General features: G+C 63.5%; 57 protein-coding genes. 33 read left to right on the plus strand and 24 right to left on the minus strand.

All coding sequences use genetic code 11. From position 1 onward, the window contains the following. The first annotated feature begins 215 nt into the window (after positions 1-215). The 3 genes from EOA19_RS28815 to EOA19_RS28830 all read left to right on the plus strand — a co-directional run bounded on the left by EOA19_RS28815 (position 216) and on the right by EOA19_RS28830 (position 4363). A complete protein-coding gene (locus EOA19_RS28815) occupies positions 216-1778 on the plus strand; it encodes a sugar ABC transporter ATP-binding protein (protein ID WP_128305540.1) in 1563 nt (520 codons plus the stop codon). Beyond that, positions 1775-2791 carry an ABC transporter permease gene (locus EOA19_RS28820; protein ID WP_128305541.1) on the plus strand — a complete coding sequence of 339 codons (1017 nt, stop codon included), beginning with the start codon at positions 1775-1777 and terminating at the stop codon, positions 2789-2791. The genes EOA19_RS28815 and EOA19_RS28820 overlap by 4 nt, the downstream gene beginning before the upstream one ends. A 285-nt stretch (positions 2792-3076) precedes the next feature. Then, on the plus strand, positions 3077-4363 hold the full coding sequence (locus tag EOA19_RS28830; protein WP_023813282.1) for a hypothetical protein: 1287 nt from the start codon (positions 3077-3079) through the stop codon (positions 4361-4363). Positions 4364-4392: 29 nt separating this feature from the next. On the opposite strand, the gene EOA19_RS28835 is transcribed toward EOA19_RS28830, so the two are convergent. Further along, the gene (locus EOA19_RS28835; RefSeq protein ID WP_023813283.1) at positions 4393-4974 is read right to left on the minus strand and encodes a hypothetical protein; all 582 of its coding nucleotides are present in this window, start codon (positions 4972-4974) and stop codon (positions 4393-4395) included. A gap of 121 nt (positions 4975-5095) precedes the next feature. Here EOA19_RS28835 and EOA19_RS28840 point away from each other — a divergent pair, with 121 nt between their 5' ends. Further along, entirely contained in the window at positions 5096-5578 is a 483-nt protein-coding gene (locus tag EOA19_RS28840) for an HIT family protein (protein ID WP_128305542.1), read from the plus strand. A 16-nt stretch (positions 5579-5594) separates the two neighbouring features. Here EOA19_RS28840 and EOA19_RS28845 read toward each other — a convergent pair whose 3' ends face one another. From EOA19_RS28845 to EOA19_RS28855, 3 genes are all read right to left on the minus strand, one after another. Continuing rightward, complete coding sequence (locus tag EOA19_RS28845) at positions 5595-6176, minus strand: hypothetical protein (protein WP_128305543.1); 582 nt, start codon at positions 6174-6176, stop codon at positions 5595-5597. Next, on the minus strand, positions 6173-6769 hold the full coding sequence (locus EOA19_RS28850; protein ID WP_128305544.1) for a hypothetical protein: 597 nt from the start codon (positions 6767-6769) through the stop codon (positions 6173-6175). Before EOA19_RS28850 ends, EOA19_RS28845 begins: the two co-directional genes overlap by 4 nt. Before the next feature lie 89 nt (positions 6770-6858). Beyond that, positions 6859-7227 (minus strand): hypothetical protein, encoded by a 369-nt coding sequence (locus EOA19_RS28855; RefSeq protein ID WP_023813287.1) that lies wholly within the window; start codon positions 7225-7227, stop codon positions 6859-6861. Between the two features lie 189 nt (positions 7228-7416). On the opposite strand from EOA19_RS28855, the gene EOA19_RS28860 reads away from it, so the two are divergent. Continuing rightward, positions 7417-7719, plus strand: a complete 303-nt coding sequence (locus EOA19_RS28860) for a hypothetical protein (protein ID WP_031213614.1) — start codon at positions 7417-7419, stop codon at positions 7717-7719. Between the two features lie 241 nt (positions 7720-7960). On the opposite strand, the gene EOA19_RS28865 is transcribed toward EOA19_RS28860, so the two are convergent. After that, positions 7961-8665 carry a helix-turn-helix transcriptional regulator gene (locus tag EOA19_RS28865; protein ID WP_023813289.1) on the minus strand — a complete coding sequence of 235 codons (705 nt, stop codon included), beginning with the start codon at positions 8663-8665 and terminating at the stop codon, positions 7961-7963. 582 nt (positions 8666-9247) lie between these two features. Here EOA19_RS28865 and EOA19_RS28875 point away from each other — a divergent pair. Continuing rightward, positions 9248-9898: a GcrA cell cycle regulator gene (locus EOA19_RS28875; protein ID WP_023813291.1), complete on the plus strand. Its 651-nt coding sequence runs from the start codon at positions 9248-9250 to the stop codon at positions 9896-9898. Between the two features lie 250 nt (positions 9899-10148). On the opposite strand, the gene EOA19_RS28880 is transcribed toward EOA19_RS28875, so the two are convergent. After that, on the minus strand, positions 10149-10457 hold the full coding sequence (locus EOA19_RS28880; protein WP_023813292.1) for a DUF982 domain-containing protein: 309 nt from the start codon (positions 10455-10457) through the stop codon (positions 10149-10151). Positions 10458-10565: 108 nt separating this feature from the next. Next, positions 10566-10847: a DUF982 domain-containing protein gene (locus EOA19_RS28885; protein ID WP_023813293.1), complete on the minus strand. Its 282-nt coding sequence runs from the start codon at positions 10845-10847 to the stop codon at positions 10566-10568. A gap of 243 nt (positions 10848-11090) precedes the next feature. Here EOA19_RS28885 and EOA19_RS28890 point away from each other — a divergent pair, with 243 nt between their 5' ends. Both EOA19_RS28890 and EOA19_RS28895 read left to right on the plus strand, forming a co-directional pair. Then, positions 11091-11684, plus strand: coding sequence for a DUF6456 domain-containing protein (locus EOA19_RS28890; protein ID WP_023813294.1), 594 nt, complete (start codon positions 11091-11093; stop codon positions 11682-11684). A gap of 99 nt (positions 11685-11783) precedes the next feature. Continuing rightward, on the plus strand, positions 11784-12719 hold the full coding sequence (locus EOA19_RS28895) for an HNH endonuclease (protein ID WP_023813295.1): 936 nt from the start codon (positions 11784-11786) through the stop codon (positions 12717-12719). A gap of 72 nt (positions 12720-12791) precedes the next feature. On the opposite strand, the gene EOA19_RS28900 is transcribed toward EOA19_RS28895, so the two are convergent. The 3 genes from EOA19_RS28900 to EOA19_RS28910 all read right to left on the minus strand — a co-directional run bounded on the left by EOA19_RS28900 (position 12792) and on the right by EOA19_RS28910 (position 16222). Beyond that, positions 12792-14762, minus strand: a complete 1971-nt coding sequence (locus EOA19_RS28900; protein WP_128305545.1) for an acyltransferase family protein — start codon at positions 14760-14762, stop codon at positions 12792-12794. A 244-nt stretch (positions 14763-15006) separates the two neighbouring features. Then, the gene (locus EOA19_RS28905) at positions 15007-15312 is read right to left on the minus strand and encodes a hypothetical protein (RefSeq protein WP_023813297.1); all 306 of its coding nucleotides are present in this window, start codon (positions 15310-15312) and stop codon (positions 15007-15009) included. A 163-nt stretch (positions 15313-15475) separates the two neighbouring features. Continuing rightward, on the minus strand, positions 15476-16222 hold the full coding sequence (locus EOA19_RS28910; RefSeq protein ID WP_023813298.1) for a helix-turn-helix transcriptional regulator: 747 nt from the start codon (positions 16220-16222) through the stop codon (positions 15476-15478). A gap of 229 nt (positions 16223-16451) precedes the next feature. Between EOA19_RS28910 and EOA19_RS28915 the strand changes: the two genes are divergently transcribed. After that, entirely contained in the window at positions 16452-16736 is a 285-nt protein-coding gene (locus tag EOA19_RS28915; protein ID WP_128305546.1) for a hypothetical protein, read from the plus strand. Here EOA19_RS28915 and EOA19_RS28920 read toward each other — a convergent pair whose 3' ends face one another. After that, positions 16737-17462, minus strand: a complete 726-nt coding sequence (locus tag EOA19_RS28920) for a Crp/Fnr family transcriptional regulator (RefSeq protein ID WP_128305547.1) — start codon at positions 17460-17462, stop codon at positions 16737-16739. It lies immediately after the preceding gene. 455 nt (positions 17463-17917) lie between these two features. On the opposite strand from EOA19_RS28920, the gene EOA19_RS28925 reads away from it, so the two are divergent. Beyond that, positions 17918-18133 (plus strand): hypothetical protein, encoded by a 216-nt coding sequence (locus tag EOA19_RS28925; protein WP_128305548.1) that lies wholly within the window; start codon positions 17918-17920, stop codon positions 18131-18133. Then, positions 18130-18339, plus strand: coding sequence for a hypothetical protein (locus tag EOA19_RS28930; RefSeq protein WP_023813302.1), 210 nt, complete (start codon positions 18130-18132; stop codon positions 18337-18339). The genes EOA19_RS28925 and EOA19_RS28930 overlap by 4 nt, the downstream gene beginning before the upstream one ends. Before the next feature lie 75 nt (positions 18340-18414). Here the strand turns inward: EOA19_RS28930 and EOA19_RS28935 are convergent, their stop codons facing one another. The 4 genes from EOA19_RS28935 to EOA19_RS28950 form a co-directional block, all read right to left on the minus strand. Further along, entirely contained in the window at positions 18415-18531 is a 117-nt protein-coding gene (locus EOA19_RS28935) for a putative RiPP precursor (protein ID WP_348629858.1), read from the minus strand. Between the two features lie 103 nt (positions 18532-18634). Continuing rightward, complete coding sequence (locus EOA19_RS28940; protein WP_128305549.1) at positions 18635-19666, minus strand: hydroxyacid dehydrogenase; 1032 nt, start codon at positions 19664-19666, stop codon at positions 18635-18637. Between the two features lie 246 nt (positions 19667-19912). Next, a complete protein-coding gene (locus EOA19_RS28945) occupies positions 19913-21097 on the minus strand; it encodes an NAD(P)/FAD-dependent oxidoreductase (RefSeq protein ID WP_128305550.1) in 1185 nt (394 codons plus the stop codon). Positions 21098-21214: 117 nt separating this feature from the next. Next, positions 21215-22711, minus strand: coding sequence for a formyl transferase (locus EOA19_RS28950; protein WP_128305551.1), 1497 nt, complete (start codon positions 22709-22711; stop codon positions 21215-21217). Between the two features lie 250 nt (positions 22712-22961). On the opposite strand from EOA19_RS28950, the gene EOA19_RS28955 reads away from it, so the two are divergent. Both EOA19_RS28955 and EOA19_RS28960 read left to right on the plus strand, forming a co-directional pair. Next, positions 22962-25061: an exopolysaccharide transport family protein gene (locus tag EOA19_RS28955; RefSeq protein WP_031213619.1), complete on the plus strand. Its 2100-nt coding sequence runs from the start codon at positions 22962-22964 to the stop codon at positions 25059-25061. Between the two features lies 1 nt (position 25062). After that, on the plus strand, positions 25063-26394 hold the full coding sequence (locus EOA19_RS28960; protein ID WP_128305552.1) for a VpsF family polysaccharide biosynthesis protein: 1332 nt from the start codon (positions 25063-25065) through the stop codon (positions 26392-26394). Here EOA19_RS28960 and EOA19_RS28965 read toward each other — a convergent pair. Continuing rightward, positions 26357-27619 (minus strand): cellulase family glycosylhydrolase, encoded by a 1263-nt coding sequence (locus tag EOA19_RS28965; RefSeq protein ID WP_128305553.1) that lies wholly within the window; start codon positions 27617-27619, stop codon positions 26357-26359. The genes EOA19_RS28960 and EOA19_RS28965 overlap by 38 nt on opposite strands. Beyond that, on the minus strand, positions 27616-28785 hold the full coding sequence (locus EOA19_RS28970) for a DUF1972 domain-containing protein (RefSeq protein WP_164893068.1): 1170 nt from the start codon (positions 28783-28785) through the stop codon (positions 27616-27618). Before EOA19_RS28970 ends, EOA19_RS28965 begins: the two co-directional genes overlap by 4 nt. A gap of 355 nt (positions 28786-29140) precedes the next feature. Here EOA19_RS28970 and EOA19_RS28975 point away from each other — a divergent pair, with 355 nt between their 5' ends. The 14 genes from EOA19_RS28975 (at position 29141) to EOA19_RS29055 (ending at position 44641) form a co-directional block, all read left to right on the plus strand. Next, on the plus strand, positions 29141-30310 hold the full coding sequence (locus EOA19_RS28975) for a glycosyltransferase (protein WP_128305555.1): 1170 nt from the start codon (positions 29141-29143) through the stop codon (positions 30308-30310). Beyond that, positions 30307-31614, plus strand: a complete 1308-nt coding sequence (locus EOA19_RS28980; protein WP_128305556.1) for a hypothetical protein — start codon at positions 30307-30309, stop codon at positions 31612-31614. The genes EOA19_RS28975 and EOA19_RS28980 overlap by 4 nt, the downstream gene beginning before the upstream one ends. 8 nt (positions 31615-31622) lie before the next feature. Next, on the plus strand, positions 31623-32852 hold the full coding sequence (locus tag EOA19_RS28985; protein WP_128305557.1) for a GNAT family N-acetyltransferase: 1230 nt from the start codon (positions 31623-31625) through the stop codon (positions 32850-32852). Positions 32853-32864: 12 nt separating this feature from the next. Further along, positions 32865-34088 (plus strand): GNAT family N-acetyltransferase, encoded by a 1224-nt coding sequence (locus EOA19_RS28990; protein ID WP_128305558.1) that lies wholly within the window; start codon positions 32865-32867, stop codon positions 34086-34088. A 109-nt stretch (positions 34089-34197) separates the two neighbouring features. Beyond that, positions 34198-35361 (plus strand): glycosyltransferase family 9 protein, encoded by a 1164-nt coding sequence (locus EOA19_RS28995; protein WP_348629859.1) that lies wholly within the window; start codon positions 34198-34200, stop codon positions 35359-35361. A 243-nt stretch (positions 35362-35604) separates the two neighbouring features. After that, entirely contained in the window at positions 35605-35829 is a 225-nt protein-coding gene (locus tag EOA19_RS29000; protein ID WP_023813316.1) for a hypothetical protein, read from the plus strand. Positions 35830-35874: 45 nt separating this feature from the next. Then, positions 35875-38358, plus strand: coding sequence for a DNA ligase D (gene ligD / locus EOA19_RS29005; protein WP_128305559.1), 2484 nt, complete (start codon positions 35875-35877; stop codon positions 38356-38358). 237 nt (positions 38359-38595) lie between these two features. After that, the gene (locus EOA19_RS29010; protein ID WP_024501732.1) at positions 38596-39501 is read left to right on the plus strand and encodes a Ku protein; all 906 of its coding nucleotides are present in this window, start codon (positions 38596-38598) and stop codon (positions 39499-39501) included. Next, complete coding sequence (locus EOA19_RS29015) at positions 39498-40613, plus strand: tetratricopeptide repeat protein (protein ID WP_128305560.1); 1116 nt, start codon at positions 39498-39500, stop codon at positions 40611-40613. The genes EOA19_RS29010 and EOA19_RS29015 overlap by 4 nt, the downstream gene beginning before the upstream one ends. 209 nt (positions 40614-40822) lie before the next feature. Continuing rightward, the gene (locus EOA19_RS29025; RefSeq protein WP_128305561.1) at positions 40823-41467 is read left to right on the plus strand and encodes an alpha/beta fold hydrolase; all 645 of its coding nucleotides are present in this window, start codon (positions 40823-40825) and stop codon (positions 41465-41467) included. A 4-nt stretch (positions 41468-41471) separates the two neighbouring features. Beyond that, positions 41472-42242 (plus strand): exodeoxyribonuclease III, encoded by a 771-nt coding sequence (locus EOA19_RS29030; protein ID WP_128305562.1) that lies wholly within the window; start codon positions 41472-41474, stop codon positions 42240-42242. Between the two features lie 191 nt (positions 42243-42433). Beyond that, complete coding sequence (locus EOA19_RS29040) at positions 42434-43630, plus strand: hypothetical protein (protein WP_023813323.1); 1197 nt, start codon at positions 42434-42436, stop codon at positions 43628-43630. Between the two features lie 274 nt (positions 43631-43904). Further along, positions 43905-44084: a WD40 repeat domain-containing protein gene (locus tag EOA19_RS29050; protein ID WP_245486366.1), complete on the plus strand. Its 180-nt coding sequence runs from the start codon at positions 43905-43907 to the stop codon at positions 44082-44084. A 5-nt stretch (positions 44085-44089) separates the two neighbouring features. Continuing rightward, complete coding sequence (locus EOA19_RS29055) at positions 44090-44641, plus strand: isochorismatase family protein (protein WP_023813326.1); 552 nt, start codon at positions 44090-44092, stop codon at positions 44639-44641. A gap of 266 nt (positions 44642-44907) precedes the next feature. Here the strand turns inward: EOA19_RS29055 and EOA19_RS29060 are convergent, their stop codons facing one another. From EOA19_RS29060 to EOA19_RS29075, 3 genes are all read right to left on the minus strand, one after another. Continuing rightward, a complete protein-coding gene (locus EOA19_RS29060) occupies positions 44908-45153 on the minus strand; it encodes a hypothetical protein (protein WP_031213628.1) in 246 nt (81 codons plus the stop codon). 70 nt (positions 45154-45223) lie between these two features. Next, positions 45224-45523 (minus strand): DUF1236 domain-containing protein, encoded by a 300-nt coding sequence (locus EOA19_RS29065; protein WP_031213630.1) that lies wholly within the window; start codon positions 45521-45523, stop codon positions 45224-45226. A gap of 1786 nt (positions 45524-47309) precedes the next feature. Next, entirely contained in the window at positions 47310-47597 is a 288-nt protein-coding gene (locus EOA19_RS29075; RefSeq protein WP_023813332.1) for a hypothetical protein, read from the minus strand. 14 nt (positions 47598-47611) lie between these two features. Between EOA19_RS29075 and EOA19_RS29080 the strand changes: the two genes are divergently transcribed. The 3 genes from EOA19_RS29080 (at position 47612) to EOA19_RS29090 (ending at position 49054) form a co-directional block, all read left to right on the plus strand. Continuing rightward, complete coding sequence (locus tag EOA19_RS29080) at positions 47612-47827, plus strand: hypothetical protein (RefSeq protein ID WP_023813333.1); 216 nt, start codon at positions 47612-47614, stop codon at positions 47825-47827. 103 nt (positions 47828-47930) lie between these two features. Beyond that, positions 47931-48149, plus strand: coding sequence for an exopolysaccharide production repressor protein (locus EOA19_RS29085; protein WP_245486367.1), 219 nt, complete (start codon positions 47931-47933; stop codon positions 48147-48149). Between the two features lie 602 nt (positions 48150-48751). Next, positions 48752-49054, plus strand: coding sequence for a DUF1236 domain-containing protein (locus EOA19_RS29090; RefSeq protein ID WP_128305564.1), 303 nt, complete (start codon positions 48752-48754; stop codon positions 49052-49054). 87 nt (positions 49055-49141) lie between these two features. On the opposite strand, the gene yghU is transcribed toward EOA19_RS29090, so the two are convergent. Continuing rightward, on the minus strand, positions 49142-50008 hold the full coding sequence (yghU, locus tag EOA19_RS29095; RefSeq protein WP_128305565.1) for a glutathione-dependent disulfide-bond oxidoreductase: 867 nt from the start codon (positions 50006-50008) through the stop codon (positions 49142-49144). Between the two features lie 195 nt (positions 50009-50203). Here yghU and EOA19_RS29100 point away from each other — a divergent pair, with 195 nt between their 5' ends. After that, the gene (locus EOA19_RS29100; protein WP_128305566.1) at positions 50204-51109 is read left to right on the plus strand and encodes a S1C family serine protease; all 906 of its coding nucleotides are present in this window, start codon (positions 50204-50206) and stop codon (positions 51107-51109) included. On the opposite strand, the gene EOA19_RS29105 is transcribed toward EOA19_RS29100, so the two are convergent. Both EOA19_RS29105 and EOA19_RS29110 read right to left on the minus strand, forming a co-directional pair. Continuing rightward, positions 51084-51773, minus strand: coding sequence for an SDR family oxidoreductase (locus EOA19_RS29105; RefSeq protein ID WP_128305567.1), 690 nt, complete (start codon positions 51771-51773; stop codon positions 51084-51086). The two genes, EOA19_RS29100 and EOA19_RS29105, sit on opposite strands and share 26 nt — an antisense overlap. 111 nt (positions 51774-51884) lie before the next feature. Beyond that, entirely contained in the window at positions 51885-52496 is a 612-nt protein-coding gene (locus EOA19_RS29110) for a hypothetical protein (RefSeq protein ID WP_164893069.1), read from the minus strand. A 248-nt stretch (positions 52497-52744) separates the two neighbouring features. Between EOA19_RS29110 and EOA19_RS29115 the strand changes: the two genes are divergently transcribed. Together EOA19_RS29115 and EOA19_RS29120 are read left to right on the plus strand one after the other, a co-directional pair. Beyond that, positions 52745-53344: a YdeI/OmpD-associated family protein gene (locus EOA19_RS29115; protein WP_128305569.1), complete on the plus strand. Its 600-nt coding sequence runs from the start codon at positions 52745-52747 to the stop codon at positions 53342-53344. 255 nt (positions 53345-53599) lie between these two features. Then, complete coding sequence (locus tag EOA19_RS29120) at positions 53600-54730, plus strand: transporter substrate-binding domain-containing protein (protein ID WP_245486369.1); 1131 nt, start codon at positions 53600-53602, stop codon at positions 54728-54730. Positions 54731-54821: 91 nt separating this feature from the next. On the opposite strand, the gene EOA19_RS29125 is transcribed toward EOA19_RS29120, so the two are convergent. Next, positions 54822-55133, minus strand: a complete 312-nt coding sequence (locus EOA19_RS29125) for a hypothetical protein (protein WP_164893070.1) — start codon at positions 55131-55133, stop codon at positions 54822-54824. Positions 55134-55200: the final 67 nt, after the last annotated feature.

Below are 55200 nucleotides of genomic sequence, written 5' to 3' on the forward strand. Positions count from 1 at the left end.
ACAAACTCCAACTTCCCATCCATCACGCTGGTGTTCCCAAATGGCATCGCGAACCTCCCGGCGCAAAGCACGCCAAACTGTTCGCGATGTCCTCGCACACCTGTTCGCGATGTCTCCGGTCCAAACACCCCCTTGCGGGGGAGATGGCCGGCAGGCCAGAGGGGGGTGTTCAAGTGCTGAGCGTGCCGGCATGAACTGCATCAGAGGAGCAACCCTTGCCAGCTGAATCCGCATCGCCCGAACCCGTCCTGCTCGCCGTCGAGGGCATCACCAAGCATTTCGCCGGCGTCACCGCGCTAAGCGATGTCTCGCTCGACATCCGCCCCGGCGAAATCCTCGGCCTGCTGGGCGAAAACGGCGCCGGCAAGTCGACGCTCTTGAAAATTCTCTCGGGCGTCATGCCGCCGTCGGGCGGCCGCATCACTTTCGACGGTGCCGATTATCATCCATCCAGCCCGCAGGATGCCAAGCGGCTCGGCATCGTCACCATCTACCAGGAACTGAGCCTGATCCCGACGCTGACTGTGGCGGAGAATATCTTTATCGGCCGCGCGCCGATCGGTCCGCTCGGGCTGGTGAGTTGGGGGCGCATGGAGCAAGAATCGCGCTCGATCATCGCCCGCGTCGGCCTCTCCATCGATCCGATGACGCCGGTGTCGGCGCTGTCGGTGGCCGAACAGCAACTGGTCGAGATTGCCCGCGCCCTGTCGCTGAAAAGCCGGCTGATCATCATGGACGAGCCGACCTCGGCGCTGACCGAGACCGAGGTGCAGCGGCTGCTGTCGATCATGGATCGGCTGCGCAAGGACAAGGTCGCCATCATGTTCGTCACCCACCGGCTGGAGGAAGCGTCCGCCATATGCGATCGCATGACGGTGCTGCGCGACGGGCGGCTGGCCGGGCATCTTAACCGCGAGGGCGGACCGATCGCGCTGCCCAAAATCATCGAGAAGATGGTCGGCCGCGCGGCGTCCGAGCTCTACGCCCGGCCGGCGCAGCGCGCGGTGGCCGGCGATATCGTGCTGTCGGTGCGCGGCCTGCGCACCGTTCGCGACCCCGAGGCGCCCCACGCCATCGTGCTCGACGGCGTCGACATCGACCTCAAGGCCGGTGAAATCCTCGGCGTCGCCGGGCTTGTGGGGTCCGGCCGCACGGAACTGGCGCGCGCCATCTTCGGCGCCGACCGCATCGCGGCCGGCACCATCACGCTCGACGGGAAGCCGATCGCCCCGGCATCACCCGCGGACGCCATTGCGCTCGGCATCGGCCTGCTACCGGAGGACCGCAAGCACCAGGCGATCTTTGCCGCGCTGGGCATCCTGCCGAATTTCTCCATCGCTTCGCTGGGCAGCTTCAGCAACGGTTTCGGCTTCATGGCCGAGCGGCGCGAGCGCGATGCGCTGTCCGGGTTTCGCAAGATGCTGTCGATCCGCATGGCTTCGGCCGAGCAGGCGATCGAAGGCCTGTCGGGCGGCAACCAGCAGAAGGTGATCCTGGCGCGCTGGCTGGCGCGCGATCCGAAAGTGCTGATCGTCGACGAGCCGACTCGCGGCGTCGATGTCGGCGCCAAGACAGAGGTGCACCAGATCCTGGTGCAGCTTGCGGCGCGCGGCATTGCGGTGATGATGATTTCGTCCGAGCTGCCCGAGGTGCTTGCGGTGTCGGACCGCATCGTCACCATGCGCCGGGGACGCATCACCGGCCAGATGCCGGGCGTCGAGGCAAACGAGGAAAGACTGATGGAACTGATGGCACTCGACCGCAAGGAGATACTATGAGCGTGGCGGGGGAACAGGATCAGCGCGGCGGTGTCAACTTCGCGCGGCTTTTGATGAGCTTCGGGCCGCTGCTGTTCTTGGTGGCGCTGATCATCGTCTTCACGGTGCTGAAGCCGAGCTTCATGGACCCGATCAATTTGTTCAACATCACAAGGCAGATCTCGATCACCGGGCTGATTGCGCTCGGCATGACCTTCGTCATCCTCACCGCCGGCATCGACCTGTCGGTCGGTTCGCTGCTCGCCTTCTGCGGTATGGTCGCCGCCGTGGTCGCCAAGGGCGGCTCCGCCAACACGCTGTCGCTGTCGACGAGCGGCACGCAAGGGTTCGGCTGGTTCGCAGCACTCTTGGCCGCCGTCGTTGTGGGCGCTGCTGCCGGCGGGGTGCAAGGGCTTGTCATCACCCGGCTAAAAGTGCCGCCCTTCGTCGTCACGCTGGGCGGGCTGACGGTGTTTCGCGGGCTGACGCTGACCATCTCAAACGGCGGCCCGATCTCGGGCTTCGACGCCTCGATGCGCTGGTTCGGAACCGGGCTGATCGGCCCCGTGCCGGTGCCGGCGCTGATCTTCGCCGCGGCCGCCATCCTGTGCCACATCGTGCTGCGCTACACGCGCTACGGCCGAGCCGTCTATGCCGTCGGCGGCAATGCCGAGGCGGCAAGGCTGTCGGGCCTGCGCGTCGACCGCATCCTGATCTCGGTCTATGTCATCGTCGGCTTTTTTGCCGGGCTTGCCGCCTTCGTGCTGTCGGCGCGGCTGAACTCCTCCGAAGCAGTCGCCGGTATTGGCTACGAGCTGACGGTCATCTCGGCCGTCGTCATCGGCGGCACCTCGCTGTTCGGCGGCATCGGCTCTGTCGGCGGCACGGTGGTGGGCGCCGCGCTCATCGGCGTGCTGCAAAACGGGCTGCAGTTCAACAACGTCTCGTCCTACACGCAAAGCATCGTCATCGGGCTCATCCTGATCCTGGCGGTGGCGTTCGACCGGTGGCTGAAATCGCGGGTGAGAAGGTGAGGAGCAAAGGGGGAGGAGCGGTTGGCGCCCAGGCACCCCCCTCTGTCCTGCCGGACATCTCCCCCGCAAGGGGGGAGATTGGCAGCTTCGTCCTCGCCGCTTTCTCTTCAACGTTGAAAATTGGCGAAAGCAGTCATGACGTCCAATCTCCCCCCTTGCGGGGGAGATGTCCGGTAGGACAGAGGGGGGTGCCTCGCACCTGCGCTTGCTAGGGACCCCCATTCTTGCAAAACAAGCATGCTTTGCTAGAAAGACCTGGGGCGGGTGGCATCGTGAGAGAACCTCATGTTTGCCGATATCATCAGACCGATCACCTTGAGTTTTTCGCTGCTGCGGCGGTTCTGGCCGCAACTCGTGGCACTCGTGCTGGCCGGCGTGCTGGTCGGCGATCTCCTCATGCAGCTCGCGGCGAAGGTGGCGCTGGCCAATCACTTCGCCGGGCTGGCGATGCTGACGCTGGTGGCGCTGGCGCAGCTGGTGGTGACGGTGGCGATGTTCCATGTGTTGCGCCCCGGCCTGCCGCATGTGCTGGCCGCGCAGCGCAGCGCGGACAAGGCCGCAACCACCGAGGCGCAAGCCGTCAAGGAGCCGGGTGCTGTGGACCGGCGCGGCTCGCGGCTGGTGCGGATGATCACCATCGCGCTGCTGCCGTTCTTCGCCTATTACGCGGCCTGGGGATTTCTGGGCGACATCGTTCGCCAATATTCGCGCGCCACGCTCGACCAGGCCGATTTCGGCCAGAGCGCCAATGTGCTCGACGTGCTCGATTCGCGCTGGCTGCTGGTCTCGGTGGCGGTGTCCTGGCTGATCCACCGGCTGGCCAAATTCATGCAGACGAAAACGAAAGCCGCCTCGTTCTGGCAGATCGTCGTGGTGATCTGCGAGACCAACTGGATCTTCGTTGGCCTCTATGTGATCAGCCGCTGGAAGGACTCGGCGCTGCAATGGCTGATGAGCCGCAATTTCTGGTCGGCCCTGCAGGCCTCAGTGGACGGGCTGGCGAACCCGGTGCCGATGGCCTCGGCCGCCCCCATGGTGCCGGTCGAGTCGATCGCGCCATCGACGGTTGCCGTCAACCTGTTCTTCTTCATGTTGCTGCCGCTGATCTGGCTGGTGATGGCGGCGCTGATCTATGGCTATGACGTGCGCGACGATGCCGCCCTGATGCGCGTGCACGGCCGGCTGGAGCGCGCCGGCCGGCGCTATGTCGGCCTGCCGAAATTCCTGCGTGATTTCGTCGAGCATTTCATCGCCGGTTACCGCTCGCGCTATCTGCCGATCGCCAACGGGGTTCGGCTGACAGTCAGCTCCAGTCTGGTGCTTTTGTGCACGCTGGTCGTCGGCTACCGCTTGCTCGACTGGGGCGCTGCCTGGCTATGGCTGGGCACGACGCGGCTGATCGGTCCGCACGAGCTCGACGTCTGGCAGATTTTTTCGCATGGCGTGACGCTGCTGTTCGGCAGCCCGTTCCAGGATTCCTCCACCGGCATCCTGATCGAGCCGCTGCGCATATGCTTTCTCGCCGCCGTGCTGGAGACAGCGTTTTCGATGGCGAAGCGGGCGGGGAAGTGAATTCTCTCCGTTTACGGGGAGAAGGACGCTCACTTCGGCGGCCTCTGAAAGCGCAGGAACCACGGCCGCTCGCTGCCCAATCCGACAGCCGGGCGGATGGTCTTGATGGCGTCCTCGGGCACGATGAAGGTTTCGCCCACGGTGATGATTTCGCCCTTCTTGGCGCCGGAGAAGATCGCCGAGGTGCAGTTCATCACGCCGTCCGGCAGGCCGACGCCGGAGATGAAGTCGGACAGCCAGCGGCGCCCGGCGGCGTCGGTCAGTATCACCTTGCAGCCCAGCCACTGTTTTTGCAGATCGGGGTCGCCAACCGTTACCGCAAAGGTGGCGATGACGGCGAAGGCGTGGTCGGGCAAGCGGCCGGCCTTGCCGCCGCGCAGATCGGCCAGCCGCCACTCGCTGCCGCCGAATGGCACGGACTGGCCGAACTCGACATCCCTGGCGATGAGGTCGTCGCCGTGCAGCCATTCACGGACGCTGTCATAGCTGGTCTCGGCCAGCGTCAGCGGCAGCAGGATAGCGAGCGCGGCAAGACCGCGCCGGCGCCATTTTTTCTCGGTCTCTCGGCCTTCGTCGGCGGCTGGTTCGAGATCGGTCGAAACTGCGGTCATGCCTTTGCCTTGGTCTTGCTCAGTGTTGAGAGTTTCGAGCGCAAACTGCGCTGCGGAATTGCTTTGGGTTCAAGCTGGGTTACTCTGAAACGATTGAGCTCCCTGCATCGGAGAACAAAATTTGCAGAGTCCCGAACCGTTTCAGATTTCCGCGACGGATTTCTGGCTCCTGAGCCACCGGACTGACTCTGCTCTGCCCGGGTACCTGGTGCTTGGTTCCAAGCTGCCGACCAACAACCTCTTGGAACTGCCGCAAGCGGCTCTGGCCGAATTGGGCCCATTGCTTGCGGAAGCTCAGAAGGCATTGACGTCGCGGCTGCGGCCTAACCGGCTCTACATCAGTCGCTACGGCCATTCTCCGGGTCATTCGTTCCATTTTCACCTGATACCTGTCTATGACTGGGTCGAACGGCTCTTCTGGTCCGACCATCGATATCGATCCCTTGAACAGTTCACTGATGCGTCAAGCGAACCGGGCACCGATGGCGCGGAACTCACGCTGTTTATTTGGAGGGAATTTTGTGAGCGGGCCGATCCACCCCCTGTCGAAGGTCCTTCTGTTGCGGAAGTGATTGCATTGCTGCGCCAGGTCATGGGCAGTTAGGCTTGCGCGCCCCTTCCTACAGTCGCGCATCAAGATCGTATTGCGGCAAGACATCCGCTGGCTGGCCATCGGCGCCGGTCGGCACCGCGTCGAGGCTGATGCGGGCCTGGGCGTCGAGCGGGCCGAACCGGCGCGCGGCGACCAGCAGGCTGGCGCCGGGGATCTGGTCGGGCGGCACCTCGAAGATGAACAGGCCGCGTCTTTCCAACCCCGGATCAATGGAATGCGGCGGCATGTCCTGGCGGTAGCCCAGCCGTTCGCTCTGGTGGTAGCGCAGGCCGGTCGGGCCTTGCCAGGTGCCGTCGGCGACCGTGGTGGAGGTGCTGGTGGCGGTGAGACTGGTCGTCACCACCGCCCACAGGCCGCTGGTCGTCAAAAGCTTCTCCTGGCCGAACTGGTCGCTCTTCAGCGTGCGGGCAAAGACCACTCTGTCGAGGCGGACAGCGAAGCTGCGCGCCCGCACCGTGTCGTGGACGGCGCCGTCGACCGGGATCGGTGCGGTGAGCTCGGCATAATGCGGCTTCGACACCTGCATGCCGTAGCTCAGCGCCACGGTGGTGGCGAGGATCAGGAGATTGCCGATGGCCCGGATATTCATGAGCCGCCTTTCCGTGAGTCTGCCACGGGCAGGTCGACGACGGGCAAGGTGACGGTGCCGAGCCGAGTGGGATTGAACCAGCCGGGCGTCCCGTAAAGGTTGTCGCGCGGCTTGAAGATCTCGGCGATGATGCCGAAGCTGAGATTTGCCGGCACGATGGCGTCGCCGGCAAGCGGCCAGACATAGGCCATGCGTTCGGTCATGCCGGGATGCAGTTCCGGCGTCAGAGTCGAATCACGGGTCAGCGCGATCATCGGCAGGCCGTCGAGCAGAGCGAGTCCGTCCGGCGTGAAGACATTGAAATAGGCCTTGTCGGATTGCGCCGTGCGATTGGTCAGGTCGACCTCCAGCACCAGCGCCTTCTGGCCTGGTTTCAGCGGCACGCCATAGACCTTGGCGCGGCTGACATATGCACGCACCGGCTTGAGATGCCAACGCCCGGCATCGATGCCGGCATCGGGCGGCAATTGCGGCGGGGCGTGGGGGGGCAGGGCGCCGAACGCGCCCATCAGGCCGGCGACGAACAGGGCGGCGATGGTTCCCGCGCCGGCCGTTATCCAGGTTTGAAATTTTAAGCGGGCAGTCTTGAACATTCCAAACTATGCACGTCGACGATCAGCCACCCCTGCGCAGTCTAGAAAGAAAAAATTGCTGATGGAACCCGCAAATGGCTGGTCCAGCCTCACGCTGCTTCGCGCGCCCATAGAAGATGGCCATGGCGACGAAAATACCGCGCCACCAGCCGCTGTTGCTTGGCCCTGATCAGGTCGGGCAGGCGCCGCTCCTGGCGCCAGCGCGGTATGTTGCGCCAGCAGGCTATGAAGCGGACGGCGTCCTCGATGGCCTCCTCCGCCGAGAGGGCCGGGCCAATCGCGGCCAGGAACAGCGCCTCCGACGGTTTCAACGCGTCGATCACCGCCTTGCGCCTGACGTGATCCTGACGGGCGTGGGCGATGCCGTTGCGGCGGATGGCTTCGAAGGCTTCAAGCAGGGCCAGGCTGTCGCCGGCGTAACCGCAGGAACGGGCAAAATCGGCGGCAAGGGCGTCCATTATCGCTCCCGGGTTTGATGCAATGGGCGGGTTCGTGCTCCGACTCACATTTGCATATCCAGCGTGAAAGCATAACTCAAATTACCTTAGAAGAAAAACTTCTGGGAAAGTTTGAAAACTGCGACTCGACTCCGGGCGCAAAACACAGGAATATGCGAACAAATCAGGAACAAAGACGAGGCAGGGGCGATGGCATTGCCGGGCAGGGAACCAACAATGGCGCATGTCGCCTCGATCTCGGTCGAGTGCGCGGATTGCGGCCGCAACCGTTGGTGGCGGCCCGATCAGTTGAAGCGGTTCGGCGTGACGAGGAACACGCCGCTTGCCGCTCTGTCGGGCCGCATCGTCTGCTCGGCCTGCCGTGCCGACGGACTGCCGGGGGCGACCGTTACGATCCAGGCGGCCTTCATCGACGAGCGCCAGCGCGTGCGTAGCGAAGCGCAGATGCTGAGCGATCGCGAGGTGCCGCTGGAGGGAGCGCGGCGGGCTTGAGTCTTGTCGAAAGGGTGAACGGCCGGTTCGCGTAAGCGAATTGATCGTGCCAGTGGCACGATCAAAGGCCAGCGAACGCCGGGGCGCTGCGAAGCAGCGGGGACCCGGCAGGTGGATCCTGCGCTACCCGGCCCTTCGCAAGCTCAGGGCGTTCAAGGCTCGAAAAGCCAAGCAATTGGCTTTTCGTCCGCTGTGCGGACCGCCTTTCACCCCCGCAAGGGGAGAAGGCAAGAAGCGCTCCTCAATACCCCAGCAATTCCTTCAGCGAAATCACGCGCCAGACATGTTTGATGGCGTAGCGGTTGAAGGTCAGCGTCTTCGGCGGATTGTATTGCTCGACCACCAACTCGCCCGCCGTGCGTTTGACCAGCTTCTTGATGAAGGCCTTGCCGTTGCGCTCGTTTTCTTCGGGGAAGGTCTCGATCACCACGTGGTCGCCGGGCACCGCGTCGCGGCCGCCGCAATAGATCAGGTCGCCGGGCTCGTAACGCGGCACCATGGAATCCGAGAGCACGTGCAGGGCGAACACCTTCGGCAGGTTGCGCACGCCCGGCGGGCGCTGGACGTAGCCTGCCGGCTCGCCGTTGAAGGTGAAATCGCCATCGTCGCCGCCGACGGCCGCGCCTAGCACCTCGATATCCATCGAACCGGCGGGCAGCGGACCGGCATCGGTGACGATCTCCGCGTCGGCGACCGGTCCGGCATCGTCGAGAAACACGACCTGCCCTTGGCCCAGCGCCACCGGGTCGACGCGCAGGAAGGCGGCGGTCTTCAGGAGGTTCTCGGTCTTGGGCAGATTGCGGCCGGTTTCCCAGTTGCCGACGGCGGCGACATCGGTGTCGTTGTGCTCCGCAATGTGGCGCATGACCAGGCCGCGCTGCTTGCGCGCCTTGCGGATCGCCGCCCCGACCTTGATCGACAGTTCCGTTTTTGCCATGGCGCCCATGTGAGCGATGAAAGCGGCTCTCGTCTATGAAAGAATGGCTTGCATATATTTTCGAGTTATGCTTATATCCGGTCATGCAAAACCTGTCCAGCTTTGATGGCGCCGAGTCGCCGGCCTCACGCGAGGCGCATCCGGCGGTCATAACCGCCGCCCATTCCCTTCCGCCCCGGCCGTCCTCCTCCCCGGCCGGGGTGAAGCCCGAGGCTCAGTGCTTGACTGCACCAGCCTCGGGTCCGGTCCGCCTGTTTCCGGCGACCGGAACGGCCGGAGCCGCCGCTCCCAGCGGCTCCGGTCCCCAATTCGGCCGGCATGGCGCCGGCGGCTGGCCGATCCTGCATCCGCACCGAGGACGGCACCGTCATCCTGTTGGACAGGCTAACGGGCAGGGCGGTTTCCGCCCTGGACAGAAACACGGCCGAGGCGCGGCTTTTGCACCTTGCCGGCGGGAAATCGGCCCAATCCGGCTGAGGCTGGCCGGCTGACAGCCGGCTCTTGAAAAACAACCTGACTGCGGCCCGGCCACCGGGTCGAACCTTGACGCTGCCCGACGGCGCGCGGCCGAACTTTGGATGGAGCTGGTATATGGCAAGCTATAGCGACGCGGAATTGCACGAGATCGGCCGCTGGCTGAAGGACGGGCTTTCAGCCTCCAGGATTGCAGTCGCGTTCACCGCGCTGCGTGGCAGTCCGGTGTCGCGCGACGCCATCATCGGCATCGTGCATCGTAACGCCATGCTGGGCGCGATCGGCTTTGCCAATGGCAAGGGGCCGCCGCCGCGAGCCAGACAGGCCGGGGGCAAGCGCGCTGGAAGCAAGCGGGCCGATGGCATGTCGGCGAATGCGACGCCTGCCGTCGGCAAGATGCATGGCGTACTTGCCGCCAAGGATATCCATGCGCGTGAAGTGGCCCGGCCCAGGCGCGCCCATTCGTTCGTGCGCGAGGCGGGCGTGCTGATCGCCGACGGCGTAGCCTATCGCCTGGAGGTGCCGGCGCCGCCGCGCGCGGCCATCGGCCGGCAGCCGCATGGCGTGGCGATGCGCTTCATCGATTGCCTGTTTTCACGCTGCCGCGCGCCGCTGGATCTGACGGTGGAGGAGGATTCTGAAAACGATGCGCCCGGCAGCCGGCCGGGCGCCGACATGCTGTGCTGCGGCATGCGCACCACGCCGCTGAAAAGCTATTGCACCTACCATCAGGCGCGCTTCCAGCGCCGCGTATTTGTGGCGGGATGAGCACGCTCTCCCATTGCTGCGCCAGCCTCATCCGGCCGCTTCGCGGCCACCTTCTCCCCGTGGGGGAGAAGAGAGGGCACCCGACGGTGCAAGTCTCCTCTCCCCTCGGGGGTCCGAAGGACGGACGAGACACGTGGCTCGCCCCAAAATGGTCAGCCGAGCGAAGCGGAGGCTGGGTGAGGGGGCTGCCTCGCCGCACAAAGGTGGAGGATCTGAGATGAATCAAGCCCGGAGCAAAATCGCCAGAACCTTACTTCGGCATTTGCCGGCCCTGCTTGGGCGTGCGGCTCTGCATGCTCCTTGCGTCCATCGCCATCGCCGGGTTGCCTTCGGCGATCAATATGCCGGTCACCCGGGCAAAGCCGGTAAACACCTTCATGGCGTCGGCTTCGGAAATCTGCGCGGCGATCGCCGCGCTGCAGGCGTTAAGCGCGCTGCGGTAGACATGGCCGCGTCGCTCCAGCGGCCAGCGCTGCAGAAAATCGGCGGCTTCGCTGACGCTGTCGATCTCTTCGACCTCATCCTCCACCCGCACTTTGAGCGGCACTCCGGTTTTCATCGTACCCACCGCGTTCACCTTCGCTTTGCGCGCGGCTCTGTCTACCGCATCCTTAAACGCGCCCCGCTGGCGGGCGGTTGCATCAATTTTTCGGCTGGCTGGCGATCCTCATGGACTAGCCACCGCGTCCAGCCAGTCATGGGCGCGGCTTTTGGGCCTGGCCACCAGTATGTTCTGTTGCTTGGCCGCCCTGGTGAAGGCGTCGAATGCGATGCGCTGGCAGCAGGTGCCGTCGACGGCGAGCGTAACCAGCCGCGTCGCCTCGAGATAACCAGGTGCTGTCTTGTCGGGCCATTGGTGGCGCAGTGCCTCGGCTGCGCCGGCCACCGAACTGACCAGCATGGTTTTGTTGTCGCAAAAGCGCACGGTAACCGGCATGAAGGCTGTCATCGGCGAACCTCCCCTTGGCGTGGACGCGACATAACGTCGAAAGCTCGCGCCGGTTCCATCAGCCTGGATGCCGGGCGGCAAGGATGGTGGCGCAGCGGCGAAGAGGCGACGACCTCCGGTTCAACGAAGGCCAACCGAACGGCGGCCCTCTCCGCCCTGCCGACCATGTGGGGAGATGCCCAACAGCGCGAAGGATCGCCGCCTTGCCGTCCTCCATCATCCCAAGCCAACCAGGAGCCTTCCATGAGCAAAAAGACCAAATCCGCAAAACCGCAGGCGCCGAAATTGCCGAAGGGTGAGGCCGAGCAGGTGCGCATACGCCGCCAGATCGGCCATGATTTCGCGCTCAGGGATGACGCCTTCGGCCGCAAGCGGCTGGCGGCGGGAACGCTGGAGGCTGCTCGTGTCTACGAGGTGTCGAATGACGGCCACGCCGCCGCCGGCGGCATCGTGCGGGTGCGCGCCATCGATGCGCTTATCGGCATCACCTCGCTGTCGCGCCAGCAGCGCGAGGCAGGCCTGCGCTACCGCGAGGATTTCCGCTGCAGCCAGCAGGCTGATGTCAAGCCGATGCGCTGGACCGAGCGCGTCGACGGCGGCCGCGAGGGCGGCGGCATCGCCGACAGCGTTCTCGACGCCGGCAGGGCCTATGCCGCCGCCACAAGAGCGCTAGGCCATTGGGAGGTGGCCGCCGTGGTGCGACAAGTCTGCTGCGCTGACGGTTCCCTCAAGCGCCTGTCCGAGCAGACCGGCGAGGGCCGGAATGTGGTGACAAAGCTGCTGAAGGTGGGGCTGGATCTGCTGGCGGTGCATTACGGGATGATGATGAGGAGGTGAGGTGGTGAGGTGGTGAGATGGTGAGATGGTGCAACGGATGGCTCGCACGATGCGTAAAACATCGCTAGCCTAGGCGTTTGCATTCCCAGGAATAGAATCGTGAAAGCCGTTTTCGATGTGAAGCCGGGTTCTGGCTACGACGATGACATCACCCGCCGCTATCAATTCCCCGCTCGCAGCAATTATCTGGACGCTGCCCGGAACGCCATTGGCGACTGGGTGCTGTTTCGCGAACCGCAGCGCAATGGCGGCCGTCGTGCGTATATCGCCTATGCGCGTGTAACAGATGTCTTGCCGGATCCTGACCGATCCGACCGTTACTATGCCCATGTGACGGACTATCTCGAATTTCCTACACCGGTGCCTTTCGTTAAGGATGGCCGCTACGCGGAGGCGCTGTTGCGCGAGGTTCTCGACCCCAGCCACGTCGGCCAAGCCGTGCAGGGCAAGTCGATGCGCCCGATCCTGAGTGAGGATTTCGACAACATCGTGCTGGCTGGTTTGAATGAGACACTTGACCCTGCCAACGCCAGAAGGCTCAGCCCCGACATGCTGCCGCTGGATGTTCCATGGCCGATCCAGCCTGGTTTTGCCGGACAGCCCGGTTTTGCCGAGACGGTCGATCGTCGGGTCGAACAGATCTTGCTGAACCGCAAAATCCGCGACGCCACCTTCCGGTTGGAAGTCTGCCGTGCTTATGAGGATAAATGCGCAGTCACCGGCTTGCGCATTATCAATGGTGGCGGCAGGGCCGAGGTTCAGGCCGCTCATATCAAACCTGTCGCGGTCGGCGGGCCGGATGTTGTCCGGAACGGCATCGCGCTATCGGCCACCGTGCATTGGCTGTTCGATCGGCATCTGATTTCGATAGACGAAAACCATCGACTGCTGGTCGCGCACAACCGGGTGCCGAGCGAATTGAGAAATCTCTTCCGTCCGGAATCCCAGGGTTTGCATTGGCCCAAGGATGCGCGGTTGATGCCACATCCGGCGTTTCTGGCTCATCATCGCGAGCTGTTCGCGGGGGCGCATTGATTTGCCGCGCCGCGCCGCCCCTCATCCGCCTGCCGGCACCTTCTCCTCGTATAGACGGGGAGAAGGGAACCTCTAAAACAAGGCCCTCTCCAATGGCCCCGCCAGTGTCTCGGCAAAGCCCGTCGCCAAATGGTGCCTGTCACGAAACGCCAGCTTGCCTGATATGACGACGTGGCAGGTGGTCGGGCCGCAGAATTGGTTGGTGAGGTCGATGTAGCGGGTGTCGGGTACGCTGGTCACCACGGCGCGCTCGGCGGCGGCGGTGCTGTCGTTGGCGGCGTCCGCCCTTGGCGTATCGCAGTGCGGCGAGGGGGCTTCGCGCCACCACAGGGTGCGCGCCACGCAGGAGCCGGCGAAGCTGGCGTTAATCGGCGTGTCGCGGATAACAGCCGTCTCGACACCGGCCCGGCTGAAGGCCTGCAAGGTCGAGCGCAGGCCGGCCTGCCAGCGCGCTACTTCGGCGGTGCGTTCGGCGGCGGGCAGGTCGCGGGTCAGATTGCCGATGGAGAATTCGGAGATCACCACCAGGCGCGGCTTGCGGCGGATGATCTCTGATATGGCCTGCTCGCGCCAGGCGTCGCATTCGGTGTAGTCGCGCTTCAGCACGGTGTTGAAGGTGGAGAGCCGCGAGGCGCGGCACGATGATTTAAGATAGGTGATGACCTTTGTGTCGTTGCGCTTGGCCGCCTCGATCAGCGGCGTCGACCACTGGTCGGCGTGCGAATCGCCGAACAGCACGATGGTGCGGGTGGCATCGGCCGGGCCGAACATGCAGGGTTTCGGCGTCACCGTTTGGAAGTCGGCCAGGCAGTTCTTGTCGACGGCCCGCGCGATGGAAGGTCTTTCGACCGCCTGCTCGATGCCGCGCTGCTCGGGGCCGATGTTGCGCGTGGCCAGATGCGCATTGGCATAGGCGACCGCCACGCCGGCACAGGTCAGGGCGAGCGCCGGAGCGAGCGCGCGAGCGCCCACCGTCAGCCAGGCGCCGCGCCGCGCCGGGTTCTCGATGAGGTGATAGGTGAGCACCGACAGCGCTAGCGCCAGCACGCCGCAGCCAAGGCGCTGCGGCACGGTAAGATCGGGCGCCAGCATCCCGGCGTAGACGATGACCGGCCAGTGCCAGAGATAGAGCGAATAGGAGAGCGTACCGATCCATTGCAAAGGCGGCAGCGACAAAGCGGCGGTCGGTCCAAGGGCGTGCCAGCCGGTCCGTCCGTTGGTCTGCTCCCCGCCGACGCCGCTCAGCAGCACCAGCACGGTGCCGGCAACCGGCAGCAGCGCGTACCAGCCGGGGAAGGGCAGGTCTTCGCTGAGGCAGAGATAGGCGGCCGCGATCAGCGCCAGGCCGAGCCAGCCAAGTGCGGCCCGCAGCCAGATGCGGTGCTGCAGCAAGGCCATGGGGACCAGCGTCGCCAGGCCGCCGGCGGCGAACTCCCAGGCGCGCAGCGGCGAGAAATAGAAGGCCCAGGCCGGAGCGGCGCTGGTCAGCCACAGGCAGGCGGCGAAGGAGGCAAGGCCGGCAACGCCTATCACGGCTGCGGCCGTTCGCCGGCCCGGCCGCAGCCAAGCGGCCAGCAGAAGCAGCGCCGGCCAGGCCAGATAGAACTGCTCCTCCACCGACAACGACCAGAAGTGGATGAAGGGATTGCTGGTGGCGTCGGCGGCGAAATAGTCGAACGACCAGCGCAGCAGCCACAGATTGATGGCATAGGCGGAGGCGAACATGGCGCCGCGCGAATAGAGCGCCTGCTCCTGCGGCGCCAGGATGAAGTAGCCGGCGGCCAGCGTAACCAGGATGACGAACAAAGCTGCCGGCAGAAGCCGCCGCGCGCGCCTGGCATAGAAGCGCCAAAGGTCGAGCCGGCCGGTCTCGCCGATCTCCTGCATGAGGTGGGTTGTTATCAGCCAGCCCGAGATGACGAAGAAGATGTCGACGCCGGCAAAGCCGCCGGGGAGCGCGGTGAGGCCGAAATGGTAGGCGACGACACCGCCGACAGCGAGCGCGCGCAATCCTTGTATGTCCGACCGGAACGATGCTGCCACGACGGCTCCTTCGTGCAAGGCCCAGCCCCTGCGCAACGTCGGCCGGGCAGGCTGATATCGCAATGCAACAAATTTATCGCAGTGCAACATAAAACAATTTTGTCGCAGTGCAACATAGCAGGAATGGAAATGGGCCGGCGCGCCGGCCGGGCTTGATCGTTGCGTGGCGGGCTTGGCCGCGCGCCCTGCGGCAGACGCAAAACAGCCCCGCGAAGGGGCTGTTTCTCATCGGTTCGCTGGATTGCTACTTGCTGCCGCCGTTCGCTTTCACGCTGCTGCAGAATTCCGGATGGCTGTTGGCCGCAGTGGCGTCCTTCGCCTCGTCCTCGCAGGCCTTCATCATCGCGGTCTGGTCGTCCGGCGTAAGGGCCTTCCAGGCCTTCACGAAGTCGTCGTTGCTGACCATCGTCTTCATGCCGCTATCGGTGTAGAAGGGCTGCATCTTGGCCGGATCGTCGAGAGCCGACGTGCCGGTGTCGCCTGCCGCAAGCGCGGAGCCGGCAACCATCGAGAGCGTCATCGCGCCGAAACAGATCATCTTGATGTTCATGGTGTACTCCTCCTGTTGCTTGGGATCGTCGAAGCAACGATCAGTTGGAAAACGACAGGTTTGGGTGAAAGTTCCGGCATTTTTTGCGCAAAAATCCCGAAACGAAGAAAAATATAGTCGAAAAACTTGAAACTTTCCCCGATTTTTCCCGTAGAAAGCGAGTTTAGCGGGTCTCGCGTGCAAGACTGACCACCAGCCGATCGACGCTGGGGTCGTCGAGACTGACGATATGGGCCATCAGCATCGCTCGCCTCATGCTGATCCTGGTGACGTCCTGCCGCATGATGACCGACACAAAGGCCGGCCCCGATCCGGTGAGGACGATCGCCCTGCCGACCAGAACTGGTTCGGAGATGGGCGCCCACTGTACGGTCATGATCGAGGGCTCGCTTGTCTGGCGGCGGTTGATGCCTGTGAAATAGATCCAGTTCAGGCGCGAGATCGCCACGCCGTAATGGTTGCCGGGCATTCTCGAACCACCCTGGCCATCGCCCGGAGCCCAGCGCGTTACCCGCCTGAAGGTGACGAGATCGGCCTCACGCCGCACGAAGGTGACCGAGCGCATCAAAAAATCGGGTCGGCCGGGGATCGAAAAATAGGTGAAATAGGTGCCTCCGGCGATGGCGGGCGACGGCGGCCGCACCATGTTCTCGTACAGTGCCTCGCGCAACGTTGCATTGCTGTCGCCCTTGGCTGCCGCGGCGGCCGGCTCACGATACAACTCATCCTCGTCGATCTTGAAATAGTCGCAGATCAGCCTGGCGGTGGCTTTGTTGGGAACCGCCTTGCCTTGCAGATAGCGCTCGAACTGGGTGCGGTTGATGCCAAGCTCACGGCACACCGCGCTGACGGAAGCGTGGCGTTGGACCAGCCGCCTGAGATTGGCGGCGAGATTCTCGCGGATTGGCACGACATCTCCCCGACAGACGTACGGACCAGTATTAAAGCGATAGCTTATATACACTTGCATGACGTAGCGAGGGTGCGAAGATGGACCTTTGTCCAATAGGGCGAGGATCCCGTGGCGCGTAGACTGTACGATTTTGACAGTCCGGCTATGCAAGCCCCGCAAATGGGCGTATTTCGGTGGCAAGAGCGACCTCAGATCGGCCTCTCGACATCCTGCAATGGAGGGCGGTTTGGATCATACCGGCCTGGTCGAGCTTCTGGACTACACACAAGCGCAATTGACGAAGATCCGCCAGGCGGTCGCGGCAAGCGAGCACGCCGGTGCCATGTTCACCATCGACTGCCTTGTCGGAGCGGCGGCCGAGCAGACGAAGTGCAAGCTTGCAAGTCTGGAGCATGCCGGCTTGCCGGTCGGCAGGGATGGGCCGATTGGCCGAGGCGCATTTGAAGGCGGTGCGGCGCTGCCCGGCAAAGCGACATCGGGCAAGCCGGATGCCGGCGGCGACCGCTCCTGATCAGGGCGCGCCGATCTCGCCGATCAGCCTTGCATATTCGGCCTCGGCTTCGCCGTAACTGCCATTGGCAAGTTCCAGCAGCCCGGCGCGGTCACGAATGACGATCTCGCCCCGACGCGAGCGGATCAGCGCGCGGCCTTCGAGCAATTGAAGGGCAACGGTGACGCCCGGCCGCCTGACACCAAGCATGATGGCCAGGAATTCGTGCGTGATGGCGAGATGTTCGCCCGGCACGCGGTCGTCGCACATGAGCAGCCATCGCGCCAGCCGCTCCTCGAGCTTCAGCCGCGCGTTGACGAGCGCGGTGCAGCCGGCCTGGGTTTGTAGCACGTTGATGAAGCGCAGCAGGAACATGCGCATGGTCGCACTTGCCGCCAATGCTGCCTTGAATGCGCCGGCTTCGATGCGGATCGCCTCGCCTTCCAGTTGTACATAACAGGCATGCGGCGCACGGTCGTCGCCCATCACCAGGGAGTATCCCGTCATGCCTTCTAAGCCGATGAAGCCCACTTCGGCCTCTTGGCCGCTCGCCGTGCTGGCGACCACCGAACCGATGCCCTGTTCGATGAAGTAGACGGCCTCGATCGGAATATTCGGGGTCACAAGCATCATGCGTAGCGGCAAGTCGCAGCGCTGCATGTGCGGCTCGAGCAACGCCAGATCATCCGCAGGCATGCGTCGCAGCAGTTGGTTTCGGTATTGATGATTTTTGTTGGGATCAGACATGGCGTGGCCCAATGCAGGGCAAGAGCCATCCAATCTCCCAGCCGTCCGTGCCCGTAAAAACGTGCGGACGATCGCCTATGTATAGGGGCGCAGAACGAATAAAGCTATGAATGCGATGTGAAATTCGAAGCACGGCGCCCCCCAACGCCCGTTCGCATATGAAAAGATCGGCCTGAATGTTAGTGTCGGAAACGTACCAAGCGCCACTTGGTACAAAACCGACATATATCTTGAGAGCGTCGGATCACGGTGAGGGCCGATAAAATCCGCCGGCTAATGACAAAGCGCCATGTCGCGCTGGGCCTGAGAACCGTTCGAAAAAAGAAGGGCAGACCGGCGGGAGAATTGTACGATACTTACTGTGATGAGGCCGATGTTGACTCTTGCTCAGTCCGATTTCATTTTTTGATCCACAGCGTCAAAGGAAGTGGTCGCTGCTCCGAAAGGGGCTTCTTATGTCGAGCCTTCATAAGCGCAATCCCGGTTTCCATCCTTCCGATCTGCAGCTGTGCCAGCGCGTCTTCGATCGGGTCTGCCTGGAGCGCAAACTTGACCGCATGTCAGGGCAGTCGGACGTACAGCGGCTGGCAGCCACGGTGTTTTCGCTGTTTCAGAATGGCTGCCGCAATGAAGGCGAGTTGCTCGAAAGTTTCAGGCGGACCCGCCAATGACCAAGGCCAGGATCACGTCCGCGACACCGGCAGCCAAAAACGAACCTTACGACGCTGCGATCTTCGCCCGGAAATACGGCATGTCGCGGAAGGCCGCGGAGGTCGTGCTGTCCGCGAACGGACCGTCCAGAACGGCTTGTGACGCTGCCGCGCGCTCTTTTATGGAAGCGGTTGCCCGCAGAGCGAAGAGCAGCCATGAACACTGAAGTTGCGAGCGACTGCCGTTTCGCCGCCGACCCGCAGGCGCGTCCAATGCTGCCTTTATTGGACGCCGCGAGGCGTCAGCCTGTCGGCCCTGTCGGACCTGTCACTCCTGAAGCGGCTTGCTGCGCCGTCACGGCAGAGAGTTTCTGCCGTTTGAGCAGCATCGGTTTTTCATAGATATTCTTCATGTTCATGGCTTCCCTCCGCAAAATTCGATTGCGGGAGCGTCGTCGCCGGCCGCGCTCTTGTCAAGCCGACCTTGTCGAGGGTCGGCCGACCGGGACGAAAATCCACGCTTCAATTCCTGTCGGCCGGCTTGGAACGCATGCGCGAAACCGTCTCGCGCTCGGCGCGCTTGGAGCGCAGCGGCGGCAGGCCGCGGTCGATCAGGTCCATGTCCTCCAGCACCATATCGCCCATGCGCTTGAAGGCGATGTCGAGCGCGCCGGCACGGTGAGCCGAGCGCAGGAAGCCGGGCAGGGTGCGCACCGGATGGTCCCGCGCCAGCGGTTCTTCGGGGAAAACGTCGCTGGCGGCGACGATGTGGCCGCTCTTCACCGCCGCCATCAGCGCCGGGAAGTCGACCACGCCGGCGCGGCTGAGCAGGATGAAGGCGGCGCCCTTGCGCATGCCGGCAAAGGCGTCGGCACCGAGAAAACCCTGGTTCTCGCTGGTCACCGACGCAACGACGAAGATGAAGTCGCTGGTCGACAGCACCTCGTCGAGAGAGGCCGGCTCGACGCCATTGTCGATGAGGATGGATGGCGGCAGCCAGGGATCGAAGACTTTGGTGCGGGTGCGGAAGCCCGACAGCAGCCGGTTGAGCGCCCGGCCGAGATCGCCGAAACCGATGATGCCGACATCGGCGCCGGACAGGAGCCGCGCCGTCTGGTTGCCGTCGCCGCCCCACAGTTCCTGTCCCTGGCGGAAGGCGAGGTCGGCATCGACGATGTCGCGGGCAAGGTTGAGCGCCATGGCAAGGCCAAGCTCCGCGACCGGCTCGGCGAACACCAGGCCGGTGGTGACGACATGGATGCCGCGCGCGAACAAGGTCTCGTAGGGCATGTTGTTGATGAGGTTGGTCTCGACATTGAAGACGCAGCGCAGCGCCTTCATCCGGTCGAGCGTTTCGGGCGATATGGGCGGCTGGCCGATGATATAGCGCGCCTCGGCCAGCACGTCGGCCGGCAGTTTCGCGACGCCGTCAGCGGTCGTCTCGACAATGCGATAATGCGCCTTGAGCCGCGCCAGCTGCCGGGCTGTGAAGATCAGGTCGAGCGTGCGTGGTTCCGGCGCACTGATAACCAGCGGCAAGGCGCTGTTGGACATGACTATTCCCTCTGTTCCGATGGCCAAAATACCTTGGATGAAACGATTTACAACATCGCGCGGGGAGGCGAGACGGGGCGCTGTTGCCAGCGCGTTCAGCACAGCCCTTGGGCAGGACCAAGCGGGGCCAGACGGAACACTAGCCGTCTCTAAAAGTTGATGCTTGCGGCATGTGGTGCCCTCCATCGCCTGCCGAAGATCGGGGCCTCAGATCGGCCCGCGCCTTTCTGCCGAGAGAGCGCGGGCTTACGCCATGCTGGGCGCCCGCCGCTGTCCCAGATGCCGGACCTTGCGGCCGATGATCATCAGCTGGCGCGCGGTGTTGTTGCGCAGGCGCCTTGCGCGCCATTCCAGTCCGGTGCCGGCGGTGATCGACTTGGCATAGTAACTCACCCGCATACCATCCTCATCGGCAGCCACCTTGACCGGGTCGTCATAGAAAGCGTTGATCTTGTCAGCCGCCATGCCTGGTGTTTCGAGCCATCGTGGAATGTGAACCGAATGGAGCTGATCGACGTCGGTCATCACCCGGCCGATGCCGACGCCCGGTGTTGGACACGTCGTGCAGAAGGCATCGCCGATGAAGATGACCCCGTCGCGGCGATGGCCTTGCGTGGTGCTCAGACTGATCTGTCTGACCTCGACAGGACTTGCGATTTCAAAATTTCCGCATCGCGCTGCTATTTCGGGCATCAGTTCGCAGAGCATCTTTTGCGGCTCCTGGCGAAACGCCCGCGTCCACGCTTCGGCCACATTGCGATAGAGGAACATGTTCGCCCGCATCTTGTCGCCGAGGGGAAAGATGCTGATGTAGGCGATACGGTCGGCAGCCCGCCTGCTGTAGCAGGTGACGGACTGATGACCGAAATTACGCGGCGAGATGGCGAGGTCGAATCCCATGGACAGTGAATGCGCCTTCGATTGCTCGATACGCTCGACCCCGACGGCGCGCCGCACCGCCTCGCCGTGGCCGGTTGCCACCACCAGCAGGCGGGCATCGATGACGGCGCCGTCGGCCAGCACAAGCCGCTGCCGGTCCGGTCCAGTCGAGACTTCGGTTACCTTGCCGACCGTCAGCGGCACTTGCGCAGGCAAGGCATCGCGCAGGCCATTGATCAGCGCGCCGTAGGAGAATGTGAATTCAGCCTTCTTCTCATGCGCGAAAAACTGGCCGAGGCGAAAGACATGCGTGTCGGTCGTCGAGGTGACGAGACGCTTGAGTGTCGCATCGAGGCCGAGCTTTTCGAACAGCAGCATCTGATCCATGCCGATCTTCTCGGCCCGGAACTCCTCGTGGTGGACGCGGTGCGGATCGATCAGCGCCACCTTGCGCCCGGCTTTTCCCAACAGCATGGCTAAGGTGGTCCCAGCCATTCCGGCACCGACGATCGCCACATCGACTTCGGCCGGGCAGGCCTCTGAGATACTCATTCTGCTGCCCTTTCTGGTGGCAACTGCACGTTCACAATCTCCGGTAGAAAATATCTTCCGGACCTGAATCAACCGCAAGCAACCGGAGCGCGTGCCTGGTAGTAACCAATGTTTAGGTTAATCGCGGGCCCGCTGCTTCCAGCGCGGTGCGATCGCCGAGCCATCGATGAACTCAAAGCCGCCAGCCTCGTTGAGCGTGTGAAGTTTACGCCCACTCCATAGCGCACCTGGATGCAAGATGGTTTCAACGACCTGCTCCATGCCGATCAAATCAAGGTGAGAAATGCGTGCGATGCCAAGCGCCGCGCCATAGCTCCTGCGGCAGTCCTGAACCGGGCGCAGCAGGTCGTTGCCGCGCCTGACCATGCGGCCGGCCGGCCGCGCCGAGGCGATGTCGATCAGCACGGGATTTTTGGGGTGCGGCGTCCAGGGGCCGCGAAAATCCGGCGCCGACCACAGATGCAGCGCGTCGGAGAAGGCGCCGCCGCCGTCGCGGACGGTGGCGAACAGCCACCAGGCGCCGCCATGCTCGACAAGCGTGGCGTCGCTGGCCACGACACCGGACAGAAGCGTCGCCTCCTTGACCCATCCACCGGGGAAGGCGGTGGCCCGGTAGAGATCGACGGTGCCGTTGGCGCAGCTTTCCGGCACCATCCAGACCTCGCCGTCGCGCTCGAAGACGAAGGGGTAGGAGAGATGGTAGGGCAGATCCAGCACCGGTTCAGGTCGTCCGAGCGGGCCTGCCGGGCCGAAGGGCACGGCGGAGATGATGGCCTTGCCGAGCCGGTGAATATAGTCCTCGACGAACAGGGTCAGCTGGCCCTGGTAGAGGATGGGAAACGGATCGGCGTAGAAGCGGCTGCCATCGTCCGGCAGCTCTTGCCATCCCGACGCCGGATGCGCACGCAGGTCGAAAAGATCGCGGCCCCCGGTTTGCCGCCAGCCGACCTTCCAATGCGGCGCGTTGTAGCAAAGGTGATAGATCTTCTGGACGATCCGCCGCGCCAGCGTCTTGCCGGCTCTGACCCCAAGCTTGCCGGCCGAGGGCATTGGCGGCGGGCTGCCTGCCTGCGCCGGCTCTGGCAGATCGGGCACCGACTTTGCCGCGCCTGACATGGCAGCGACGATCAGGCTTGCTGTGCGCGCCAGCATATCCTGGAAGGACGCCAGCGCGATGCCGCCATATTCTGTGCCCAGACGCCCGGCGGCGATCGCAACGCCGTTCTCCTCGATGCGGGCAAGCGGCGTGCGGCCGGCGAGGATCAGGGCCAGCAAGGCCGCTTCCCCGCTGGCGCCGTCATAGGTGACGCGCCAGACCCGTGTGCTTTCCAGCCTGACATCGCCGCAGAGATCGACGACCAGGTCGGGCGAAGCGGGGGACCGCCGATAGGGCGCGAGCGCCGAAAGCGGCACACGCTTGGCTAGTCCATCATGGGCCAGTCCGTGTATCGCCGTTTCGAGTTGAAACAGGGCCGCGGCGCTGCGCGGAATGCCGCCGCCCGCGGGCCTGACATCGACGGACAGTTCGACGTCGCCGAGCGCGGCAAGGCGCTCCAGCAGCGTGAGATGAAAGGCGCGGACGCAGTCGCCGTCCAGGCGTAGACTTATCTGCATGGTGGAGGTCCGAAAAGGCGGTGCCCGGCCTTGCCGGCCAGGCCGGTCCGGTCAAATTGTAACCCCATCTGCATCCGTCTCCGCTACGCTGCGTAGCCAACACCTCGATATGTATATTTTTAAGCAAACCGCGTGCCAAAATTCACGTCACCTCTCAACATAATTAACAATGTTTTAACAGTTGGAGGAATAGCTAGGTTATCGCCGCAAACTGATCTTGCCGGCATATGGAGTATTGTCGGAGGCAGCCATGCAATCATCCCTGCCCATGGTTCCTCAGCAACACTCTCCGGATGCGGCACGCGCGGGATCATACGCAGCTTCGACTGTCGAACTGGGCGACCTGAAGCGCATCCTGGTGCGCCGCCGGTTCTGGATCTTCGGTACCGTTGCACTGCTGACGCTGGTCGCCCTGCTCTACGGCCTTTTCACACCTGCGCTCTACAGCTCGGCGGCGGAAATCCTGATCGATCCGCAGGATCTGCAGGTGGTCACCAACGACGTCAATCCCAGCCGTATCTCACCCGATGGCGGCATCACGCAGGTCGAGAGCCAGGTCAGCGTGGTCCAGTCGACAGGCGTGCTGATGCGGGCGATCGCGGCGACAAACCTGACGCAGGATCCGGAATTCAACGGGCAGGGCTTGCTGTCGCGCCTGCTCGGTTCGGCATCGGCCGAAGGCGACAGGTCGGTGCAGACACTCGACGCGTTGCGCCGGCGCCTGGCGGTGAAGCGGGCCGACAAGGTCCTGGTCCTCGACGTCATCGTCACCGCCAAGAGCGCCGACAAGGCCGCCCTCCTGGCCAACGCCATCGCGCAGGCCTACCTGGTCGACCAGGCGAGCGCGCGCGCGAAAATGGCCAGGGACGCCTCCGAGTCGATCACCGCCCGGCTGGACGAGCAGCGCAAGCGTGTCCAGCAGGCCGAGAATGCCGTCGAGGCCTACAAGTCCGCCAACAACATGGTGATGGCGGCAGGCAATCTGGTCAGCGACCAGGAACTGACCGAGATCAACACGCAGCTTGCGGCGGCGCAGAGCCGCACCGCGGCGCTGAAGGCGCAGGTCGACCAGATGCGCCGCCAGAGCGGCACGGCGGACGCAACCTCGGAAGCGATGCGCTCGGCGGTGATCTCGAGCCTGCGGGCGCAAGAGGCGACGCTGGTCGACCAGGTCTCGCAGCTCGGCACGGAGCTGGGGCCTCGTCATCCTTCGCTGATCGCCGCCCAGCAGCAGCTGCGCGACACGCGCCAGCTGATCGCGCGCGAACTCGGCCGCATCGCCACCGCCACCGAGACGGACTACGAACGGGCGCTGGCCAACCAGCAGGCGCTGGAAGCCAAGGTCGCCGGCATGAAGAGCAAGTCGCTCGACACCGACCAGGCCTCGGTGCGGCTGCGCGAATTGCAGCGCGATCTCGAGGCGCTGCGTTCCGTCTACTCGAACTATCTCCAGCGTGCCCAGGAGACGCGCGAGCAGATCAATGTCGACAGCACCAATGCGCGCATCATCTCCAACGCCATGCCCGCCTTGAAGAAGAGCTGGCCGCCTTTGCCGCTGCTGTTGCTGGGCGCGATATTCGGCGGCCTCGGGCTCGGCACCGGTCTGGCGTTGATCGCCGAATATTCCTCGCCGACGGTGCTTTCCAGCGCGCAGATGCAGTCGGCCATCGACGCGCCGGTGCTGGGCGTGGTGCCGGCAAAGTCGGGCACTGGCCGGCGCTGGTGGCCTTTCGGCGGGGCGCGCGCCGTCGCCTCCAGCCAGAAGACCGACGCCGTCGTCGGCCTTGCACTGAGGCGCATGTTCAGTTCGGGCCAGCGTCCGGCGGACTGGCCGCTGGTGCCTTCCATCCTGGTGACATCGTCGCCGGGCGAGGGCGCGCAGCGCAGCCGGGTGGCGCGGCTGCTGGCCGATGCCGCGGCATCCAGGGGCAGCCGTGTGCTGTTCATCGATGCCAATGCCGGCGGCGACCAGAAGGATCCGCAGCCGGGAGTCCTCGATGTGCTGCGCGGCGAGTACGCCTTCGAGGCCGTCAGCCATTACGCAGCCGGCAGCAACGTTGCCGTGCTGGGCAGGGGCCGCTCAAAGGCGGTCTTCCAGGAAGCGCATGGCATCTATTTTGCGCAGCAGATGCTGGCGCGGGCCAGCCGGAGCTTCGAACTCGTCGTCATCGACGGCGGCGCGCTGGCCGACAATCTCAATGCCTCGCCGCTGGTCGCCATGGCCGACGAGATCGTGCTCGTCGCCACGCTGAACGCCACCCCGATGCGCGACGTCACGACGACCGCGCAGGCGGTTTCCGTCATGGGGCGGTTGCCAACGGCCGCCTTGCTGGTCGACGAGGCCGCCTGATATGGCTGCCAGTTGGAGCGCAAGCGCTTCGAACCATGGTGTTGCCGCACCCCGCGCCGGCACGTCGCTCGATGCGCTGACGCGCTTCGGACTGATCGCGGCGGTAGCGGTGCTGTTCAGCATCTCGGGCGGCATGCTGTGGCTGGTCGGCTACAATTATGATGGCCTGTTCGGCAACCCGGCGACCAAGATCCACCCGTCCACCTATCTCATCGTCCTCCTGTTTGCCTGGCGTTCCTGCGCATCAGGCAATCCGGTGGGCCATATCGTCCATCTCGCCGACAGGCGGCCGGCCAGCGCACTGATGGCCGCCATATCAATCGTGCTTTTGTTCGTCGTCATCGCCAGGCAGCGGCCCGGCATGGCTGGCATGATCGATACGTTCGTGGCCGCGGCACTTCTGGTGCTGATGCTCAGCGAGGACGACGAACGGACATTCGCCGGGCTGCAGACCGTCGTTCACGTTGTCATGACGGCGAATGCGCTGCTTGCCCTTTTCGAGTTCGCCACCAAGACGCTTATCTTTCCCTATCGCCTCGACGGCGTGGCGTTTACCACCGATCTGCGCTCGAGCGCTCTGCAGGGGCATCCGCTCGCCAATGCCATGGTGACGTCGATCTACGTGCTTGCGCTGCTCTCCGGTGCCAGATCCCTGTCGACGCCTGTGCGGATAGGGTTGATCGGTCTGCAATGCGCGGCACTTGTCGCGTTCGGCGGCCGTTCGGCGATGGTGATGACGGTTGTGCTGGGCGGCTGCTACCTGCTTTTTCAGGGCACCACCAAATTGCGCCAGGGACGCGTCAATCTCTTGGGTGCGGCACTCGGCTTCATGCTTGCCGCGCTGCTGCCGGTCGTCATCATCGTGGCGGCATATTATGGCTTTTTCGACGCGCTGCTGGAGCGCTTCGTGTCGGACAGCGGAAGCGCCAATGCCCGCGTCGAGATGTTCGAGCTTTTCAAGCACCTGGAATTGCGCGATCTGATCGTGGGGCCGGATGTCGAGCTGATCGACAGCCTGCGCCGCATCAACGGTCTCGAACAGGGCATCGAGAACCCGATCATCCGCACGGTCCTCTATCAGGGCGCCTTCTTCACCCTTTTGCTGACGTTCGGCTTCGTGCTGTTCCTGTTCGAGGTGGCGCGCCGCTGCCATGCCGGCATCTGGCTGCCGATGCTGGGCTGGGTCATCCTGATCAACACTTCGGAAAGCGTCGCGTCGAAGACGACGCTGCTGACCAAGTTCGTGGTGCTGGCATTGGTGCTTTACCGGCCGGCGCGGGCAGCTTTCAGACCGGTCAGTCCACCGGCATGGTCAGGCCAAGCGCCGCGATGATATCAGGGTCCACCGCCCGGGTGGTATCGTCCATCATGCCCATGCCGTCGAAGAGATCCCACAGTGCCCAGGCGAAGCCGAGTTCCTCGGCGCTCCGCCTGACATCGGCGATGTAGCGCCCGCGATCCGGGTTGGGCGCGGCGACATAGCGGGCGTCGGTGCGCAGCGCGCCGAACTCGCCCATGATGATGCGTTCCGGCGCAAGGCCGTGGCCGTCGGCCCAGTCGCGAACCTGGCGAAGATATTTGTCGACAAACCAGCGGTCGGGCCGGGCGTCGAAATAGACTTTCAGCACACGCTCGGTCTCGGCATAGGCTGCCTGCTTGGCGTCTTCAGGGGTTTCGGTGTCCTGCGCCATGCGCGCCCTGACCGATGCCAGCGTCTGCTCCAGCGAGCCGGCGGATGCCGGCCACGGCACATTGTTGAGCGACCGGTAGACGGGCTCGCGCATCCAGGGCGCGCCCTGATGGCTGAACAGATAGGGCTCATAGAAGTGGAAGGTGAACAGGATCGGCTCGAACGGGGACAGCGGTGCCGGATCGAGCGCGTTCAGTCCGCTCACCATCGAGCCGCAGCCGCCGGTGACGACCAGCGGCAGGGTCGCGGCCGAGGCTCTTGCCGCCGTCAGAAGTGAAAGCTGGATCTGCGACCAGACGTTCGACGCGCAGGCCTGCGCCGGCTCGTTGACCGGCTCGAGCGCCACCCTGCCGGGCTGGAACCGCGCCAGCCTGCCGGCAAGCTCGCCGACCAGCCCGCGGTAGAGATCGAAGGCGGGCGCCGCGGTGCTGGAGACCATGCGGTCGGGGTTCCAATAATGGGTGGCGGCATTGGCCTGGATGTTGACGATGATGCCGAGACCGGCGTGGAGGGTGGCCGTGACAGCCGCGTCCAGTATGTCCAGCAACTTGCCGCGCGTGGCGGCGTCGGCGGCCAGGAAAGGGCCGGGATCAACAGGCAGACGGATGAAATCGAGCCCGGTCCTGCGCAGCCGACGCAGGTCGTCCGGGGTCGGCACCGGCCGTTGCGACTGGAAGGGCGGCCAGTCATAGTCGGTGCGCGGAGCGGGAAATTCGCGCGTCAGCGAGAACCAGGGCCAGGCGTTGACGCCGCGCCGAAATCGCGGCCCGGCGGCTGCGCGAGCGATTGGTGCGACCGGGAGCGAGCCGAGAGCCGCCGCGGTGGACAGCGCCGTCCGCAGCACCCGCCGGCGCGACCAGCCTGTCATACGGTTCCTGGCGATGCGTGATCCATCGCGGTGGTCTTGGCGGCGGTCATGCCGAGCAAATGATAGGCCTCATTTTCATAGGCAAGCAGGACATCGTCCCAGCGAAAGGCTTCGCGGGCGCGCGCCCTGGCGGCAACGCCGCAGGCCTTGACCAGGGCATCATCGTCCAGCGCCTGCTGCATCCGCTTGGCGCAACTGTCCTTGTCGGTGAAGTAGATCGCCGCAGCCCCGGCGGTCCATCTGTTGTAGGGATTGTCGTGGGCGATCACCATGTTGCCGGCCGCCAGCGCCTCGACCAGCGAGGGGTTGGTGCCGCCGACCGTGTGGCCATGCAGATAGGCGCGGGCGTGGTATCTGAGCGCCTTGACCGTCGCCTGGTCGTAGATGGCGCCCGGCAGGACCACCGAGCCATTCGCCGCCTTGCGGATGGCGGCATGATAGGGGATGTCGTCGGACAGCGTTCCCAGCACCACCAGCTTCATGTCGCGCTTGGCGGAGCAAAAAGCTTCGACGATCGGCAGGATGTTGTTGTCGGGTTCGATGCGGGCGATCGAGACCAGATAGCGCCCGGGCTCGAGGCCGAGCGCCCGGACCGGCGCCTCGGGCGCTGATGTCACCGGATCGGCGCCATAGGCGATGGTGGCGATGGCGCTGCGCGGCCGGCGTGTCGCCAGGTGATCTGCGATGGCGGGATGATCGGCGACCAGCCGATGCGAGGCCCATGCGCCGATCCATTCGTTGAGCCAGAACCAGGTTCGCGCCGCCATTCCCCATTTTGGGCGGCGCCACTCGATGCCGTCCATGTTGGTGAAGATCTTGCGTCGTTTCAGCCTGAGCCAGGTCAGGAAGACCGCGCCATTGTAGCCGAGCACCAGGCAAACACCCGGTTGCCGGGCGGCGTTGCGGGCGCATTGCCAGTCGAATTCCAGCGTCGCGCGCGGTCCCTTGGAGGCGACCTGGATGTGAATGAGCTCGATGCCGCGCCAGGTTTCGCTGCGCACCCTCTGGTCGATCCGCTCGACCTCATCTTGGCAATAGACGCCAACTTTCCAACCGCGCCCGACAAGAAACAGCGCCAGTTTTTCGGCAAAGGTTTCAAAGCCGCCATGGGCCGCGGGTATGCCGCGGGTCCCCAGGATCAGAATGGCGGGCGTTTCTGGTTTCATGGCCGGCGGCACTTTCACATGTCTCATATATTAGATATTGCTTAATTTATAATGAGCAGATGGCAACTTCCGTGCCACCTCCCGATTTCAGTATCTTGCGAGGGATCATCGCGCGGGGTTGTAAAAAAACGGTGTTGAAGCCGATGGTTGTTTCATTCTCGGTCAACCCTTCTGTGCGTAGCTGTATCGAAACGAAGCAATGCCTGGGGCGTACGGCCGGCAGTCGGGCGTATCGAACCGATAGTCGGATATATCAACCGATAGTCGGACGTTTCGAACCAGGCATGATTCTTGCGGACGGGCTTCTGCCACAATCGCCCAGCGCGATGGTTGTAGCACCCGGCGGGATATAAAGATGCGGATTGCCTGCGTTCATCAGGGTTATGAACTCTATGGTTCTGACCGCAGCTTCGCGGAGAGCGTTGCCGCGTTGCGCGCCGCGTTTCCGTCGGCCGACATCGAAGTGGTTTTGCCGCGTAGCGGGCCGATCGTGCGGATTCTGGAAGCGCATGCCAGCCGGATCGTCTTCGAACCGCTCTGGGTGCTGAGGCGCCAGGCCATTGCGCGCCTTGCGACCGTCGAGATGGCGCGATTGCCGGTTGCCGTGTTCAGGGCGTGGCGGCGCCTCAAGCATTGCGACCTCGTCTATGTCAACACCTCGATCGTGGCCGACTACGCGCTGGCCGCACGCCTTCTTCCCCATAAGGCCGTCCTGCACATCCACGAAATCCCCGAAGGCGCCATGCGCAGGGTACTTGTCGGCCTGATGCGCTGGAGCCACGCGGATCTGATCTTCAATTCACACGCGACACGCGCCGCGTTTGGTGATCCCAAGGCGGCGCGTGCGTATGTCGTCTACAACGGTGTTGCCGGGCCGGCGGCGGTCGAACCGATGACATATGACGGCAAGCGTCCATTGCGGGTGCTGCTGCTTGGCCGTATCAACCGGATCAAGGGGCAGGAAATCCTGCTGGAGGCGATCGCCTCGATGCCGGCGGAACTCCAGGCGAGGATCGAGGTGCGGCTGGTCGGCGGCGCCTTCGAAAGCACTGAGCGCGAGCATGCGCTTGCCGAACTGGTCGAAACCATGGGGCTTACTGGGCGCGTCAGAGTCCTGCCTTTCATTCCCGACCCCTCTGAGCATTATCGATGGGCCGATATCGTCACCGTGCCGTCGCGGCGTCCGGAATCGCTGGGCCGCGTCGCCATAGAGGCGATGGCTTACGGCCGGCCGCCACTTGTGTCGGCGATCGGCGGGCTGGTGGAAGTGGTCAGCGACGGGGAGACCGGCTGGCATGTTCCGCCCGGCGACGCAGCAGCTCTTGGCGCGAAATTGCAGGAGATCATCCTCGCCCCTGAGGCCTGGCGCGGGTTTGTCGCTGCCGGGCGCGCGCGCTACGAGGCAATCTTCAGCGAGCCGGTCGCGGCTGCGGCGATCACCGCGATCGCCGCCGACAAGCTGAAGACGACCATCGCGCGGCCGGGCAGGGTGCCTGCTGCCCGCGAAGCGGAGACGCGGCCGTGAAGTTAGCGTTTCCGAGCCATCTGGTTCGACGCCTCGTGCTGATGATCGGCGGTGAGGCGATGCAGAGCGGCTTTCATTTTGCCCTCAACATCATGCTGTTGCACATGCTGTCGGCGCAGGGCTACGGCCTCTTCGCCATCGGCATGGTGATGGGCGGTGTCGGCCTGTCCTATATCAGGTCGCTCACCGCCGTTCCCGCCAGCATCTGGATGAGCAAGAGCACCAACAGCGCCGGCGTCGACACCTATGACGTGGCGTTCGGAACGGCGGCGCTGATCGTGGCTTTGCTGATGGCCGTCGGCACGGCAGTCCTGATGCATGTTCTTGGCGATCCAAGCGGAATTGCCGCCGGCTGCTTCGTCGGTGCCTGGTCGTTGCGCAGCCATATGCGCACGGCTTTCTTCGCACGGCGCCAGCAAGTTGTCGTCTCCGTCAGCGATGGCGCTTTTACAGTCGCCGGCTGTGTCCTGACCGGGCTGTCGATATGGTTGGTCCAAGACCCGCTGCAGACCGTGTTCTATGCACTAGCCGCGGCAAATGTGTTCGGCATTTTCGTCCTGGTCCGGCTGGCTCGGCGCTCGCTTCGCATCAGCTTCCGCATGCCGACGCGGCGACGCTATGTCAGACTCTGGCCCCAGCTGCGCTGGTCGGCATTCAGCGCGACCACCACCAACATCCAGGGTCAATGTCTGGCGCTGCTGGTCGCCGGCATTGCCGGTCCTGCCGCCTACGCACCTCTGGCGGCGGTTCTGGTGCTGTTTGCTCCGCTGCGCATCATCAGCCTTGCGTTCGTCAACATGACGCAGCCGGATCTCGCCAGGCTGATACGGAACAATGAAACAGGCCGTGTCTGGACGCAGGCCAAGATCTGGGCGCTCGTCATGGGGCTCGGCGGCCTTGCTTATGGATGTGCGATCATGTTCGTCCTGCCGATGATAAAATCCCAGGCTCTCCAAGACGCTTCGACCTGGTTCATCGGACTTTTCGTGATCGCAAATTTTGTCCCTATCATGCTCTATATCATGCCCCGCATCGTGCTTGAAATACTCGGCGATTTTCGGATCGTCGCGTTCATCACCACGGGCGGCGCGGTCGTCGGCCTGGCGCTGATCGCGGCCCTGCTGGCAATCGCGTCTCCGCCGTGGGCGTTGTTGGGTTCCGCCGTCTCGGAGATGTTCGTGCTCGTGGCATCGTGGTATTTCGCGCATCACCGCATGTGGAATATCGAGCATCCCGATGAGGCGCGCGACAGCCGGTTGGGCGCGTGGCGGCGCACGCTGCCGTTCGCTACGGCAAAGCGATAGGAAAAAACATGGCAGTCCAGGCGGTGCAAATTGCTGCGGTGGCCGGCTCGCCCGATGGCCAGTCCTCCCATCCGGCCACCGTCGTCGCCATCGATGCCTACACGGCGCGGCTCCACACCAGCCTGGAAGCGGTGAGGCCGCTCTGGCTGCGCCTCCAGACGGACGGTGTGTGCACCGCCCACCAGAATTATGCCTGGGCCGAGGGGATCGTTGCGCGGCTGATGCCGCAAGGTGCGGAACTGCTCATCGTGGAGGTAAACGATGCCGTCACGGGTGCGCCGCGAATGCTGGTGCCGCTGATACGGCGACCGGCCTTCCGCCATCGGGTGATCGAATGGCTGAGCTGTGGCGTTTGCGACTATTCGGCACCGCTGCTGGCCGATGCCAGCCCGTGGACGACGCAATCGGCGCAGGCCGCGTGGGCCGCGGTGCGTTCCGTGCTGCCGCCGGCGGACCGCATCCAGATCACGGGAATTCCGCAATCGATCAGCGGCGTCGCCAATCCGCTGGCCTTGCTCGCGGCCACGCGCGATTCCCTGCATACCAGCTTCGGTCTCGCCATCGACGGCGACCCGGAAACCGTCCTCAAGCGCCTATGCCGGCCATCCTTCGTCAAGGCCTTCAACAAGGACTGGCGCCGCCTCGAACGGCTTGGCGACGTGGAACTGGTCGAAGCCGACACACCGGCCCTGGTGGAGGTCATCTTCGGCGGCCTCGTCCGGATGCGGCTCAGCCGCTTTCGCGAACTGGGCCGCTTCGACCTGCTGACGCAGGCGACGGTTGTCGACTTCTATCGAAACGCCGCTCTCGAGGGCCTGTCTGATGGGTCGGTGCGGCTCTTCGGGTTGCGTGTTGGTGAAGCTCTGATCGCGGTCCAATACCTGCTGATCCATCAAGTCACCGTTCATGCTCTGCTGATCTCAATCGATCAGGGCGCGGTGCCCAATGTCTCGCCGGGACTTCTGATCATGGGCAAGTTGATGAGCTGGGCGCGCGGGCGCGATTTCAATTATTTCGACCTGTCGGTAGGCAACCAGAGTTATAAGGAACATATGGGTGCCTTGGGTTCGGGCCTGCGCGAGCTTTGCCACGGGATTACGGTGCGAGGCAGCGCCGTGAGCGCAGCCATCGAGATCCGCAACCGGGCCGAGGTGTTCGTGCGCTCCAAACCTCGGCTGCTGAAGAGGCTCCAGGGACTGATGCGGGGTTTGCGGCGCCTGCGTGGGGGATCAGAATGACGGGAGAAGCATGTGGCAAGCTACGCGGCGGGAACGACTCCGATAAGGGATTTGCCCGGTGGGCCATTTTCCCCGACTGTCGCCAACGTTGATGCAACCGCGCACTTCACGGCTCGGCTGCACACCAGCTTCGACACCGTAAGGCTGCTATGGCTGCTCCTTGAAGCTCACGGCGTCTGCACTGCCCACCAGCATTATGCCTGGGTCGAAGGAATCGCCGCACGGCTGATGCCCAAAGACGCGGATCTGGTCCTCGTCGAGGTGAGTGACGACGTGACCGGCGCGCCGGCCATGCTGCTGCCGCTGATGCGGCGCCGGGCTCTCGGCCACCACGTGATCGAATGGCTGAGCTGCCGCGTGTGCGACTACGCGGTGCCGCTGCTGGCGGATGGGAGAGCGTGGACCAGGCAGAGTGCCGACGCCATGTGGGCAGCGGTCCGTGCCGTGCTGCCATCGGCGGATCGCATCCATATCGCGGGAATTCCGCAGCAGGTCCACGGCGTGGCCAATCCGCTGGCATTGCTTTCGGTGGCGCGCGACTCCATCCAGGTCACCTCCGGCCTCGTCCTGCATGGCGATCCGGAGACGCTCATCAAGCGAATCTGCAAGCCGTCCTTCGCCAAGGCCTTCCGCAAGCATTGCCGCGGCTTCGAACAGCTTGGTGGCCTCGCTTTGGTCGAGGCCGATACGCCTGACCTGACCGAGGAGCTCCTGGATGCACTGCTGGAACTGCGGCTCAAGCGTTTTCGTGAGCTCGGACGTTTCGACCTTCTGACGCAGGCGCCGGTCGTCGATTTCTACCGCGCCGCGGCGCTGCAAGGCCTGTCCAACGGATCGGTGCGGCTCTTCGGACTACGCGTCGGTGAAGCCTGGCTTGCCTCCATCTATGTGCTGGTGAGAAAAGGCACACTTCACGCCCTCCTGCTCGGCATCGACCAGAATGCGGTCGCCAATGTCTCACCCGGCCTGACGACGATGGGCAAGCTGATGATGTGGGGATGCGAGCGGGGCTTCGACTATTTCGACCTGTCGGTCGGCGGCCAGGGCTACAAGCGACATATCGGTGCCTCGAGCTCGGTACTGGCCGAGATCTGCGAACCGGTGACGGTGCGGGGCAGAGCTGCGAACGCAGCCATTTTGCTGCGCAGCCGGGTCGAAGGCATGACGCGGTCGCGTCCCCGGCTGCTCAAGGCCGTCCAGGGCCTGACGCGCCGCTTGCGGCGATTGAAGGACTGAGTACGAGCGTTTGCCGACGACCGATGCAAGGAGGCACCAAGGCCGGCAAGCTTGTTGACTGGGTTGGTTGGCTCTATATCTGAAAGCGCCGCTTGCCGTTCAGAAATGAGTGTCCTCGGCAGATTTTTTAAGTTGGCGTTTTCGGCAGATCATATCGATGGATGCAAGTTTAGGAGATGGGATTCGTTCCATCCTCATTATTCAAACGAAGTACATTGGAGATGTCGTTCTGACATCTGCTTTGGTTCGCAATCTGCGTCTTTCTTATCCGCAAGCATCGGTGACCATGCTTTGTGCGCCGGGTCTCAAGCAGTTCATCGTCGCGCAAGGGATCGCCGATGTTGCCGTTGGCTTTGAATCCCGTGGCAGAGGAAGGACTCTGCTCAAGCGTTTGAGCGACCATCGTGGCGTCATCTCTGATCTGCGGCGTCGGAAATTCGATCTTAGCATCGACCTTACCGATTCAAAAACCTCGCGGATCATGCATCGCTTGATCGGGGCTCCACTTCGCGTCGGCTTCGATCCTTCCGAGCATCCGATGAAGTTCTGGGAAATCCAGCTTGCAAACGTGCTCGCCGCGACCTTCGGACATGGCGGACCGCATTATCTCTACAGGAACCTGTCTCCACTCAGCGCCCTCGGGTTGGATTATCAGGATCCAACGCCTCGGCTGCAGCCGACCAGGACTGCCCAGGAAGAGTGTGCCAGGCTTCTTGCGGAAAACGCTTTGGCGAAGAAGTCCTATGTGGCCGTGCATGCCGGCGCGAGGTTTGAAGGCCGTTGCTGGCCGCCGCAACATTTTGCTGCGGTCATCGATGAGGTATACGCCAAAACCGGGCTGCGATCCCTGCTCGTTGGTGGGCCGGATGAAGGGCTTGCCGCGCAAAGGATCCTTGAAGTGGCAGCATCGCCGGTCGCAAGTGTCGTCGGAAAAGCCTCGCTTGAGGTCTTGACAGCATTGTTGGCCGAAGCGTCGATCTTTCTTGGCAATGAGAGCGGCCCGATGCACATCGCGGCCTCTGTCGGAACTCCAGCGGTGGGGCTGTACGGTCTGACGTCGCCTGAGCAATGGGGCCCATTCGGTGTCCCCAACCGGACGCTCCAGCCGCCCATGCCTTGCCCATGCATCGCTCCAGGTTTGTGTAAAGAAAACAACGCCGGTGGGGTCTATTGCGTCCAGCGGCTCCAGGTTGCCGATGTTGCGGCGGCGACACTCGATCTCATCGGCACGGAAGTTCAAAAATCTGCTCATTCGGGCACGCCGGCCGCGTAGCAGAGCGGCAGCGACGGACGCTAGTTTTGGCGGCGTGGTGGTGCACAGTTCATCTTCGTGTGCTTCACGTCTTGATTCAGGCCAAGGCCCAAGCATATTCAAAAGATTGGTAAATTTAACCGGGCCGCATCCTGCGCTGTCCGCGAAATTGACAGGACGGCGCGTCTCCGCCATCCTTGACCCCAGTCGTCAGGCTGCCGGCAGCGGCCGCGTTTTGTGTCTGGGGCGACCGAGGGCAGTGTCATGTTCAGTCCCGTCACAGGTCAGAATTCCAAGCGCGCCGCGGTGCGCAAGGCGCTCGATCGTCACAAGGTCTACATCACCGCGCAGCGTTTTTCGGCAGGCACCTACCAGGCCCGGGTTCTGGTCGACGGCGAGGCCTATTGGGTCGACGAATTCCGGCTGAGCCAGCTGCAGCAAGGACTGTCGCCGGCGGAGCTCGAGTTGACGCCGGCCGCTGACGATTGAGAGCGTGACTGGCTTGTTCCTGGCCGCCGTGCTTCGATCCTGGCGATGACGACCCCACCAAAGCTCAAAGCCTATCGCGCCAAACGCGAATTCGCCAAGACGCCGGAACCGGTTGGCGGGCTCGTCAGCAGCGACGGCAACCGCTTCGTCGTCCACAAGCACCACGCCACCGCTGACCATTATGATCTGCGCCTGCAGGTCGGCGATGTCTTGAAGAGCTGGGCGGTGCCGCGCGGGCCTTCGCTCAATCCGGCCGACAAGAGGCTGGCGGTCGAGACCGAGGATCATCCGCTCGAATATATCGACTTTGAGGGTGTCATTCCCGAGGGCGAGTATGGCGGCGGGCCGATGATCGTCTGGGATACCGGCACATGGGCGCCGATGGACGACGTCGAAAAGAGCTTGCGAACCGGCGCCTTCAAGTTCCGGCTGGCCGGCGACAAGCTCAATGGCGGCTGGATGCTGACCCGGCTGAAGCCGAAACCCGGCGAAGATGAGAACAAGAAGAACTGGCTGCTGTTCAAGGAACGCGACCTCGCCGCCGACACCGCGCTTGACATCCTCACGGCCCGGCCGGAAAGCGTCAAATCCGGATTGCGCATCGAGGAACTGGCGGCGCCGGCGAAGCCCGCCACCAAACCCGCGCCCAGACAGGGATCGCTGAAGCCCGGCACGCTGCCGGGCGTGTTCAAGGCTCCCATGCTTGCCCGTATCGAGCCGCAACTGGCGACGCAGGTGCCAAAACCACCCGATGGCGACGACACCCAACAAGTCTGGCTGCACGAGATCAAATTCGACGGCTACCGCACCATGGCGCATCTCACTGGCGGCGTCGTCAAGCTGATCACCCGTGGCGGCATCGACTGGACGAAGCGCTATGGCGACCTGCCGCATGCGTTCGCCAAGCTGCCCTGCCGCGATGCCATCATCGACGGCGAGATCGTGGTGCTCGACGCCCGGGGCATCAGCCGCTTCGCGCTGCTGCAGGATGCGCTGGCCGAGGGCGCCGGCAGCAATCTCCATTTTTACGCCTTCGATCTTCTCCACCTCGACGGCTGGGACCTGACCAAGGCGCCGCTGGTCCGGCGCAAGGCGCTGCTGGCGCAGATGCTGTCGGGCCTCGGCGCCAATTCCGCCATCCAGTTCTCCGACCATGTCGAAGGTTCAGGGCAGGGGCTCTACGACCAGGTGTCGGAACTTGGGCTGGAGGGTGTCGTCTCAAAGCGCGCCACGGCCATCTATCAGAGCGGCCGAACCAAAAGCTGGACCAAGACCAAGGCACTGCTGTCGGACGACTTCGTCATCGCCGGCTTCACCATCTCCGATGCGGCCGAAGGGCTGGCTGCGCTCGGCATGGCAGAGTTCGAGGGTGGTGAATTGCATTATCGCGGCAAGGTCGGCACCGGTTTCGATGCCGCCACCGCCGGTGAGTTGCTCGCCAGGCTGGAGCCGCTGCGGGAAGGCGCCACCCCGCCCGAGGGTGTCCCGCGCGAAATCATGCGCGAGATGAACTGGGTGCGGCCGCTGCTGTCGGCGCGCATTCATTACGCCAACCGCACCTCAGACAATGCGCTGCGCCACGGCGTCTTCCGTGGTTTGAGGGATGTCGACCTGTCGACGCCGGTCTCGTCCAAACGCAAGCGGCTGATCGCCGAGGCCGACCTTGCCACAATCTGGGTGACCAACCCGACGCGCCGGCTGTTCGGCAAGACCGGCCCGACCAAGCTCGACATCGCGGTCTATTACGCGCTGGTCGGCGACTTCATGCTGCCGCACATCCTCGGCCGGCCGGTGTCGCTGGTGCGCTGCCCGACCGGCCTGCCGAAGGATTGCTTCTTCCAGCGCCACGCCTTCACCGGCATGCCGCCCTCAGTGGTGACATTCGACGCGACGAATTCCGAGGGCGAGACCAAATCCTATCTCTCGGTCGAAGGCGCGAAAGGGTATCTGGCGCTGGCGCAGTTCGGCGTCGTCGAGTTCCACACCTGGGGCACCCACCGCACCAGCCTCGACAGGCCCGACCAGATCGTCCTCGACCTCGATCCGGGCGAGGGGATTTCATGGCGCGAGGTGGTCGAGGCCGCCGTGCACATCAAGGGCGAATTGGAGCGCCTGGGGCTGGTACCGTTCGCCAAGACCTCCGGCGGCAGCGGCATCCACATCACGGTGCCGGTGACGGGCGCGCAGAACTGGAAGAAGCTCCACCAGGCGACCAGCGCGATCGCCACGCATCTGGCGGCAACGGCGCCTGACACCTTCACCACCACCATGGGCAAGGACAACCGCAAGAAGCGCATCTTCATCGATTATCACCGCAATGCGCGCGGCCACACCTCGGCAGCACCTTACTCGCTGCGCGCCCGCACCAATCTGCCGGCCTCGACGCCGGTCAGTTGGAGCGACCTCGAATCCATCGATGCGCCGCAGGATCTGAACTATTCCTCCCTGCCGGGGCTGCTGGCGACGTCGGGCGATCCGTGGGCCGAGATCGACGAGTTCGCGCGGGATTTGCCGACCTTGAAGAACTAGGTTCCTCGGCCCCCATGAAATGGGGGAGAGCGTTGCGGGGCGAGGAACCCAACGCCATCGACGCTTCCGACAATTTGAATTATTCTCTCCGCCACGACCTCAAAGACGTGGCGGAAGATTTCGTCAGGGATTTGCCTGTATTGTGCGGGGTCGGTGTAGGATTTGCGCAGCCTCGTTCGTCCTTCGGACGAAAAGCGCTGCAGTGAATGTCAGTGCATGGCCGCGTAGGAGTGTTTCATGGCGCCCAGGGCAAGTTGGAAAGGTTACCTTAAACTCAGTCTGGTCAGCTGTCCGGTGCGGTTATATCCCGCCACCAGCGCCAGCGAGCGCATCTCGTTCAACCAGTTGCATAAGAAGACCCACAACCGCATCAACATGAAACCGGTCGACCCCGAATTGGGGCTCGTCGAGCGTGCTGATCTGGTCAAGGGCTATGAATACGAGGACAAGCAGTACATCATCATAGATGATGCCGACCTCGATGCGGTGCGCATCGAATCCAATCACACGATGAACATCGAGGCCTTCGTCGACGAGGACGAGGTCGACGTCATCTATCAGGACGCGCCCTACTACATGGCGCCTGACGGCGCGATGGCGGAGGAGACCTTCGCCGTGCTGCGCGAAGCCATGCGCAAATCCGGCAAGCTGGCGATCGCACGCCTGGTGCTGTCGAGCCGCGAGCGGGTGGTGACGATCGGCGCGCGCGAGAACGGCATGTTCGTGTGCACCTTGAGGAATCCGAACGAAGTGCGTGGCACAGCTGAATATTTCGGCAACATCCCAGCCGGCAAGCCCGATCCCGAAATGCTGCAGCTCGCCGAAGCACTGATCAAGCAGAAGGAAACCACCTTCGATCCGAAGAACTATGAGGACCGCTACGAGGCGGCACTCATGACGATGATCCGCGAGAAGCTGAAAGGCCACAAGCCGATCATCGCGGCGGCACCCGAGCGCGGTAATGTCATCAATCTGATGGATGCGCTCAAAGCGAGCCTGTCGCAATCGAAGCCGCCGGCCAAGTCGAAAAGCAAGGCCGACGAGGTTGCCAAGCCCGCCGCGAAGAAGGCGGCAGCGGGTGGTGCTGCTGAAAATCCGTTGAAGGCCAATCTGCTGAAGGCGGTCGGCAAGAGCAAGAAATGACGGCACCGACCGGCGCTGTTTTTGGCACGATAGGCGCGCTGGCGGCTTTTCCGCTCAGGCTGGCTGCGCGGGAAGTGGAACGCCGACACGGCCAGCTGCGGCGCGGTATCACCAGGCGCACCACGCATGTCGTCTTCGGCCGGACACTTCTCGCCAGGGCAGGCCTCGTCAAAAACGGCGATGCCGAGATCGAACGCCGTGTCGCCGCCGAGCGCGCGGCCGGACGAACGCTGATCAGCGAGAACGGATTTCTGCGCCTTCTCGGACTGATGAAGACACCGGAAGCGTCTTCGCTGTCGCGGCAATCGCTGATCGATCAGTCGCGGCTATCAGGCTCCGACCTCGATTTTTTGTCGCTGTTCGATGCGTTCGAGCATGACTCAGAACCTTATTCCTTCCGCGACCTGATCCTGGCGCGCAAATATGCCGGGCTCATCGCCGGCGGCGCGACATGGGGGGCGATCGCGCGCTCCGTCCACCGCTCCGGCCCGGTGGCGTCGCTGACCGCCAAGTCGCTCAATGTCGGCTCGCAGCATGGACGCGCCGATGCCATCTATCTCGAAGGCGGCCAGAGCGAACTCGACGGGCAGTTGCTGTTCGATCTCGGAACAGCCGGGGCAGAGGGTGACGACACGCTGGAGGAGTTGTTCGCCGAGGCGGAAGCGGCGGAGGAGCAGGGCGACCATGATAGGGCCGCCGCGCTCTACCAGCGCTGCCTGGCCATCGATCCGAGCGATGCGATTGCCGCCTTCAACCGCGCTAACTGCCTGCGCGCCGGCGGCCACGCGGCGGACGCCGCGCACGACTATATCAATGCGATAAAACTCGACCCGGCCTTCGTCGAGGCGTGGTTCAACCTGGCCGGACTGATGAGCGAGCAAGGTCGCGAAGCCTCGGCGCGAAGGCACCTGCAGAAAGCGATCGCGCTCGACAAGACCTATGCCGATCCGGTGTTCAACCTCGCCCGACTGGAATTCGACGCCGGCAATCTGCCGGAGGCGCGGGGCCTGTGGGTGCGTTATCTCGAACTCGACGCGGAGTCCGAATGGGCACGGGTTGCAGCCAAGGGCGTGCAGTTCGTGGATTTGCAGTTGGCGCGGACGGCGGGGTGAGGGATGCTGGCGCTTGAACACCCCCCTCTGGCCTACCGGCCATCTCCCCCGCAAGGGGGGAGATCGGAAGCTTGGGCGTCCCGCTCCTTCTTGCAAAGTGGGAGATTGGCGAAAGCGGTTGAGCGCGCAATCTCCCCCCTTGCGGGGGAGATGTCCGGCAGGACAGAGGGGGGTGTGACGGAACTCGACCTCTCCAGCGAGACCGCCCCATGACCACCTTCCTCTTCGACGGCGACGATAATGCTCCCGTCACCATCCTGCTCGCCCACGGCGCCGGTGCATCGATGGATTCGCCTTCGATGACCGCCACCGCCAAGGCGCTGGCCGCGGCCAGCTTTCAGGTTGCGCGCTTTGAATTCCACTACATGGCCGCGCGCCGCTACGGCCACCGCAAGCCACCGCCGCGGGCCGAGACGGTCAACCCGGAATATATCAAGGCGATAGCCGACCTCAGGGCAAAGGGCGTGACGGGACCGCTGATCATCGGCGGCAAGTCGATGGGCGGGCGCGTCGCCTCCATGGTCGCCGACGAGATGTTTGCCAAGGGCGAGATTTCAGGCCTGCTGTGCCTCGGCTATCCCTTCCATCCGCCGGCCAAGCCCGAGCAATTGCGGACAAAACACCTCGCCGATCTAAAGACGCCAACGCTGATCTTCCAGGGCACCCGCGACGAGTTCGGCACCAGGGACGAAGTCGCGACTTATGGCCTTTCCGACCGCATCGAGGTGATCTGGCTGGAGGACGGCGACCACGATCTCAAGCCTCGCAAGAGTGTTTCGGGGTTTTCGACCGCCGACCATCTGAAGACGCTGGCCGAGACGGTGAAGGCGTGGTCGGGTCGGGTCGCTTCCTGAAGCGATGAAGATCGCCTCCTTCAACATCAACAACATCAACAGCCGGCTTGAAAACCTGCTGGGATGGCTGGCTGCGGCAAAACCCGATGTCGTCTGCCTGCAGGAGCTGAAGGCGCGCGACATGCAGTTTCCGCGCTCGGCATTGGCGGCGGCGGGCTATGGCGCGGTGTGGAAGGGCGAGCCGACGTGGAACGGTGTTGCCATCCTGGCGCGGGGTGCCGAGCCAGTGCTGACCCGCGATGCCTTGCCCGGCGACGATGCCGACAGGCAGAGCCGCTATATCGAGGCGGCGGTGAACGGCATCATCGTCGCTTGTCTCTATGCGCCGAACGGCAATCCTCAGCCCGGCCCGAAATTCGCCTACAAACTCGCCTGGCACGCGCGGCTGGAGGTGCATGCCGAACAGTTGCTCGACACCGGCCTGCCGGTGGTGCTGGCCGGCGACTACAACATCGTGCCCGAGCCGCGCGATATCTACCCCACCCGCTCCTATGAGGACAACGCGCTGGTGCAGCCGGAAAGCCGGGCGTCGTTCCAGCGCCTGCTCGACCAGGGTTGGCTTGATGCCCTGCGCAAGAAGCATCCGAAGGAAACGCTCTACACATTCTGGGACTATCGCCGCAACCGCTGGCCGCGCGATGCGGGCCTCCGGCTCGATCACATCCTGCTGTCGAAGAAACTGGCACGCCGCCTGACCGTTGCCGGCATCGACCGCGACGTGCGCGGCGAGGACGGCGCCAGCGACCATGCGCCGGTGTGGGTGGAATTGAAGTAAGGCGACTGCTTTCATGCGTCGCGCTTGAACGGATTCCTGCAACGCGCTTTAAGTCTTTGTCTCGATGCATGTCGCTGTCCCAAATCCGGGTTCGCTTTTGGCCGACATGCAATAACCTGTCGGCAAGTAGCCCAACGCAGCCGGATCGCCCGTGAACGCAATCCCCCATGAGATTTGTGAAGCGAGGCTCCATGCCTGACTTGGGCGCTGTCCAGATACTGGCCGCCGCCATTGTGGTGCTTGCGGCTGCTGTCGCGTCCTGGCTGCTGTGGCGGAAGCGCAGCCGTCGCAAGGGACGGCGGCTAACCAATCCGGCTGCCGACTATGCCGTCCGTACCGATTGGAACGCCCGCGGGGGTATGCTCAATTACTCGTCCTTCGTCTATTTCGATGTCGATCGCGACGGCAAATACGGCGCCGGAGACCGGCCGATGGCCGGGATCATGGTGCGGCTGTATGACGAAGCCGGCAAGCTCGCCGCGTCCGCGCGCACCAACAATGCCGGCTTTGCCAACTTTCCCATGTCGGTGAAAAGCAGAAAGGCAGTGATCCGCAAGCCGGGCAACTGGCGCTTTGTGGTTTCGGTGCCGCCCGGCTGGCAGGCGAAAAGCGAAAATGACATTCAGTCCCGACACTTCCTGCCGCTGCCGGGTTCGCCGGCCGGGATGGTATCGCAGGAGATGCTGCTGCCTGTCGGTCTGGCACCGCCGCGCCGCGTCAGCGGGCGCGTCGCCGGCGATGGACCAGCGACCCTCTCCGTGTCGGGGAATGGGTACGTCCTGGAGACGCGGGCACTGGCGCCGGGTGCCGTCTTCAGCTTCGACCTGGCTGAAGAAGCCGACACGGTCAGCGTCAGCGGCGGCGGCTTGGCGCGGCGGCTGACGCTATCGCCCTACTCGGCGGATCTCGGCCTGCTGTCGCCGCAACGCGCCGGCATCGACACTGATGCCGCCCTCGAAACGATCGATTTCGACGATGTGACGTCGCGCAGCCTCAGGAAAATTCCGGCTGGCCATGCCGGATTGGCGTGGCGCAACCTGAATGCGATGGCCCGCGACTTCACCAAGGACAGCCAGGGCTATGTCAATGGTAATGTTTCCGGCGACCATGTGCTCTACACCAGCAGCGGGCTGCCGGCCGAATTCAGCTGCGAACGGCCGTTCGGCTTTCACTCGGTCATGCTGAGCGCCGCCTGGCTGGCGTCGGAAGGGGAGGTGGCGCTGATCGAAAGCTGGCTTGGCGAGCAGCTGATTGCAAGCGACGAGGTCACGCTGTCGGCGCTAACGCCGCTGCACTACGCTCCAATGCTCAAAGCTGTAACGCGTGTTCGCCTGTCGACGAAGCACTATTGGCAAATGGTGTTGGACGACCTGATCCTGGTGCGTTGAGGTTTGGACGCGCCAGGAGCAGGTGGCGCTGAAATTATTGCGGTGTCGGCAACGAGGAGCCGTTGGCCGCAGTGACCGCCGACAACCGGCCTTTTTTCAAGAACGATGGCTTCACATAGATTTTTTTCATATCAGACTCTCCTAAAATCCCGATCCGATGATGCCAGACTGCGGCCATCTGTCAACCATGCGGGCTGAAATCGGCAAACTGCAATAAATCCAAGGAGGCGCGGCAAGGCGCCCGCCCTCCAATAGCGGCAACCGGATCGCAATGTTGGACAGCCAGACCGGCCCGATTTATGCGGTGGCCTTCGCCGCCGACGGCGCGGTGCTGACCGGCGGCAACGACCGCACCATCCGCGACTGCCGGCCACCGGCGGCGACGGCGTGGTGCTGTTTGCCGGCGCGCCGGAATGAGCGAAATCTTGATCACCCTGTCCGCCGTGCTATGTAAAACCCATGCCAGCACCCAGCCTCCCAGACAATGCGCCGCTCATCGTCATCGATCTCCAGACCGGCATGTTCGACGGTGTGCACGAGCAGCCGATCCATGATGCGCCTGATATTGTCGAGCGCACCAAGGCGGTGATCGATTGGGCGCGGCGCGGCGGGCGCAAGGTCGCTTTTATCAGGCATGACGGACCCGATGGCGACCCGTTGGCACCGGATGAGCTGGGCTGGCCGGTTTGGCCCGCGCTCGGCCAAGCGGCGGACGAGCCGACCTTTGCCAAATCCGTTCGCGATGCTTTCAGCAATCCTGCCTTCGGCGACTGGCTTGCCGGTCAGGGTGCGAGTGCTGTCGTGCTCTTGGGCGCACAGACCGATTTTTGCGTGGCCGCGACGGTCAAGGGCGCCATCGCCAGAGGGCTCGGCGTGACCGTGGTCTCCGATGTGCACAGCACGCTGGACAATGCCAGCGAGAGTGCCGAGCAGGTCATCCTCAGGCACAATGGCGAATTCGCCGAGGCCGGCGTCAATCTGGTGACCACAAAGGCGCTTGTCGGCGGCTGAAGCCCGACCGTCGCCGCAGCGCGCATTATCAGGCGGGCCGGCTTGAGGACTTCGCGAGAGAAGACAGGCGGCTGCCGTGGTCGACGCGGACGGGGGGGCGCATTGTTGGGATGGCTCGGGCGCCCGCGTCAACCAGGGCGGCTCGTACCGCCGCATTAGCAACATTGCACATTGCGGGCCGCTCGAAACTTCCGCGAAAGCGGAATAGGCCGGAGCAAAAGTGCGGATTCGGCTGAGACTTTCGGCGCGCTTTCCCGGTCAGGGAGTCAAAAAGTCTGCTGGCTTGTCGGGATGTCGCTCAGGGCGTTTGCCGGGTCCTGCACCGGATCGGCGAGGAACGATGCCGCAATCAGGTCGTCGGCATCGATCCGACCATGACGATCTTCCATGATGGCCGCGACCTTTTGAAAGGTTTTCATTTCGGCATCCGTCACCCGCGCATCACGCATCCTGGCTTGGAGATCGGCCAGGCGAACGCCCAAAGCAGGGGATGTCACAGCTTTGCTTGTCATCTTCACTCGTCCTGATTGGAAGCTGGGCAACCCGCCGCCATGGCTGGCGGCGGGTTGGACAGTTCGAAATTCAATCGTAGACCTTGATGATCTTGCGGGTGCCCGGATCCACCAGGACGGTGCGGTTGTCGACCACCACGTAGCGGTATTTGACATCGGGGATCTCATGAAGTTCGACCGTGTCCGGCAACGCGCTACCAATATTCAGTTCCACACCGGGAACCTTGACCGAAGCGAGAGGCTGCTTCTTCACATACTCGCGGATGACCGTGTCCTGTTCAGGCTGAATGACAACGTCCTGAGCGGCAACGGCGCCGACACCAGCCAACAGCAATAGCGCCGCTGCGGCGCCCGTTAGGTGCATTTTCATACCGTTTCTCCTTGCGAGTCAGCATGACAGGATCGTTCAACGCTGACGGCAACTGAACTTGAGCCAAATGAAAATGTTCCTCCGCTGGGGCTTCGGTCGGGTGAGACGTGCGACTTAAGTCTGGTCTGCGAGCGCATTGGTCTTACCGACGGGAACGGCTCTCTGTTCATGGCTGTTTGTCTCCCGGAATTCGGAGAGACAGATGGACAAAAGTGTTGGCCAAGCGCGCTGGTTGCTCGCACCGATTTTCGCGACAGCTGTCACCTTTCTGGTGATGGGGATAGTCCTTGGCTGACATGTCGTCGATCGGCGCAGCAACGTCCCTTCCTGCGCTGATAGGATTCGCAAGCCGCTTCGGCGGCTGGCGAATCCTCTATTTTCACCATGCGCCGGCCTGCTCATTCGGCAGCCGAGCGCTTCGTTCAGCTTATGCAACGTTGGGAGGTTACTATGGATCGGCGATCCTTCTTGACGGCGATGTTTGGCATTGCCGGGGCCGCGGCCCTTGCAGGGGCAATTCGCCCGATCGAGGCAGCGGCCGGTGTTCCAAGCGCTGGAAACGGCATTCTCGATGAAATTGAGGCAGAGGCCCTCGACGACGAAGGTGCACATGCGGAGGTGCAGCCGGTCGACCATCGACGCTGGGATCGGGGCTGGGATCGGGACTGGGATCGGGATCGGGGCTGGCGCCGGCGCCGGCACGGGCGGCGTTGGAGACGGGTCTGCCGCAGTTACTGGCGGCATGGTCGCCGTCGCGTCCGGTGCTATCGCAGACGTGGCCCTTCGGTCGTCCTTCGATTTTAGCAGCTAGCCTGCACGTCCTAGCGATTTGATCAGTGCGATGGGCTCGGCGTCCGCATCTTTCCTGCGGCTGCCGAGCCGGAGGCTGTTTGTCGAGGCTGAAGCTATACGTGGCGAAACGGCGCGAAGATGAATCCGCGCCACACAAAGGCGAAGACGGCAAGGCGAGGACAAGAAATGGCCCGGCAGCCAGGTGCAAAGGGAGGACGCCGGGCCAGCCGACTTCTGGCGGTCGTCGGCCATCGCTACATTAGATATATCTAATGTTAATGCAAGCAACCCAAAACTTCTCCGATGGACAAAACACCGTCCGAAGCTGTCCGTTTCGCTGCATGATCACCAGCACGGCCGCCGCACTGCAGACAGCGGCAATGGCGGATCTTCCTGGCCTAAGTCTGGAGGACTTGCGCGGCGGCAATCTCGCTATGGCTCAGCAGTAGCTCGTTCAGTTTGCCGCTTTGCTATCGGCCGCGTGTATCGATCGAGCGGGCGGGGAAGACAGGGCACGTTGATCCGCAGGCTGCTCACTGAAGTAAAGTGAACTGCCGAGTAGAAGGAACACGATGCCCACCGCCGTTAATCCAACCATGAGCACGGCGATCGCCGTTCCTGGGCCATGGCCCGTCTTGATGATGGTGGATCGGTGGGGCATCGCGCTGTTCTCCAGGCATGGCACCCGGCGGGGCCGCTTTCGACAAACGACGAACACGGCCCCGATGTTCCCTCGTTGGAAGCTTCAATCGGTCACGTCGGGCTTTTGCTTTTTCCTGTAGGACCAAGGTCTTATCCGTCGTGCGCAAAAGTCCAAGGGGCCTTGTTCAGTTCCGATAATGTCCCTTGGATGTTCCGCTATTTTAGGTAAATCTGATATAATGCCTAGGCGGAAAACTTAGCCGGCCAAGCACATTTTCCCGCGAACCGGGCATGGAAAATGTGGCTTTGGCAAGTTCAACAACAGGCAGTCATGTCTCGGGCGACGAATGGCTCACGTCTCGTCGAATCGGCCCTCGCGGGTCTGATCGCGCGTGATCGCGGCTTCTTCCTCATCATCGGGAAGGGCATCGTCGCTGTCCTGGTACGCGTTATCGTCGTCCTCGTCGGGCAGATCGCCGTCTTTTTCGACGCCGTAACGCATGTCGCCGTTTTCCGGCACGGACTCTGGCAGGATCTCGCCGCCCTTGATCGCATCCCAATCCTGCTGCTCGATGGTAGGCCCATCCGCCTGCGGTGCGTCATCTTCGATGTCGGCGCTTGGTTTGTTGCGCGGTGCCATGCCGGCCTCCTTCCTTGAAAAAACTGGAGGCGAAACTCGGCGTGCCGGCATTTGTTCCCCTGCTCGAAGTGCAAAGAGCGGGCGTGCTTCTGGATTTTCGACGGCTGGCGCGTCAGCCCAGCCCCGCCGGCACCGCCGCCGCGCGCCGGATCGCCACCGTTGCCAAGTCGCCGCGCAATGGAAAGCGCGCAGTGGCGATCGGCCGCTTACTTGCGAAGTTGCTAAAATAATGAAATGTTGTTCGCGGGAAATGGGATGAGCAGGGACTGGTTGGAACCGGCGCGGTTTCGGCGGTTTGGGGAAACCATGTATTTTGGGCAGTTTCTCGTAGGAATGTCAGCCACGGCTCTCATTGTCGCGGTGTGGACCTATATGGTCACCGGCTCTTTCTGGGAGGCATTTGCCTGGACGATAGCGACGCTGCTTGTCCTGCAGGTCGGCTACTTCGTGCTCATCGTGAGGCTGATCTTCAGGCGCTCGCACGATATCGTGCCGAGCCAGGATCCGGTAGACGCCTTCCCGCCATTGCATCGCGACGGTGTCCAGCTTTGAGACCGGCTGGCCAGGATCACTCGCGCGTGTGCGCCCGGGCAAATTCGGGGAACCTCGCCCACAGCGCGATCACGGTGTTTGGTCACTGAGAGACAGCGTTGTCTGGGCATAGCCCCGCTGGAGGTTTCGGCACAGCGTATCGTGGGAACATTTCGGCGTCGTCGTGGGAACATGATGCATGCGCGACCGGCTTCGCATGGCTCAGGCCGTCAGGTGGAACAAGTGATCATGCTTCGCGTCCTCTAGCAGTACCGGTGAGGTTGCCACCTCTATCGGCACTGCCATGGCTCGCTCTGCTCCCGGCGGGGCGAGTCTTTTTCGTGCTCCCATCGTCGAGATAGAGGGACGCGAGGCTGATTTGACGCGGCGACAACAGGTGCTTCGCCAATTCGGCTGCAGAAGGGATTTTTCGTCTTCTAATGTCCGTACACATTTGTGCAAGTTTTCAAGCATTTCCGCGCTGTCTGCCGCATGCTTGATCAGCAACAAATTAATATCCGGGCTGCAAACATAACATCTTCAATTCTGAAGTTGGATGGAACCACATGGCAGCGGTGGAGTTTTTATGGAGGGCGGAATTCAATTGTCACTAGGAGACGGTCATGAAACTTTATCTTACAAGCGCGGCGGCTGCCATCGTCCTGACGGGCGGCATGGGTGCGGCGCTGGCGGAGAGCGTCGTCGTCGTCCAGCCGCAGCAGGAGACGGTCGTTCGCGAATACATCAAGAGGGAACCGCTTGCCTCGGTGAACCTTCTGGGGGTCGAACTCAAGCTCGGCTCGTCGGTACCGGACACTGTCGAACTGCGTGAAGTGCCCGACGTCAAATACCGCGTCGCGGTGATCAATGACCAGACGGTCCTCGTCGACCCGGAGACCCGCCAGATCGTTGAAGTGCTGCCCTAAGGGGTTCCCGCAGCACTGGACCTTGGGAAAAACCCGCCCCGACGTCGCGTCGGTGGCGGGGTTCCTTTTGTCGCGATCCGCGATGGCCTATTCGGCGGCCAGTCTATCCTGCGTCTTGGTCTCGAAATCGCTGGCGTCGTGGCGCTCATGCAGTTGCATGGCAGGCTCGCCGAAAGCGCGGTTGACCATGCGGCCGCGCTTGACCGCCGGTCGGGCGTCGATCGCCTTGGCCCAGCGTTGCACATGTGCGTATTCCTGCACGGATAGGAACTCGGCGGACTCATTGTACATGCGTCCGAGCGCCAGCCCGCCATACCAGGGCCACACGGCCATATCGGCGATGGAATAGTCCTTGCCGCCGAGATATTCAGTCTCGGCCAGCCGGCGGTCGAGCACATCCATCTGGCGTTTCACCTCCATCGAGAAGCGGTCGATGGCATATTCGAACTTTTCCGGCGCATAGGCGTAGAAATGGCCGAAGCCGCCGCCCAGATACGGCGCCGAGCTCATCTGCCAGAACAGCCAGGACAGCACTTCGGCGCGCGCCGGCTGTTCGGTAGGCAGGAATTCGCCGAACTTTTCGGCGAGATAGACCAGGATCGAACCGGATTCGAAGATGCGCACCGGCGTCTTGCCGCTGCGGTCCATCAGGGCCGGGATCTTGGAGTTTGGATTAACCTCGACGAAGCCGCTGCCGAACTGGTCGCCATCGTTGATCCGGATCAGCCAGGCGTCGTATTCGGCACCCTTGTGGCCGCGCGCCAGAAGCTCTTCCAGCATGACCGTGACCTTGACGCCGTTCGGCGTCGCCAGCGAATAGAGCTGCAACGGATGCTTGCCGACGGGCAGTTCCTTGTCATGCGTCGGCCCGGCGATCGGCCGGTTGATGCTGGCAAAGGCTCCGCCGCTCGGCTTGTTCCAGGTCCATACTTTCGGCGGTGTGTAGTCGGTCATTTCGTGGCCTCGTGTCGGGGAAGGATGGCAGGTCGCCATAAACTAGGGCTGCGGATGTGTAAGTTCAACTTGCGTTGAACTATTATCGATGCCCTCGGAGCCAACATCGGCAATTGGGCACTTCCTCACCCTTGCGCCTTCTCCTGCGTGGCATACCTATAGAAGATGTCACCAAAGCCCATCCAGGACAAAAGCATGACCATCAATCCCAATCCGCGCTCGGTCGTCGCCGTGCGGGCCACTGTCCCCGAAGATGCCTTTACGGCCGGGGCGCTCGGCACGCTCAGGGAAGGCAGCGGCGTCGTCATTCGCAACGATGGGCTGGTGCTGACCATCGGCTATCTCATCACCGAAGCGGAAGAGGTCTGGCTGACCAGCCATGACGGCCGCGTCATCCCCGCGCACGCGCTGGCCTATGACCAGGAATCGGGCTTCGGCCTGGTGCAGGCGCTGGCGCCGCTCGGCCTGCCGGCGGTGGCGCTGGGCGATGCCGGCAAGGCCAGGATCGGCGACGCGGTCGTGCTGGCCGACGGCATCGGCCAGTCGGTGCAGGCCAGGATCGTCACCAAGCAGGAATTCGCCGGCTATTGGGAGTATCTGCTTGACGAGGCGATCTTCATTGCGCCGGCGCACCCCTCCTGGGGCGGTGCCGGGCTGTTCGGCGCTGACGGCTCGCTGCTCGGCATCGGTTCCCTGCGCCTGCAGATGAGCCGCAACGGCGAGGTCGCCGACATCAACATGGTGGTGCCGATCGATCTGTTGCCGCCCATACTCGACGACCTCCTGACGCGCGGCCAGGTGGCCAAGCCGCCGCGCCCGTGGCTCGGCGCCCTGTCGGCCGAAAGCGACGGCAGAGTGGTGGTGATGAGCGTGACCGAGGGCGGCCCGGCGGCCAAGGCCGGCTTGCGCCAGGGCGACATCATCTCCGACATCCGGGACGGCGCGGTCGACGGGCTGGCCGATTTCTACCGCAAGCTGTGGGAGAGCGGCTCGGCGGGGGCCGAGATTCCAATGCGGGTGCTGCGCGACGGCCGCGAAACCTGGCTGCGCGTCAAATCGGCCGACCGCGGCAGTTTTATGAAAAAGCCGCAACTGCAGTAGACGCGTCGATGGCGTCGGCGATGTCGTCGGGTTGGCCGATCCGCCCGACCGGCAGCCGCTCGGCCATCGCGGCCAGGGTCTCGTCCTTGCGATCGCCGGCCCCCTGCGTCCAGATCGTGGTGTCGACCCAACCGAGTGACACGGCATTGACGCGGATCGGAGCCAACTCGACCGCCAGCGCTCGTACGAGGCCTTCGGGCGCTGCGTTGACAGCGGCAACGACGGAGCCGCGCGCGGCTGGCCGGTAGGCGGCGATGCCGGAAACGAAGGTCATGGAGCCGGTTGCTACCAGCCGTGGCGCACCGTGCTTGGCGAGCAGCAGCGGGCCATAGAGCTTGCTCTCGACAACCTTTTGCGCCGCCTTCAAGTCAAGCGCCGGCAGCAGCTGGTAGGAGCCTTCGATGTCGGCGGCGGTGCTGACGATGTGATTGACGTCGCCGATCCCCGCGAACAGAGCCGCGACCTGGTCTTCGCGGGTGACGTCGACGACGGCCGTTTCCAGCCCGGCGGGATTGCCCAGCGCCTCACGCGCCCGTTGCAGCCGATCCTCGCCGCGCCCGGCGGTGATCACACTGGCCCCAGCCTCGACGCAGCGCCGGGCCAGCGCCAGACCCATGCCAGAGCCGCCACCGACGATCAGGATTTTCTCATTTGAAATGCTCATTCGCTCTGCCTTTGCTTGGATGGAGAAGGGCAGGGAATTGGCAGTTCGGTACGGCAAGTGAAAACGGAAGAAACCGATAGCGCTATCGGAAGCGCCGATGATGCAGGGCGATCAGTTGCCGCAAGCGGTGAAGGCGGTGCCCGGGTTCCAGTCTTTGAAGGCGATGGTCTGGCCTTCGACCGAGACGGTCTTGTGCTTGGTGCTGCCGTCCGGCTGCTTTTCGCTGCCGGTGCCTTTGCCGGTCAGGACATTGTACTCGCAGGCGCTTTCGGCATTCTCCTTCAAATAGTCATCATGGTCATAGGCGAAGCCGGCGACGATGAAGGCAGCGTCGCGCCAGGCGATGGTCAGCGTCATGTCGGTCCGTTCGCTGCCGACCGGCATCGCCGGCAGGTAGAATTTGATCGAACCGTTGGGCAGCATCGTCAGTTCCGGCTCGGTGTCGGAGTTCTCGTAACCCGGCCGGTCGTAGCCGTTCCATTCCCCGTGGATCTGCTCGTGCACGGTTTCGACGGGCTTGAGGTAATTGTGCTCCTTGTCCCTGAGGAAGAAGTGGACATCCATCGGGTGGCCGGGCTCGGTCTCCACCACCATGGCGAGATCGACGGCGCCGTCGCCGTTGAAGTCCCCGGTCACCGCTGTGATGATCTTCCGGGTTTCGATTGGCTCGGCGAGGGCGGCCGTGGGGAGAGACAACACAAAGGCGAGCAACAGAGATTTCATGGCATATTCCCCCGGGAGCGAGATGGCGTGCCCGAGCACGAGCATGGCAGGTATTCCGAAATTTCATACAGCGGGGCCGGGAGAAAAATGTTCAGGTCGAGGGGCGCGAAGGAACGCCGTAGGCGCCCGCCAAGTTTGCTGCCGGAAACTGACAGCGACTCGTGCCATTCTGGTCGATGACGGGCAATGCCAGGGACGACAGAGAGGGAACTGATGGCGCGAGCGACACCGAAAGGACAGGCCGGCTAATGGCGCCGGTCAAGGTTGATCCCGACAAGGTCCATGAATTCCCGGATCCGGGCAGCTTCTACGCATGGCTCGGCAAGCACCACGCCACGGAAACCGAAGTGTGGATCAAGGTTCACAAGGTGGGGTCGGGACTGAAGTCGATCACCCCCAAACAAGCCATCGACGTGGTGCTGTGCTTCGGCTGGATCGATGCGGTGCGCAAGGGGTTGGACGACAAGAGTTTCCTGCAGCGCTACACGCCGCGCAGCCGGAAGAGCATCTGGAGCCTGATCAACATCGACAATGTCGCGCGGCTGGTCGAGGAGGGCCGCATGACCGAGCATGGGCTCAAACAGGTCGAGGCGGCCAAGGCGGACGGGCGCTGGGCGCGCGCCTATGGCAGCGGCAAGGAGATGAAAATCCCCGACGACCTGCAGGCTGCCATAGACGCCGAACCCGCTGCGAAGGTGATGCTGGCAAAGCTCAGTGCCCAGAACCGTTTCGCGCTCGCCTTCCGCACCCACAACATGAAGACCGAGGCCGGGCGCAAGAAGAAGATCGAGACGTTTGTGGCAATGCTGAAGCGCGGCGAGACGATCTACCCGCAAGGCAGGAAGTAAGGTTTGGGGTGGGCTGGTTTGGGCGCGAGTTCGTCTTCGGCACGGCAAGCCTGTCCGCACGGGATCCGGCGTTGCGCGAAGCGCTTCAGGATCTGAATCGTGAAATTGTTCCAACTGCTTGTTTTTGCGCAATTCGATGGTCGGCGCGTCGCGCGGCTGCTTCAGCAACGACATCGCCGGTGGACGAAGGACGGCACGGCGGCTACCCTTCGAAAGCCGCGACGATCGAGCGGCGGACGCTGGGAGTCGTTGCCGTTGAGAAGAGTTGCTTCGTGGACGATGGCGCTGGGTCTCATTGTCATCGTCGCGTGTGTGGGAGCCGGCGCCACGCTTGCCCAGACCTCGCCCGACCAGACGTCTCCCGACCTGGCTTCTCCCTCGGCCTCGCCGGCAAAAGAGATCTCGGTCGGGATCAAGGAGGCGCCGCCTTTTGCGTTCAAGCTGCAGGACGGCAGCTGGTCGGGATTGAGCATCGACCTCTGGCAGAAAATCGCCGGGCGGCTCAACCTTCGCTTCCGCTATGTCGAAGTGCCTGCCGTGCAGGACCAGATCGATGGCGTCGTCAACGGCAGGTTCGATGCGGCGATGGCCGCGATCACGGTCACGGCCGACCGCGAAAAGGCCGTCGACTTCACGCAGCCCTTCTTCACGACCGGGCTCGGCATTGCGACACCGCTCAACAACCAGCCGTCATGGCGGCCGGTGCTGCATGCCCTGACGTCGTTCGGCTTCCTGCAGGCGGTGCTGGGGCTGGTCATCATATCGGTGGTGGTCGGCGTCCTGATCTGGATGTTCGAACGTCGGCACAATGACGATTTCGGCGGCGGCGTCGCCAAGGGACTGTTTTCCAGCATGTGGTGGTCGACCATCGCCGCGACGCAAGCCAGCACCGGCGACTTCGGTCCGCGAACCGTGCCGGGGCGCGTGCTGGCCGCGCTCTGGATGATGGGATCGATCATTGCCATCGCGGTGTTCACCGCGGGCGTCACATCGGTGCTGACGGTGACGCAGATGGAAGGAATGGTGCAGGGCGAAAGCGATCTCGCCCAGGTCACGGTCGGCGCGGTGCAGAGCTCGTCGACGGCGTCCTATCTGGATTCGACCCAGATCCGTCATCAGGACTTTGCCTCGATCCAGCAAGGCCTCAACGCGCTTCGCGCCGGCAAGATCGATGCGCTGGTGCACGACAAGCCGCTGCTTGGCTGGCTGGTCGGGCAGAATTACGCGACAAGCCTGCAGGTTCTCGATGCGACCTTCGACCAGCAGCAATATGCCATTGCGCTGCCGCTCGGCAGCCCGTTGCGCAAGTCTCTCGATGTCGCCCTCCAGACCATCGAAAGCGATTGGTGGAAGCAGGCCGTTTTCCAATATCTGGGCGAGAAGTAGTCGACAGGAGCTTCCGCGGTGCGATGCGCTGGAAAAACCGCCTTCGCTCTGCGAGAGAGGCGGCCTTTTCTTCAAGAATTGATGGTTGCTGTCACTGGTTCAGGTCGACCGGTGTCACGCCAAGAAGTTTCAGGGCATTGGCATAGCTCCGGATGCCTTGCGCCTGCTTGCGCTCGGCACAAAACCGGTTCGCCTTGTCCTGGAGCGCGGTTGCCTCGGCGATCTGGCTTGCGCTGGTGCCTGGGGCGACTTTCGTTTGGATGGCCCCGTCGAGTTGAAGGCCGAGCTGGCTGCAATATTCGCTCCGGGTGACCGCTGCGTCCGCACCCGATTGTGCGACCGCCAGCATGGCGAGCGAAATGCCTGTCAGGGCACCGATCCGTCCGGTCGAACGTCGTTGCATGTTTCGGGACCATTTCTTCGCGTTGTGCCGCGGCCCGCTTGACCGCCGCGAAGGTGGTTATGACAGG

The sequence above is a fragment of the Mesorhizobium sp. M7A.F.Ca.US.010.02.1.1 genome, assembly GCF_004023085.1.
Classification (GTDB): domain Bacteria; phylum Pseudomonadota; class Alphaproteobacteria; order Rhizobiales; family Rhizobiaceae; genus Mesorhizobium.

What these genes read in the sequence shown, in the direction of transcription:
- EOA19_RS28820 (WP_128305541.1), top strand. Translation starts at nt 1,775, where the DNA reads ATGAGCGTGGCGGGGGAACAGGATCAGCGCGGCGGTGTCAACTTCGCG.
- EOA19_RS28830 (WP_023813282.1), top strand. Translation starts at nt 3,077, where the DNA reads ATGTTTGCCGATATCATCAGACCGATCACCTTGAGTTTTTCGCTGCTG.
- EOA19_RS28835 (WP_023813283.1), bottom strand. Translation starts at nt 4,974, where the DNA reads ATGACCGCAGTTTCGACCGATCTCGAACCAGCCGCCGACGAAGGCCGA.
- EOA19_RS28845 (WP_128305543.1), bottom strand. Translation starts at nt 6,176, where the DNA reads ATGAATATCCGGGCCATCGGCAATCTCCTGATCCTCGCCACCACCGTG.
- EOA19_RS28850 (WP_128305544.1), bottom strand. Translation starts at nt 6,769, where the DNA reads ATGTTCAAGACTGCCCGCTTAAAATTTCAAACCTGGATAACGGCCGGC.
- EOA19_RS28855 (WP_023813287.1), bottom strand. Translation starts at nt 7,227, where the DNA reads ATGGACGCCCTTGCCGCCGATTTTGCCCGTTCCTGCGGTTACGCCGGC.
- EOA19_RS28860 (WP_031213614.1), top strand. Translation starts at nt 7,417, where the DNA reads ATGGCATTGCCGGGCAGGGAACCAACAATGGCGCATGTCGCCTCGATC.
- EOA19_RS28865 (WP_023813289.1), bottom strand. Translation starts at nt 8,665, where the DNA reads ATGGGCGCCATGGCAAAAACGGAACTGTCGATCAAGGTCGGGGCGGCG.
- EOA19_RS28875 (WP_023813291.1), top strand. Translation starts at nt 9,248, where the DNA reads ATGGCAAGCTATAGCGACGCGGAATTGCACGAGATCGGCCGCTGGCTG.
- EOA19_RS28880 (WP_023813292.1), bottom strand. Translation starts at nt 10,457, where the DNA reads ATGAAAACCGGAGTGCCGCTCAAAGTGCGGGTGGAGGATGAGGTCGAA.
- EOA19_RS28885 (WP_023813293.1), bottom strand. Translation starts at nt 10,847, where the DNA reads ATGACAGCCTTCATGCCGGTTACCGTGCGCTTTTGCGACAACAAAACC.
- EOA19_RS28890 (WP_023813294.1), top strand. Translation starts at nt 11,091, where the DNA reads ATGAGCAAAAAGACCAAATCCGCAAAACCGCAGGCGCCGAAATTGCCG.
- EOA19_RS28905 (WP_023813297.1), bottom strand. Translation starts at nt 15,312, where the DNA reads ATGAACATCAAGATGATCTGTTTCGGCGCGATGACGCTCTCGATGGTT.
- EOA19_RS28920 (WP_128305547.1), bottom strand. Translation starts at nt 17,462, where the DNA reads ATGTCTGATCCCAACAAAAATCATCAATACCGAAACCAACTGCTGCGA.
- EOA19_RS28925 (WP_128305548.1), top strand. Translation starts at nt 17,918, where the DNA reads ATGTCGAGCCTTCATAAGCGCAATCCCGGTTTCCATCCTTCCGATCTG.
- EOA19_RS28930 (WP_023813302.1), top strand. Translation starts at nt 18,130, where the DNA reads ATGACCAAGGCCAGGATCACGTCCGCGACACCGGCAGCCAAAAACGAA.
- EOA19_RS28935 (WP_348629858.1), bottom strand. Translation starts at nt 18,531, where the DNA reads ATGAACATGAAGAATATCTATGAAAAACCGATGCTGCTCAAACGGCAG.
- EOA19_RS28940 (WP_128305549.1), bottom strand. Translation starts at nt 19,666, where the DNA reads ATGTCCAACAGCGCCTTGCCGCTGGTTATCAGTGCGCCGGAACCACGC.
- EOA19_RS28945 (WP_128305550.1), bottom strand. Translation starts at nt 21,097, where the DNA reads ATGAGTATCTCAGAGGCCTGCCCGGCCGAAGTCGATGTGGCGATCGTC.
- EOA19_RS28950 (WP_128305551.1), bottom strand. Translation starts at nt 22,711, where the DNA reads ATGCAGATAAGTCTACGCCTGGACGGCGACTGCGTCCGCGCCTTTCAT.
- EOA19_RS28955 (WP_031213619.1), top strand. Translation starts at nt 22,962, where the DNA reads ATGCAATCATCCCTGCCCATGGTTCCTCAGCAACACTCTCCGGATGCG.
- EOA19_RS28960 (WP_128305552.1), top strand. Translation starts at nt 25,063, where the DNA reads ATGGCTGCCAGTTGGAGCGCAAGCGCTTCGAACCATGGTGTTGCCGCA.
- EOA19_RS28965 (WP_128305553.1), bottom strand. Translation starts at nt 27,619, where the DNA reads ATGACAGGCTGGTCGCGCCGGCGGGTGCTGCGGACGGCGCTGTCCACC.
- EOA19_RS28970 (WP_164893068.1), bottom strand. Translation starts at nt 28,785, where the DNA reads ATGAAACCAGAAACGCCCGCCATTCTGATCCTGGGGACCCGCGGCATA.
- EOA19_RS28975 (WP_128305555.1), top strand. Translation starts at nt 29,141, where the DNA reads ATGCGGATTGCCTGCGTTCATCAGGGTTATGAACTCTATGGTTCTGAC.
- EOA19_RS28985 (WP_128305557.1), top strand. Translation starts at nt 31,623, where the DNA reads ATGGCAGTCCAGGCGGTGCAAATTGCTGCGGTGGCCGGCTCGCCCGAT.
- EOA19_RS29000 (WP_023813316.1), top strand. Translation starts at nt 35,605, where the DNA reads ATGTTCAGTCCCGTCACAGGTCAGAATTCCAAGCGCGCCGCGGTGCGC.
- ligD (WP_128305559.1), top strand. Translation starts at nt 35,875, where the DNA reads ATGACGACCCCACCAAAGCTCAAAGCCTATCGCGCCAAACGCGAATTC.
- EOA19_RS29010 (WP_024501732.1), top strand. Translation starts at nt 38,596, where the DNA reads ATGGCGCCCAGGGCAAGTTGGAAAGGTTACCTTAAACTCAGTCTGGTC.
- EOA19_RS29015 (WP_128305560.1), top strand. Translation starts at nt 39,498, where the DNA reads ATGACGGCACCGACCGGCGCTGTTTTTGGCACGATAGGCGCGCTGGCG.
- EOA19_RS29025 (WP_128305561.1), top strand. Translation starts at nt 40,823, where the DNA reads ATGACCACCTTCCTCTTCGACGGCGACGATAATGCTCCCGTCACCATC.
- EOA19_RS29030 (WP_128305562.1), top strand. Translation starts at nt 41,472, where the DNA reads ATGAAGATCGCCTCCTTCAACATCAACAACATCAACAGCCGGCTTGAA.
- EOA19_RS29040 (WP_023813323.1), top strand. Translation starts at nt 42,434, where the DNA reads ATGCCTGACTTGGGCGCTGTCCAGATACTGGCCGCCGCCATTGTGGTG.
- EOA19_RS29055 (WP_023813326.1), top strand. Translation starts at nt 44,090, where the DNA reads ATGCCAGCACCCAGCCTCCCAGACAATGCGCCGCTCATCGTCATCGAT.
- EOA19_RS29060 (WP_031213628.1), bottom strand. Translation starts at nt 45,153, where the DNA reads ATGACAAGCAAAGCTGTGACATCCCCTGCTTTGGGCGTTCGCCTGGCC.
- EOA19_RS29065 (WP_031213630.1), bottom strand. Translation starts at nt 45,523, where the DNA reads ATGAAAATGCACCTAACGGGCGCCGCAGCGGCGCTATTGCTGTTGGCT.
- EOA19_RS29075 (WP_023813332.1), bottom strand. Translation starts at nt 47,597, where the DNA reads ATGGCACCGCGCAACAAACCAAGCGCCGACATCGAAGATGACGCACCG.
- EOA19_RS29085 (WP_245486367.1), top strand. Translation starts at nt 47,931, where the DNA reads ATGTCAGCCACGGCTCTCATTGTCGCGGTGTGGACCTATATGGTCACC.
- EOA19_RS29090 (WP_128305564.1), top strand. Translation starts at nt 48,752, where the DNA reads ATGAAACTTTATCTTACAAGCGCGGCGGCTGCCATCGTCCTGACGGGC.
- yghU (WP_128305565.1), bottom strand. Translation starts at nt 50,008, where the DNA reads ATGACCGACTACACACCGCCGAAAGTATGGACCTGGAACAAGCCGAGC.
- EOA19_RS29100 (WP_128305566.1), top strand. Translation starts at nt 50,204, where the DNA reads ATGACCATCAATCCCAATCCGCGCTCGGTCGTCGCCGTGCGGGCCACT.
- EOA19_RS29105 (WP_128305567.1), bottom strand. Translation starts at nt 51,773, where the DNA reads ATGAGCATTTCAAATGAGAAAATCCTGATCGTCGGTGGCGGCTCTGGC.
- EOA19_RS29110 (WP_164893069.1), bottom strand. Translation starts at nt 52,496, where the DNA reads ATGAAATCTCTGTTGCTCGCCTTTGTGTTGTCTCTCCCCACGGCCGCC.
- EOA19_RS29115 (WP_128305569.1), top strand. Translation starts at nt 52,745, where the DNA reads ATGGCGCCGGTCAAGGTTGATCCCGACAAGGTCCATGAATTCCCGGAT.
- EOA19_RS29125 (WP_164893070.1), bottom strand. Translation starts at nt 55,133, where the DNA reads ATGCAACGACGTTCGACCGGACGGATCGGTGCCCTGACAGGCATTTCG.